This is a genomic window from Imperialibacter sp. (assembly GCF_048007035.1).
GTDB lineage: Bacteria > Bacteroidota > Bacteroidia > Cytophagales > Cyclobacteriaceae > Imperialibacter.
This window is the reverse complement of record NZ_CP180355.1, coordinates 6,419,091-6,476,761: the sequence shown is the minus strand read 5'-3', so window position 1 is coordinate 6,476,761 and position 57,671 is coordinate 6,419,091. Positions and strand designations below refer to the sequence as shown.

At 45.8% G+C, this 57,671-nt stretch carries 54 protein-coding genes (2 of these 54 cut by a window edge); 29 read left to right on the top strand and 25 right to left on the bottom strand.

The genetic code is table 11. The annotated features are described in order from the left end of the window. From ACMVP2_RS27455 to ACMVP2_RS27445, 3 genes are all read left to right on the top strand, one after another. Nucleotides 1–53, top strand: partial view of a DNA-3-methyladenine glycosylase gene (locus tag ACMVP2_RS27455; protein ID WP_416865983.1) — the end only. The gene continues 550 nt to the left of window position 1, outside the view; only the last 53 of its 603 coding nucleotides appear in the window; its start codon lies beyond the left edge, outside the window; the stop codon is at nt 51–53. A 3-nt stretch (nt 54–56) separates the two neighbouring features. Next, the gene (locus ACMVP2_RS27450) at nt 57–983 is read left to right on the top strand and encodes a 2-hydroxyacid dehydrogenase (protein WP_416865982.1); all 927 of its coding nucleotides are present in this window, start codon (nt 57–59) and stop codon (nt 981–983) included. A 133-nt stretch (nt 984–1,116) separates the two neighbouring features. Continuing rightward, a complete protein-coding gene (locus tag ACMVP2_RS27445) occupies nt 1,117–2,742 on the top strand; it encodes an OmpA family protein (RefSeq protein WP_416865981.1) in 1,626 nt (541 codons plus the stop codon). Here the strand turns inward: ACMVP2_RS27445 and ACMVP2_RS27440 are convergent. From ACMVP2_RS27440 to ACMVP2_RS27430, 3 genes are all read right to left on the bottom strand, one after another. Next, nucleotides 2,739–3,581, bottom strand: coding sequence for an SDR family NAD(P)-dependent oxidoreductase (locus tag ACMVP2_RS27440; protein ID WP_339792477.1), 843 nt, complete (start codon nt 3,579–3,581; stop codon nt 2,739–2,741). The genes ACMVP2_RS27445 and ACMVP2_RS27440 overlap by 4 nt on opposite strands. Before the next feature lie 118 nt (nt 3,582–3,699). Next, nucleotides 3,700–5,385 carry an N-acyl-D-amino-acid deacylase family protein gene (locus tag ACMVP2_RS27435; RefSeq protein WP_416865980.1) on the bottom strand — a complete coding sequence of 562 codons (1,686 nt, stop codon included), beginning with the start codon at nt 5,383–5,385 and terminating at the stop codon, nt 3,700–3,702. A 61-nt stretch (nt 5,386–5,446) separates the two neighbouring features. Next, nucleotides 5,447–6,274, bottom strand: coding sequence for a VOC family protein (locus tag ACMVP2_RS27430; RefSeq protein WP_416865979.1), 828 nt, complete (start codon nt 6,272–6,274; stop codon nt 5,447–5,449). Between the two features lie 177 nt (nt 6,275–6,451). Here ACMVP2_RS27430 and ACMVP2_RS27425 point away from each other — a divergent pair, with 177 nt between their 5' ends. From ACMVP2_RS27425 to ACMVP2_RS27405, 5 genes are all read left to right on the top strand, one after another. Further along, nucleotides 6,452–7,033, top strand: a complete 582-nt coding sequence (locus ACMVP2_RS27425) for a hypothetical protein (RefSeq protein WP_339792481.1) — start codon at nt 6,452–6,454, stop codon at nt 7,031–7,033. Nucleotides 7,034–7,280: 247 nt separating this feature from the next. After that, nucleotides 7,281–8,417, top strand: coding sequence for a transporter (locus ACMVP2_RS27420; RefSeq protein WP_416865978.1), 1,137 nt, complete (start codon nt 7,281–7,283; stop codon nt 8,415–8,417). Between the two features lie 194 nt (nt 8,418–8,611). Further along, nucleotides 8,612–9,538: a transporter gene (locus ACMVP2_RS27415; RefSeq protein WP_416865977.1), complete on the top strand. Its 927-nt coding sequence runs from the start codon at nt 8,612–8,614 to the stop codon at nt 9,536–9,538. A 17-nt stretch (nt 9,539–9,555) separates the two neighbouring features. Continuing rightward, a complete protein-coding gene (locus tag ACMVP2_RS27410; RefSeq protein ID WP_416865976.1) occupies nt 9,556–11,097 on the top strand; it encodes a phosphatase PAP2 family protein in 1,542 nt (513 codons plus the stop codon). A 189-nt stretch (nt 11,098–11,286) separates the two neighbouring features. Then, entirely contained in the window at nt 11,287–13,482 is a 2,196-nt protein-coding gene (locus ACMVP2_RS27405) for a TonB-dependent receptor family protein (RefSeq protein ID WP_416865975.1), read from the top strand. Nucleotides 13,483–13,565: 83 nt separating this feature from the next. Here ACMVP2_RS27405 and ACMVP2_RS27400 read toward each other — a convergent pair whose 3' ends face one another. Both ACMVP2_RS27400 and ggt read right to left on the bottom strand, forming a co-directional pair. Beyond that, nucleotides 13,566–14,693 carry a P1 family peptidase gene (locus ACMVP2_RS27400; RefSeq protein ID WP_339792509.1) on the bottom strand — a complete coding sequence of 376 codons (1,128 nt, stop codon included), beginning with the start codon at nt 14,691–14,693 and terminating at the stop codon, nt 13,566–13,568. Nucleotides 14,694–14,720: 27 nt separating this feature from the next. Next, complete coding sequence (gene ggt / locus ACMVP2_RS27395) at nt 14,721–16,427, bottom strand: gamma-glutamyltransferase (RefSeq protein ID WP_339792488.1); 1,707 nt, start codon at nt 16,425–16,427, stop codon at nt 14,721–14,723. A gap of 237 nt (nt 16,428–16,664) precedes the next feature. Here ggt and ACMVP2_RS27390 point away from each other — a divergent pair, with 237 nt between their 5' ends. Continuing rightward, nucleotides 16,665–16,928, top strand: a complete 264-nt coding sequence (locus ACMVP2_RS27390) for a hypothetical protein (RefSeq protein ID WP_339792489.1) — start codon at nt 16,665–16,667, stop codon at nt 16,926–16,928. Between the two features lie 204 nt (nt 16,929–17,132). Here ACMVP2_RS27390 and can read toward each other — a convergent pair whose 3' ends face one another. The 3 genes from can to ACMVP2_RS27375 form a co-directional block, all read right to left on the bottom strand. After that, the gene (gene can, locus ACMVP2_RS27385) at nt 17,133–17,774 is read right to left on the bottom strand and encodes a carbonate dehydratase (RefSeq protein WP_339792491.1); all 642 of its coding nucleotides are present in this window, start codon (nt 17,772–17,774) and stop codon (nt 17,133–17,135) included. A 5-nt stretch (nt 17,775–17,779) separates the two neighbouring features. Then, nucleotides 17,780–19,351: a SulP family inorganic anion transporter gene (locus ACMVP2_RS27380; protein ID WP_339792493.1), complete on the bottom strand. Its 1,572-nt coding sequence runs from the start codon at nt 19,349–19,351 to the stop codon at nt 17,780–17,782. A 91-nt stretch (nt 19,352–19,442) separates the two neighbouring features. Next, the gene (locus tag ACMVP2_RS27375; RefSeq protein ID WP_339792495.1) at nt 19,443–19,958 is read right to left on the bottom strand and encodes a DUF2062 domain-containing protein; all 516 of its coding nucleotides are present in this window, start codon (nt 19,956–19,958) and stop codon (nt 19,443–19,445) included. A gap of 391 nt (nt 19,959–20,349) precedes the next feature. On the opposite strand from ACMVP2_RS27375, the gene ACMVP2_RS27370 reads away from it, so the two are divergent. From ACMVP2_RS27370 to ACMVP2_RS27325, 10 genes are all read left to right on the top strand, one after another. Further along, complete coding sequence (locus ACMVP2_RS27370) at nt 20,350–21,156, top strand: hypothetical protein (RefSeq protein ID WP_339792496.1); 807 nt, start codon at nt 20,350–20,352, stop codon at nt 21,154–21,156. A 58-nt stretch (nt 21,157–21,214) separates the two neighbouring features. Next, nucleotides 21,215–22,219 (top strand): oxygenase MpaB family protein, encoded by a 1,005-nt coding sequence (locus ACMVP2_RS27365; RefSeq protein ID WP_416865974.1) that lies wholly within the window; start codon nt 21,215–21,217, stop codon nt 22,217–22,219. Nucleotide 22,220: 1 nt separating this feature from the next. Beyond that, a complete protein-coding gene (locus tag ACMVP2_RS27360; protein ID WP_416865973.1) occupies nt 22,221–22,625 on the top strand; it encodes a DUF2721 domain-containing protein in 405 nt (134 codons plus the stop codon). 32 nt (nt 22,626–22,657) lie between these two features. After that, the gene (locus tag ACMVP2_RS27355) at nt 22,658–23,275 is read left to right on the top strand and encodes a hypothetical protein (protein ID WP_416865972.1); all 618 of its coding nucleotides are present in this window, start codon (nt 22,658–22,660) and stop codon (nt 23,273–23,275) included. Further along, nucleotides 23,275–24,387, top strand: a complete 1,113-nt coding sequence (locus ACMVP2_RS27350; RefSeq protein ID WP_416865971.1) for a serine hydrolase domain-containing protein — start codon at nt 23,275–23,277, stop codon at nt 24,385–24,387. The genes ACMVP2_RS27355 and ACMVP2_RS27350 overlap by 1 nt, the downstream gene beginning before the upstream one ends. Nucleotides 24,388–24,577: 190 nt before the next feature. Next, nucleotides 24,578–25,141: an RNA polymerase sigma-70 factor gene (locus ACMVP2_RS27345; protein WP_317492045.1), complete on the top strand. Its 564-nt coding sequence runs from the start codon at nt 24,578–24,580 to the stop codon at nt 25,139–25,141. 57 nt (nt 25,142–25,198) lie between these two features. Beyond that, nucleotides 25,199–26,137, top strand: coding sequence for a FecR family protein (locus tag ACMVP2_RS27340; protein WP_416865970.1), 939 nt, complete (start codon nt 25,199–25,201; stop codon nt 26,135–26,137). Between the two features lie 137 nt (nt 26,138–26,274). After that, on the top strand, nt 26,275–28,878 hold the full coding sequence (locus ACMVP2_RS27335; RefSeq protein WP_416865969.1) for a TonB-dependent receptor: 2,604 nt from the start codon (nt 26,275–26,277) through the stop codon (nt 28,876–28,878). A 3-nt stretch (nt 28,879–28,881) separates the two neighbouring features. Continuing rightward, nucleotides 28,882–29,739 carry a DUF4249 domain-containing protein gene (locus ACMVP2_RS27330; RefSeq protein ID WP_416865968.1) on the top strand — a complete coding sequence of 286 codons (858 nt, stop codon included), beginning with the start codon at nt 28,882–28,884 and terminating at the stop codon, nt 29,737–29,739. Nucleotides 29,740–29,950: 211 nt separating this feature from the next. Next, nucleotides 29,951–30,124: a hypothetical protein gene (locus tag ACMVP2_RS27325; protein WP_193217756.1), complete on the top strand. Its 174-nt coding sequence runs from the start codon at nt 29,951–29,953 to the stop codon at nt 30,122–30,124. A gap of 12 nt (nt 30,125–30,136) precedes the next feature. Here ACMVP2_RS27325 and ACMVP2_RS27320 read toward each other — a convergent pair whose 3' ends face one another. After that, entirely contained in the window at nt 30,137–31,417 is a 1,281-nt protein-coding gene (locus ACMVP2_RS27320) for an N-acetylmuramoyl-L-alanine amidase (RefSeq protein WP_416865967.1), read from the bottom strand. Nucleotides 31,418–31,536: 119 nt separating this feature from the next. Between ACMVP2_RS27320 and ACMVP2_RS27315 the strand changes: the two genes are divergently transcribed. From ACMVP2_RS27315 to ACMVP2_RS27305, 3 genes are all read left to right on the top strand, one after another. Next, entirely contained in the window at nt 31,537–32,217 is a 681-nt protein-coding gene (locus ACMVP2_RS27315) for a head GIN domain-containing protein (protein ID WP_416865966.1), read from the top strand. Nucleotides 32,218–32,424: 207 nt separating this feature from the next. Next, nucleotides 32,425–34,488, top strand: coding sequence for a carboxy terminal-processing peptidase (locus tag ACMVP2_RS27310; RefSeq protein WP_416865965.1), 2,064 nt, complete (start codon nt 32,425–32,427; stop codon nt 34,486–34,488). A 21-nt stretch (nt 34,489–34,509) separates the two neighbouring features. Next, the gene (locus ACMVP2_RS27305) at nt 34,510–35,514 is read left to right on the top strand and encodes an ABC transporter ATP-binding protein (RefSeq protein WP_416865964.1); all 1,005 of its coding nucleotides are present in this window, start codon (nt 34,510–34,512) and stop codon (nt 35,512–35,514) included. A gap of 3 nt (nt 35,515–35,517) precedes the next feature. Here the strand turns inward: ACMVP2_RS27305 and ACMVP2_RS27300 are convergent, their stop codons facing one another. Further along, a complete protein-coding gene (locus ACMVP2_RS27300; protein WP_416865963.1) occupies nt 35,518–36,333 on the bottom strand; it encodes a hypothetical protein in 816 nt (271 codons plus the stop codon). Between the two features lie 582 nt (nt 36,334–36,915). Between ACMVP2_RS27300 and ACMVP2_RS27295 the strand changes: the two genes are divergently transcribed. Next, nucleotides 36,916–37,515: a sigma-70 family RNA polymerase sigma factor gene (locus ACMVP2_RS27295; RefSeq protein ID WP_339789271.1), complete on the top strand. Its 600-nt coding sequence runs from the start codon at nt 36,916–36,918 to the stop codon at nt 37,513–37,515. Nucleotides 37,516–37,654: 139 nt separating this feature from the next. Next, nucleotides 37,655–38,428, top strand: a complete 774-nt coding sequence (locus ACMVP2_RS27290; RefSeq protein ID WP_317492035.1) for an acyl-CoA desaturase — start codon at nt 37,655–37,657, stop codon at nt 38,426–38,428. A gap of 89 nt (nt 38,429–38,517) precedes the next feature. Here the strand turns inward: ACMVP2_RS27290 and ACMVP2_RS27285 are convergent, their stop codons facing one another. Next, the gene (locus ACMVP2_RS27285) at nt 38,518–39,825 is read right to left on the bottom strand and encodes a DEAD/DEAH box helicase (protein ID WP_339789274.1); all 1,308 of its coding nucleotides are present in this window, start codon (nt 39,823–39,825) and stop codon (nt 38,518–38,520) included. Between the two features lie 213 nt (nt 39,826–40,038). Here ACMVP2_RS27285 and ACMVP2_RS27280 point away from each other — a divergent pair, with 213 nt between their 5' ends. Continuing rightward, complete coding sequence (locus ACMVP2_RS27280) at nt 40,039–40,515, top strand: DUF6495 family protein (protein WP_339789277.1); 477 nt, start codon at nt 40,039–40,041, stop codon at nt 40,513–40,515. On the opposite strand, the gene ACMVP2_RS27275 is transcribed toward ACMVP2_RS27280, so the two are convergent. Both ACMVP2_RS27275 and ACMVP2_RS27270 read right to left on the bottom strand, forming a co-directional pair. Further along, nucleotides 40,506–42,122: an ABC-F family ATP-binding cassette domain-containing protein gene (locus ACMVP2_RS27275; protein ID WP_317492032.1), complete on the bottom strand. Its 1,617-nt coding sequence runs from the start codon at nt 42,120–42,122 to the stop codon at nt 40,506–40,508. The genes ACMVP2_RS27280 and ACMVP2_RS27275 overlap by 10 nt on opposite strands. A gap of 82 nt (nt 42,123–42,204) precedes the next feature. After that, nucleotides 42,205–42,774 carry a DUF4136 domain-containing protein gene (locus tag ACMVP2_RS27270; RefSeq protein WP_339789280.1) on the bottom strand — a complete coding sequence of 190 codons (570 nt, stop codon included), beginning with the start codon at nt 42,772–42,774 and terminating at the stop codon, nt 42,205–42,207. A gap of 170 nt (nt 42,775–42,944) precedes the next feature. Between ACMVP2_RS27270 and ACMVP2_RS27265 the strand changes: the two genes are divergently transcribed. After that, complete coding sequence (locus ACMVP2_RS27265; RefSeq protein WP_317492030.1) at nt 42,945–43,307, top strand: glutaredoxin family protein; 363 nt, start codon at nt 42,945–42,947, stop codon at nt 43,305–43,307. Between the two features lie 12 nt (nt 43,308–43,319). On the opposite strand, the gene ACMVP2_RS27260 is transcribed toward ACMVP2_RS27265, so the two are convergent. The 4 genes from ACMVP2_RS27260 to ACMVP2_RS27245 form a co-directional block, all read right to left on the bottom strand. Continuing rightward, complete coding sequence (locus ACMVP2_RS27260; protein WP_416865962.1) at nt 43,320–43,865, bottom strand: hypothetical protein; 546 nt, start codon at nt 43,863–43,865, stop codon at nt 43,320–43,322. 170 nt (nt 43,866–44,035) lie between these two features. Further along, nucleotides 44,036–44,572 carry a hypothetical protein gene (locus ACMVP2_RS27255; RefSeq protein WP_339789288.1) on the bottom strand — a complete coding sequence of 179 codons (537 nt, stop codon included), beginning with the start codon at nt 44,570–44,572 and terminating at the stop codon, nt 44,036–44,038. Between the two features lie 160 nt (nt 44,573–44,732). Further along, entirely contained in the window at nt 44,733–45,284 is a 552-nt protein-coding gene (locus ACMVP2_RS27250) for a hypothetical protein (RefSeq protein WP_339789291.1), read from the bottom strand. 130 nt (nt 45,285–45,414) lie between these two features. Further along, entirely contained in the window at nt 45,415–45,648 is a 234-nt protein-coding gene (locus tag ACMVP2_RS27245; RefSeq protein WP_416865961.1) for a DUF3820 family protein, read from the bottom strand. A gap of 28 nt (nt 45,649–45,676) precedes the next feature. Here ACMVP2_RS27245 and ACMVP2_RS27240 point away from each other — a divergent pair, with 28 nt between their 5' ends. After that, nucleotides 45,677–46,360 carry an MCP four helix bundle domain-containing protein gene (locus ACMVP2_RS27240; protein ID WP_416865960.1) on the top strand — a complete coding sequence of 228 codons (684 nt, stop codon included), beginning with the start codon at nt 45,677–45,679 and terminating at the stop codon, nt 46,358–46,360. A gap of 12 nt (nt 46,361–46,372) precedes the next feature. Here ACMVP2_RS27240 and ACMVP2_RS27235 read toward each other — a convergent pair whose 3' ends face one another. Both ACMVP2_RS27235 and ACMVP2_RS27230 read right to left on the bottom strand, forming a co-directional pair. Next, nucleotides 46,373–48,976: a M1 family metallopeptidase gene (locus tag ACMVP2_RS27235; RefSeq protein ID WP_416865959.1), complete on the bottom strand. Its 2,604-nt coding sequence runs from the start codon at nt 48,974–48,976 to the stop codon at nt 46,373–46,375. A 114-nt stretch (nt 48,977–49,090) separates the two neighbouring features. Continuing rightward, nucleotides 49,091–50,452, bottom strand: coding sequence for a PhoPQ-activated pathogenicity-related family protein (locus ACMVP2_RS27230; RefSeq protein WP_416865958.1), 1,362 nt, complete (start codon nt 50,450–50,452; stop codon nt 49,091–49,093). A gap of 182 nt (nt 50,453–50,634) precedes the next feature. Here ACMVP2_RS27230 and ACMVP2_RS27225 point away from each other — a divergent pair, with 182 nt between their 5' ends. Continuing rightward, the gene (locus ACMVP2_RS27225; RefSeq protein WP_416865957.1) at nt 50,635–52,011 is read left to right on the top strand and encodes a metallophosphoesterase; all 1,377 of its coding nucleotides are present in this window, start codon (nt 50,635–50,637) and stop codon (nt 52,009–52,011) included. Between the two features lie 31 nt (nt 52,012–52,042). After that, entirely contained in the window at nt 52,043–54,199 is a 2,157-nt protein-coding gene (locus tag ACMVP2_RS27220; protein ID WP_416865956.1) for a hypothetical protein, read from the top strand. 67 nt (nt 54,200–54,266) lie between these two features. Here ACMVP2_RS27220 and ACMVP2_RS27215 read toward each other — a convergent pair whose 3' ends face one another. The 6 genes from ACMVP2_RS27215 to ACMVP2_RS27190 form a co-directional block, all read right to left on the bottom strand. After that, on the bottom strand, nt 54,267–54,728 hold the full coding sequence (locus tag ACMVP2_RS27215) for a hemerythrin domain-containing protein (RefSeq protein WP_317492020.1): 462 nt from the start codon (nt 54,726–54,728) through the stop codon (nt 54,267–54,269). Between the two features lie 117 nt (nt 54,729–54,845). Then, the gene (gene ric, locus ACMVP2_RS27210; RefSeq protein WP_416865955.1) at nt 54,846–55,568 is read right to left on the bottom strand and encodes an iron-sulfur cluster repair di-iron protein; all 723 of its coding nucleotides are present in this window, start codon (nt 55,566–55,568) and stop codon (nt 54,846–54,848) included. Between the two features lie 18 nt (nt 55,569–55,586). Next, on the bottom strand, nt 55,587–55,976 hold the full coding sequence (locus tag ACMVP2_RS27205) for a group III truncated hemoglobin (protein WP_416865954.1): 390 nt from the start codon (nt 55,974–55,976) through the stop codon (nt 55,587–55,589). Continuing rightward, complete coding sequence (locus ACMVP2_RS27200) at nt 55,976–56,398, bottom strand: cytochrome C (RefSeq protein ID WP_339811399.1); 423 nt, start codon at nt 56,396–56,398, stop codon at nt 55,976–55,978. The genes ACMVP2_RS27205 and ACMVP2_RS27200 overlap by 1 nt, the downstream gene beginning before the upstream one ends. Before the next feature lie 12 nt (nt 56,399–56,410). Then, nucleotides 56,411–56,677, bottom strand: coding sequence for a hypothetical protein (locus tag ACMVP2_RS27195; protein ID WP_339811396.1), 267 nt, complete (start codon nt 56,675–56,677; stop codon nt 56,411–56,413). Nucleotides 56,678–56,680: 3 nt separating this feature from the next. Beyond that, on the bottom strand, nt 56,681–57,671 hold the 3' portion of the coding sequence (locus ACMVP2_RS27190; protein WP_339811393.1) for a cbb3-type cytochrome c oxidase subunit II. 17 nt of this gene lie beyond the right edge of the window; the window shows 991 of its 1,008 coding nt (coding positions 18–1,008); the start codon falls outside the window, past its right edge; its stop codon occupies nt 56,681–56,683.

The window sequence follows — 57,671 nt, the reverse complement described above, 5'->3', positions numbered from 1 at the left end:
TGAAACCGTGGCGGTTTTATATAAAGGATAACCCATTTGTAAGCAGGAAATAGGCTATGTCGATAGTAATTATTGCACCAAACAAGGATTTAAGTCGGTGGATTACAGCATTCAACAAGGCAGACGAAAGCCTTGATGTTCGCATTTGGCCGGAGACTGGTGATCAATCAGAAATAACCTGTGCAGTAGTGTGGGGCCATCCTGCCGGGTCACTGACAGCTTTTCCTAACCTCAAACTTATTTGCTCCATGGGGGCAGGGGTTGACCATGTGCTCAAAGACCCGGAGCTGCCTGACGGCGTGCCCATAGTTCGCATCGTTGATGAGGGTCTCAGCTTCTCGATGAGCAACTACGTCGTTTCGGCTGTGATGTATCATCATCGGCGGTTTGACAAATACCTCGCCGATAAAAAAGCACACATTTGGGATCAGCCGTCGCCGCCCGAAGTCGATTGCCGGATAGGTATCATGGGTTTCGGTGTGCTCGGTCAGGAGGCTGGCAGGAAGCTGAAAGCCCTTGGCTTCGAAGTATTTGGGTATTCGAATAGCCGTAAAAGTGTGGATGGAATAAAGTGTTTTGCCGGAGAAGATGGGCTAAGCACTTTTCTCAAACAAATAAACGTCCTGGTGTGCTTGCTGCCGGCTACTCCTGAAACCAAAGGGATCTTAAACAGGAGGTTGTTTGCCGACATGAACAGAGGTACCTACCTGATCAATGCCGCCAGAGGGCATCACCAGGTCGCAAACGATATCATAGAAGCTATCGACAACGGAATGTTGTCGGGTGCCTTTCTGGACGTATTTGAAAACGAACCTCTCCCAAAGGACCATCCGGTTTGGGAGCATCCTAAAGTGTTTATCACTCCGCATATAGCCAGCATCACCAACCCTGATGCTGCAGCTTACCAGATTGTGGCTAATTATAAAGCCATGTTGGCAGGGCAGCCATTGAAGAATAAAATTGATAGAGATCGAGGATACTAGTTTTGATGCCAGGGACTAAAACGTGCTTCAAAGGTGTCTCCACCCGACCGCTCACCCAATTTTCGCCATACCGATTGCCTTATCCGGGCATGATTGTTCGTTATTCTATTAACTTTGCCGAAAATCCTGTTTAATGAAGTATTTAGCGCTTTTAATGGCTCCCGCCTTTCTGTTTTGTTCCGTGTTACTGAACGCTCAAAACCTGACCATTTATGATGGTCAGGAGACTGTGGGAAGTAGTATCAACTCTCCTTCCTTTGAAGAAAATCCAGTGCTGCATCCTTCCGGCACTATGATGTTCTTTACCAGGGTGCAGCATGCTGCCAATGTGGGAGGCAAGGGAGACAAGGGTGATATCTGGATGAGTGAGCAGTCGGCCTCTGGAGAATGGCTCCCAGCCCAAAATTTAGGTACACCATTGAACAGCGACGGACTCAATGCTATCATTGGTTTTGCCGATGGTGGCAACCTGATGTATATTTCCACTGACTACAAAGACAAGGACGGGATACTCAGGAAGGCTGTGGCTACCAGTCGTAGAAATGGCAGCAGTTGGACGGCGCCAGAAAGGTTGAACGTTAAATACTTCAGCAACAAGAGCACTCATCAAAGTGGTTGGGTAACAGCAGACGGAACAGTGTTGCTGCTTTCGATAGAAGCGCCTGGAGGTTATGGCACGGAAGACCTTTATGTTTGCTTCAGAGAATCAGATGGCAGCTACTCTTCGCCCAGAAATCTTGGCTTTATGATCAATACGGCGTTTCAGGAAAATACACCGTTCCTGGCCGAAGACTATAAAACACTGATTTTTGCTTCCAATGGGATTACGGGGCTGGGAGGAAGAGACCTGTTCTATTCAGAAAGGCTTGACGACTCCTGGCGAAACTGGTCGGAGCCGGTCAGCCTTGGCAATAAAGTCAATACTGTCGGCACCGAGCTGTCGTTTTCGTTTCAGTCTGGTGCCGATTTCGCTTACCTCACCAGCACGCAGAACTCCGAGGGTTATAGCGATATCAAACGAGTAAAAATCAAGTCGGACATTGTAGCTCAAAGGCTGGACACTATTCCGCAAACGCCACTTATTGGGGCCGTTGTTAAACCGTCCATCGACCCGGAAGTAGTACCGACAGTAGAAGCCCCAACAGTAGCCAGCACTCAGGTTACGGGAATTGTGAGGGATGCGAAAACACTTGGGGCGCTGGCTGCAAACATATCAGTGTCCGGCCAAACGTCGGATTACAACACCAATTACCAGTCGGCTAGCGACGGAACCTTTAGTTTTGCTCTGGAGAATGGCCATTCTTACGCCCTCACGGTTTCCGCTAAGGGGTATCTGGAGGAGCAGCTGGTAGTTGAGACATTTGATGGAGAGGAAATCAACGAGACAGTATTATTGCAGCCACTGTCTGTGGGCAACACGGTAACACTCTCACATGTGCTTTTTGAGCAAAGCACAGCCAATATGATCAAGGGCTCAGAAGCAGACCTTGAAAGGGTAAGGAAAATGATGGAAGACAACCCGGAAGTAGAAATACTCATTTCAGGTCACACTGACAACCAGGGGCCTATCAAACCCAATATTGAATTGTCGGAAAGCAGAGTGCAGACCGTGATTGATTACCTGGTCAGCAAAGGAATCGACAAGAGCCGGTTGACTGGCAAAGGCTTTGGGCCAACCAAACCTATCGCTTCAAATGCGTCGGAGGAGACTCGAAAGCTCAACAGAAGAGTTGAGTTCACTGTCGTGAAGGGTAACTAGTTTTCCAGGGCTTCCTTTATCATTTGTTCACTTAGTGCCCAAAGATCCTCGGCATTTTTGTCGCTTGTGGCCTGGGTGGAAGGAGTGGTTAAGCGCCTCGATTTAAAATAACCACCGCTGTTTTTTTCAATTCCTTCTTTCGTGGCCAAATAAACCGACGTGGAAGCTCCCTTGGCAGGCGTGATCATAAAGAGCTGCGCAAATTTGATAACGCCACTCACAAAACCTTTCATGTTATGACCGAAATTGGTTTTTACAACGCCTGGATGAACGGAGAAGGCTGTAAGCCCACGGTCGCTGTATCGTTCATGAAGTGATTTGGTGAACAACAGATTGCATAGCTTGGCGTCACCATATCCTTTGAAGCCAGATGTCAGGCCTTTGTTCTTCTTTATTTGTTCGATATTCAGGTATCCGATTTTGTGTGCTTCCGAGCTCACATTGATGACTCTTGCTTTGGAAGCCAGCAGTTCATTTAGTAAAAGGTTTGTCAGGTAGAAATGCCCAAGATGATTGATGGTGAAGTTCATTTCAATGCCATCTTTACTTCGGTCGTCTGTGTCAATAACCCCACCAGCGTTGTTGATAAGGGCATCAATCCTACGGGAAATCTCTTTGATTTTGCCAGCAGCTTCCTGAATCGAACGGAGATCGGCCAAATCAGCTACAATATGATGCACATTCTCGTGGCCGGCGGCAGCTTTGATAAGGCTGTCGGCTTTTCTGGCTTTATCTTTATTCCGGGCAAGGTGAATAACCCTGTATCCCTTTTGAGCCAATTGTTTGGCAGTCTCAAAGCCAATTCCGGCAGTGGCACCCGTAATAACTACAGTTTTCATGGTCAGGTTAGTATAGTTTCATTAAGATAGGAGAATAACTGTAGCAAGTAAAATTGCCGGTTGATTATATCTTCTTCCTGCCGATTACTTCACAACCTAATATCATTGACACCCCTGATCAGTCTTTGTATCCAACCCATCCCGGGCCTCTTACTGCTCTTCCGGGAAAGCTTCCTGTATGCTCACTGTTACTAAGTACCTGCACGCCATTTACCCAAACGTCGGTCACGCCTGTGGAAAGCTGATGAGGGTTTTCAAATGTAGCGTGATCCTGAATCGTCGCCGGGTCAAAGATTACCACATCGGCATAATAGCCAGGCACAAGCCGACCCCTCTTTCTTATACCCATGTTTTCTGCTGGCATCGAAGATAGCTTTCTGATTGCCTCTTCCAGAGAAATCACTTTCTCGTCTCTCACATACTTGCCCAGCAGCCGGGCAAAATTGCCATAAGTGCGTGGGTGGGTGCTCGACTCCAATACTTTGCCCTCTGGCATCACCGAGCCAGCGTCAGAGCAGAAACTCATGTAGGGCAGTTGTATCTGGCGCTTGACGTTTTCTTCCGACATCATGAAGTAGGCCGTACCCACCCGGGTCTCATCGGCTATCACCAAATCAATAGCGGTTTCCTCAGCAGACTTACCATGAATTGCAGCGGCTTCCGCCAGGGTTTTTCCGGTGTAGATTGGTTTCAGCGAATCGTTCTTGAAGCCAAGCAGCACAACCCGTTCTGGCGAACCGGCAGATAGCAGCAGGTTTTCCCATTCATTGGTGGCCGTTCGCATTTCCTCAATCACCTTCTTTCTTATCTCTGGATCTTTGAGCCTTTCTCTCCATTTTTCCGGTCCACCTTCCTGTACCCAGGGAGGCATAGCAGCATCCAGACCTGTAGCGCCAGCAGTGTAGGTATACATGTCGGTGGTGAGTTTAATTCCCTCTGCTCTCGCTCCTTCGATCATAGTAAGCAACGTGTCGATTTTCCACCAGTTGTCAGTGCCCGCCGCCTTGAGGTGGTAGATTTCGGCAGGCAGACCAGCTTCCCTGGCGATCCTGATCGTTTCGTCAACCGCTTCCAATAGCTGATTGCCTTCGCTTCGCATGTGGGTGATGTACCGGCCACCATAGGGAGCAGCCACCTTGCACAGTTCTACTAATTCCTCCGTGCTGGCGTAAAAGGCAGGAGCATAAATCAGAGATGAACCGATACCCAAAGCGCCTTCTTCCATCCCCTGTTTGACCAGCAACCGCATGCTGTCCAGTTCTTCTTCAGTTGGCGGGCGATTATCATAGTCAACAGTGTGAATACGTAGGGTAGTAGCGCCGATGAAAGAAGCTACGTTGGGTGTGACACCTTTGTTTTCCAGGTACTCCAGGTACTCTCCGAGAGTAGTCCATTCTGGGGTGACCTCAGTTTCTTCTTCCGCATTCTTGACCCAGTCGGCCTTCATATTGTCGCTCAGTGGGCCCATAGATACACCCTCACCAAATACTTCAAGGGTAACTCCCTGCCTGATATCGCTCATTGACCTTGGGTCGGTGATGATGGTTTCAGTTGCCCAGCTTAGCATGTTGATGAAGCCAGGGCTCACTGCCTTGCCTTTGGCATCAATTTCCGTTGCTCCAGACTTTTCCTTCAGATCGCCTATGGCCGCAATCGTATCGGCTTTAATACCCAGGTCGGCACTAATAGGAGCGCTGCCCGACCCATCGTAGATAAGTCCGTTGCGGATAATTACGTCGTAATCAGGCGAAGAACATGAAATGATTGCCCCGAGTAGGGGTAGGAGGTAAGTTAATCTCTTCATTTAAGGTTGGTTTGTCTTAGTCAGCCAACCCTTCAAGGTTTACTAAAAAAAGGCTGCTGCACTAAAGCATTACTAATCCATGTAAGTTAGAAAAATCGAAATCTACTTGCGAACCACTTGTACCAAATTCCCACTCGATCCCGAACACCCCCAGGCCTTTGCTTCTCAATTTTCTGATGAGCGCATCATTCTCCGATGATTTTTTTAAAATCAGTATAGTTGAACCAATAATATATCTGGCCTCTTTGTCTTCTTCAGCCGCATTTTGCTGGGGTTCCTGGCCTAGTAAGGTAGTCAGGTTACGCATCATTTCCTTAAAATCAAGCGCCAGGAGAGTAATTGATTTGATGCCGACAATGCCGTTTTTATGCGTTGTGGTTTCCTCGGAAGGAGCTGAGGGAGTGGAATAGGGCCCCCGAATAAATGGAAGCTCGGTGAGGAGAGTCGATGCCATTTGCCAGGTGATCTTTGTTCCATCTGGCTTCTTTCTGGCTGCTGCCATTGGCTTAGTGACGAAAAGTCCGCCATCATTTATCCTAATCAAATCTGCTTTTATATCAGCTGACAAAAGGCAGAAATCGGTCACTCCTTCAGGCAGCGAAAGAGCCCGATCGTAAAACCTGTGAAAAAGTCCCCATTTCTTCGAGTACTTGAGAGACCTGAAAGCCTGGGATTTAGAATAAAGCTTCAAAAGAAATGGTTTGATACCTTTTCTGATCGTCAGCAGCTCCAGAAAGCTTCCGTCTTTAAACATCACTAATGCATTTTCAGAGAACCCGCCCCTATGTACGCCTCCTTTTGTTACTACAAAGCCGCTCGCAGTGAATGTTTGCGTGGCTTTTTCTAAGTCATCGACTTTAATCACAAGGTGATCGAATGGTAAGCTCATAGATGTAGGAAAGTTTTGAGTTTTCGAGAAAAAACTATGCACGTATTCCATAGAGTCTGAACTAACAGGCTTATGGCGTAATGCTTAAAGTACTTATGAACTTACGGTTGGTTGCAGATATCCATGCGAAATATAGTAAATTATTCCTTTAGGGTGGGTTTGGGATAATTCAGCTAAATGAATACATTTCGGAAAAGTATACCTACTTCATTGCGTCGGATCACCGCCATATCGCTTCTTTTTCTGTTCCTTTTGAACATCATCGGTTTTTACGGTGTGTTCATGGGTTTGAAATATAACTTTGAACAACAAGTAGTTAGCGACCTGGATTCAGACAATTTCAATGAAGAAGAGTTAGTTGAGTTCAAGGTAGCGGTGTCTCTTGCCTACATGCCTGACCAGGCCAACTATGAAAGAGTTGATGGGCTTATCGAGGTAGAAGGAAAGTTCTATCGATTGGTCAAACAAAAATATGCAGCGGATACACTGTACATCGTTTGCCTTCCTGACCACAATCAACAAAAGCTACATGAAGCCATTGAGGACTATGTGAGTACCTTCACAGCGCCGGATGCTTCCACGGCTAAACAGGTTGATTTTTCAAAGTCGCTTTCTAAAGATTACATGATTTCGAATGTGACAATGGAAAGGGCTTCCTACGGTAGTTTTTATTCCGTAGAGAATGCCGACTACGTTGTCTCCAATTACATTTTTTACCTTTCGATCCAAAGCCCTCCACCCAGAGGTATTTTAGTTTAAGACAGAATCAGACCGATTCTGGGTAGTCATCTCGTTATTTCTTCATCGCCGACACATCAGTCTTTTGCTGCGAAACTTTAGCTGGTTTCCTACAAACGAGGTTGTTTATAGTTGTTTGGAGCTTCAGTAAGTCGCTGGCAGGTTTTCTGGCAAAGCTTTGTGCTGTCGAAGACGGTGAGAAATGATAAGTAGGGCTTTTCAGAATTGGTCTACCCAATACTTTTTCTTTTACTAAAATCATCTCAGAATGAAATCTACATTTACTATATATATAGTTTTGATATGCCTGTTGGCGGCTGCTAACGAGGCTTTTTCACAAGGTTGTATTGCCGTTAGGTCAGGGGCCGGTGTCAACGTTGGAGGCGGTGCTGTGCTTGGCAAAGGACAGTGGAACGCAGCAACCAATTTCAGGTATTTCCATTCGTACAAACATTTTCGTGGAAAGCATGAAGAAACTGAGCGAGTTGAAAACGGCACTGAGGTAATAAACGATTCTTATTTCTTCGACTTTCTGATAGCCTACGGCATTTCAGACCGGCTTTCAGTTAATTTTGTTCTTCCTTTCGTTAATCACGCCAGGTCGTCGATGTACGAGCATGGAGGCAACCCACCCAATGGCCTCGGCGACAGGCATTGGACCCATTCAAGCGGGCTGGCAGACATAAGATTTGGTGCGAGCTACTGGCTGCTCGACCCCGCCACGCATGCAGGATCCAATATTTCCCTTGGCTTGGGCATGAAGCTTCCTTCTGGGAATTACCGGGCAAAGGGCAAATTCTACAACCAGGGGCCTAACCGCGACCAGGTGATCAACTCTGGCCTCGATCAGTCGATCCAACCAGGCGATGGTGGTGTTGGCATTACATTTGAATCACAGGCTTACCACAACATTTCAGAGAAGCTGGTGGTGAGCGCATTGTTGTACTACATGGTGAATCCCAGAGAGAAATATTCGACTACCAATTTCCGGGGATCTGCTTCAGAATTATCTGTGTCCGATCAGTACGCAGCCCGTCTGGGTGCATTGTACGTCACTCCTGTGCAGGGGCTTGGCTTGTATGGCGGAGCAAGGTTGGAGGGTGTGCCATCAAGCGACCTCATCGGAGGGGATGAGGGATTCAGGAGACCAGGCTATATAATGTCGCTTGAGCCAGGTGTCAACTACGGTGTTGGCAACATGGCTTTTAGTCTAACGGTGCCAGTAGCGGTAGATAGGGCAAGAGTGCAAAATTTTTCTGATAAGCAACGAACCAAAGAAACAGGGGAGTTGGTCAACGGCGATGCCGCATTTGCTGACTATCTGATCAACTTCGGTTTCACTTATCGTTTTGGAATGGCCCGGCATACTCTTGATGTAAACGACTTTACCGGATCTCAAAACTAGTTTTTTCAAGCCACTTACCTTAAAGAAATACCCGCCCTATGGCGTTAAGCATGACCAGTAGATACGCTGATGTGAAGACTTACTTTACTGGTGGCAGGTAAATTTTGCGACTTTACCGGCGAGTTGTCGATCAACTTATAAAAGGACAAGTGTGCCTGAAATTTCATTACCCTTAAATTCTAATCTAGCAGTTAATGAAAAGCAATAAATATATACTTTTTGGTATCTCTGCCTTTGTTATCGGCCTGACGCAGGTGGCAGCACAAACGCCTACAGATGCCTTCATGATGAAACAACGAGAGTCATGTGTAGCGTTGATTTACGATATGAGCTCTTTTGACCACTATTGGGAAGGCGACCTCTTGAGGGTGAATCAAACGATCGAGACAGTAACGAGAAACACGGTTTTGCCTATGATCGCCATTGGTTTGCATGACAAAGTGAACCTCATTGTAGCGACTCCCTATGTAAAAACGAAATCCAGTGAGCCAAACGGCGGCAAGTTTGCCGGTGCCAAAGGGTTTCAGGATATCGGAATTTCCCTGAAGGGAGAATTGATGAACAAACAATTGGGGCCAGGGAAGCTGGCACTGCTGACTACGGTTAGTTTCTCCACCCCGATGAGTAACTATCTGTCAGACTACATGCCGTATTCCCTAGGGTTTGGAGCGCCTGAGTTTGGTGCAAGGGGTATTGTGCATTATCAGCTCGACAAAGGTATTTATGCCAGGGTAACAGGGGCGCATTTATGGAGAGGGCAAACGGAAGCTGAAAGAGATTATTACTACAACAATGGCAGTTACTACACTGCTTTGATGGACGTGCCCGACGCATGGAATTATCAGGCTGTTGTGGGGAGCTGGCTGTGGAATTACACCCTTAAAGTGGAGTGCAACTACCAGGGATTAATGTCAACCTCCGGTGATGACATCAGAAAATACAATGCTGCACAACCAACAAATAAGGTGGAGTTCGGTCAGGTTGGTTTGATCGCTCAATACTATCCAAAAGCTGCGAAGGGGCTGGGTGCCCTGGTATACTACAGTCAAAGAGTAAGCGGCAAAAACACAGCCAAGTCAAATAATTTAGGTGTTGGGTTAACCTACCAATTCAAAATCTAAACTTTAAAACGACATCAATGAATAAGAACATAACAATAATTTTTGTCAGCATTTGTCTTGTGCTAGCGATTACTTCGTGCGACGATGAACTGCCAACCATGGCAAGTTTTGCTGACTACACTTACTCCAGCCTCGACCAGGAGGCCGGCTCGTGGACACCCATTTTACTAACCTCAGCAGATCAGGTCGCTATTGACGCACCGTTCGATATTACATCAGATGCGTATATCGCCGAGCTCACTGACCTGAAGTCGGCTTCCGCTAACCTGACGGATGATCAACGTAAAAAAGTGAAGTACTGGACCAACAACCCGTTGATTCGCTGGAATGAGATTGCCCTCGAACTGGTGGCAAAGTACAACCTTATTCCGGGGCCAAATGAAGATGATACTTACACCTTACCTAATCCGGCTAGCCCAGAGGGGCCTCCGGCTTTCCCATTTGCACACCCGCCCTACGCCTGCAGGGCCTTTGCCTACCTGAGTGTGGCGCAGTTTGATGGGCTAATTTCAGCATGGCATTATAAGTATATGTTTAATAGGCCGGCTCCGTATAATGTTGACGATGCTATTGCACCCGCCTATGAAAAGAGCAGTCTTCCTTCGTATCCATCCGACGGTGCCGTGATAGCCGCTAGCTCCAGGGAAGTATTGTCCGTTATGTTTCCTTTGGAAAAGGAATACCTGGCAGCCAAAGCTGAAGAACATCTACAGAGCTTGATGTGGGCAGGTATCAATGTGCGAAGTGATATTGAAGCTGGTGAGTTTATTGGCCAGGAAGTGGCTAAAGTGGCGCTTGCAAGGGCAGCCGGTGATGGTATGAAAAAGGCCCAGGCCCCCAAAGCAGTGTCTGATTCTATTAAAGCGGCGGCTTTTGCCAGGTTTGGCTGGCAATGGGATAACCTTGAATTACCCACCAGACCTGTTGGCCTTACACCATTGTTCGGCAAGGTGAGAATGTGGAATGTGCCAACTGTAGAAGAAGTGAGGCCAATTGCTCCTCCGGCTCCAGGATCAGCAGAGTTTGAGGAAAATGTGAAGGAGCTCAATCACTATGCGGACAACATGACCGACGAGTGGCGGGCGATTGCCAATTTCTGGCAGGATGGCTTGGGTACCTATACTCCACCAGGCCATTGGAACCGTTTTGCCAAAGACTTTATCATCAAGTACAAGCAAAACCCGATTCGCTCCGCCAGAACTTTTGCCTATATGAACATGGCCATCATGGACGCCGGCATCAGTTGCTGGGATACTAAGTATTACTACCATTACCCAAGACCAATTCAAACTATTCCCGGCTTTAAGACCATTGCGGGAACACCAAATTTTCCTAGTTATACCTCAGGGCACAGTGTGTTTTCGGCAGCAGGCGCAGCCGTGCTGGGTTATATATTTCCTCAGGAAGCCGAGCTCTGTAACTCCTGGGCTGAAGAAGCGGCCATTTCAAGGGTGTACGGTGGCATTCATTACAGGTTTGATGCGGTAGTTGGCACCAATCAGGGCAGAAAAGTGGCGCAGTATAGCATTGAGAGAGCTAAAAATGACGGAGCTAATTGACTTACCGAATTTAATTAAGTAAAGATGGGTGCTGGATACGGCAAACAGGAGGTTTCCCCGCTGTCTGTTATTAAAGCAGATGGCGGACTTTTTTGTAACCCTTGATAGTATTTCGCAACCATCGTTTTCACATCTTTTAAACCAGGGGTTGTGACTGCGAGTAGTTGCATCGCTGAAATTCAATTTTACATGAAAAACATTAAACTTCGGTTTCTATTCGCTTTGGGCTGCATTTGGAGTTCAGTAGAAGCGCAGGAAATAGACGAACCAGACAGTATTTCAACAAAAATTCTCGATGCCGTAACCGTTAAGGGCTTTCACGATAAGAAGCAAGCGTTACCTGACATACTTGGCGCTAACATATTTGCTGGTAAAAAGACGGAAACAGTGGATTTGGATAACGGTGGAGCCAATCTCGTTCAAAATGTTGGCAGAATGGTCTTCGCAAAAATGCCTGGCGTCAATCTTTGGGATATGGATGGTGCCGGCACCCAAATGAATATAGGCACGAGAGGAACAGATGCCCATCGTTCCATCGAAATGAATATGCGGCAGAATGGATACAACACCAACTCAGATATATTTGGCTATCCTGAAAACCACTATCAAGTGCCTATGCAAGGGGTAAAGCAGGTACAACTTGTGCGTGGCTCAGCGGCCCTTCAGTTCGGCAGTCAGTACGGTGGGATGATGAACTATGTGATGAAAGAAGGTGACTCCACCAAAGTGTTTTCGCTGGAAAGTGAGCAGACACTCGGTTCTAATAGCCTTTTTAATTCATACAATGCGGTAGGGGGTACAAAAGGGAAAGTAAGTTACTACGCCTATTACGACAATCGACATGGCGACGGCTGGCGCCCTAATTCTGCTTTTAACTACGATGCCTGGTATGCCAATGTCAAGTACAGGTTTTCCAATAAGGGTAGCGTAGCTTTGCAATTTTCCAGAATGGACTACCGTCAGCAGATTGCTGGTGGACTAACGGACGCACAATACAAGGACAATGCCAGGCAATCCGACAGGTCAAGAAATTATTTTAGTCCTATCATTAACGTTCCGGCTGTCACTTTCAACTACAAGCTTTCTCCCTCTACATCACTTGAATTAACTGCCAGCGGTGTTTGGGGTGAACGAAGCAGCATACAGTTTATCAACCCTGCAACAGTTAAGGACACCTTCAACACCGACATAGGTTCTTTCAATCCACGTCAGATCGACAGGGACTTTTATGGTAGTGTTACCACCGAGGCAAGGCTTCTACACGAATACAGCCTCGGGCAAGTGAAGAGTGTGCTTTCAGCAGGGGTGAGGTATTTCAATGGGACGACCAGGAGGAGACAGAAGGGAACAGGAACAACAGGAAGTGATTTCGATTTCACTCTCGTTGCACCCTATGGCACCGATTTAACATTCTCAACCATCAATTATGCTGCTTTTGCAGAAAATGTCTACTACCTGAATAAAAAGCTCTCTGTAACGCCTGGGTTCAGGTACGAAGTGATCAAGTCAGATTTAACAGGAGTCATTAACAATGCCACTTTTCCCGTGTGCTATACCGGCAAGCGTAACTTTCCTCTTTTCGGTACCGGTTTGCAATATCAGTTAACCAATGAGACCCAGCTTTACGGAAACGTCTCCCAGGCGTACCGACCGTACCTATACGCCTACATTACACCAGCCGATCAACTGGGTATAGTTGACCCCAATTTGAAAGACAGTCGTGGGTATGATATTGACGTCGGCTACAGGGGAAGCATAGGCAACCTGTTGAATTTTGACATCAATGGGTACTACCTTTTTTATGGAGACAGAATTGGTAAAGTAACAATGCAGAGGAGTGGCAATACTTCCTACCTTTTCACCACCAACGTCGGTAATTCTGAGATCAAAGGCCTGGAAATGTACCTTAATTTTTCGTTGCTGGGAGGTATGAAAAACAATACGAATACTGACTTGCGGCTATTTAACTCGCTGGCCTACACCAATGCCAGATACCTGGATGTGACTATAGCTAGCGGCAATCAGGAAGTCTCCCTCAACGGTAACCATGTCGAAAACGTCCCCGACTGGCTAGAACGAGCTGGACTTGAATTCACACACAAGAGCTTTTCTTCCACTATTCAGGTTAGCTACGTAAGCGAGCAATTCAACGATGCCAACAATACAGAATTTTCCGAGTCGGGCATTGTGGGAGTAATACCCTCTTATACAGTCATCGACTGGGCCTTTAACCTGGGCTTTCTTGATAAGTATCATTTCTCTGGAGGTGTGAATAATGTAGCTGACGCCAGGTATTTCAGCAGGAGAATTCAGATGTATCCCGGCCCAGGCATCTTACCAGCCAATAGCAGAACTTTCTATCTGACATTGGGATGTAAATTTTGAGAAGGAATAACCAGCTATGTTAATTGTCGCAGGAATTTTTGGTTGAAGTTTTCTGGCGGCAGGCATGATCCGGCCGCCGAAAGCTATTTTTTGAGCTTACCTGCTTTCCTCAAAATCCTCAATACTTCCTCTTTTGGAAGTTCTTTCATCGTTCGTCCTTCGAAGCCGGTCATAGTAGTCGCTGCCCACAGTGAATTGATAATGGCTTCTTCTGTCGCTTCAATAACAGCCATAAACAACGGTGTCATGCTATCATTGGCCAGCACATTTTGTTGTAGTATAGGGCTGGGCGGGTCATAAGGCACCCTCAGCGATTCGGCAGTGGAAAAGGCTATCACATAATCACCGCTTCCATTAGAAGCGATGCCTCCCGTTCTTCCCAGCCCCAAAATAGCTCTTTTGGCAAGTCTCTCCAGATTTCTGGCGTCCAATGGTGCATCGGTGGCAACCACTATCATGCACGAACCGTCCACCGAGCCAAGGATTTGCATCCGGTAGGGGTATTGTTCCAGTATTTCATCGATGGCTTCACCATCAATCGTAAGATTGCCACCAAAGTTGGTTTGAACAAGCACGCCCACAGTGTAGCCTCCAAGTGTTTCGGGGAGTTTCCGGCTGGACGTGCCAATGCCACCTTTGTACCCAAAGCAAACTGTACCAGTGCCAGCGCCCACGTTGCCTTCTTCAACTTTTCCGGATGTCGCTGCGTCAATGGCTGCTACGAAATGCTCCGGCTGGAGCGGAAAACTACGAATATCATTCAGGTAGCTGTCGTTGGTTTCTCCGACAACAGGGTTGACCGAACGTACATTTTCGTTGCCGGGCAGTTCCAGCGTGTATTTTACCAGCGCCCTGGAAGCATCTGCCACAGCAAGTGTATTGGTGAGTAGGATGGGCGTTTCAATATTACCAAGCTCTTTCACCTGGGTGTACCCGGCAAGTTTGCCAAAGGCGTTGCCCAGGTAAATGGCTGCAGGCACTTTCGATTGGAAGATATTCCCGTCATAGGGGAGGATAGAAGTGACGCCAGTCCTTACGTCATCTCCCTGAATGAGTGTGAAGTGCCCAACTTTTACGCCTTTTACGTCAGTAATAGCATTGTGTTCTCCTTTCGGCAACACACCAATTTTCACGCCAAGCTCCGCTGGTCTTTGCCTGGCGTTGGCCGACATAGCAGCCATGTAAAAGAATAAAAGCAATAGCCCACGCATCATTCCTTTTAAAACATGTTGAATCACTTAGTAGCCAACGGCCGTATCATCACCTCTTGGATCTGCACCGCCCTCCAGCATGCCGTCAGGCAACACGAGAATGGCGTCAACCCTGCCAATGTTTCCAGCATCTCTGAAGTGATGGCCCATGCTGTCCAGTTGAGAGGTAACCTCAGCTGTAAGTGCGTCGGTTTCGGTTAGGATCAAGTCAGGTAGCCATTGGTGGTGAAACCGCCGGGCAGTTACTGCTTCCTGCATGCCCATGCCGTGGTCAATCACATTGAGGATTGTTTGAAATACGGAAGTAATAATGGTCGACCCGCCTGGCGTACCTACCACCATCATTAATTGTCCGTCTTTTTCCACAATAGAAGGAGTCATTGAACTCAACATTCTTTTACCAGGCTCAATGGCATTGGCCTCACCACCCACCAAACCATAGGCGTTGGCGTAGCCGGGCTTCACGCTAAAGTCGTCCATTTCATTATTGAGCAAAAAGCCAGCGCCTGCAACAAACACTTTGCTCCCGAAGCCTCCATTAAGTGTGGTAGTTACGGACACTGCGTTGCCTTCAGCATCCACCACAGAAAAGTGCGTGGTCTGATCCGATTCCAGCAGCGCCACGGGATTTCCCTCGGTCACCTCAGATGACAGAGAAGCCTTTTCAGGATTGAAAGATGACATTCTTTGTTTGTTGTAAGCAGAATCGACCAGTCCGGCCATGGGCACATCGAAGTAGTCGGGATCTCCCAGGTACTTGGCCCGGTCAGCGTACACACGTCTCTCGGCCTCAGTGATCAAATGTACTGTTTTGGTTGTGTTCCAGCCCCATTCACTGATAGGGTAGGGCTCCACGGATTGTAGCAACTGCAACAATGCGATGCCGCCGCTGGAAGGAGGAGCCATAGAAATAATCTTGTGGCCTCTATAGGAGCCAGTTACCGGGGTTCTCCAAACAGCTTCATAGTTTTTCAGGTCTTCCAGCGTAATAATGCCCTTTCCACGTTGCATTTCGGCCACGATGAGATCGGCGGTTTCGCCTTCGTAGAACCCTGCTTCTTTTTTATCACGAATGAGAGAAAGTGTTTTGGCGAGATCTTTCAAAAATATAGTGTCGCCTGCCATCCACTCGCCGTCCTTTAAAACAAAGTCGGGACTAACGGTATTGTACTTGATGAAATTGTCTTTTCCCCGATTCAGTCCCCCTGCTTCTTTTTCGGTAAGCGCAAATCCGTTGGCAGCCAGATCAATAGAAGGCTGTAGCAACTCTTCCCAGCCAAGGCTGCCATATTTTTCGTGGGCCTTCACCATTCCATCCACCGAACCAGGCACGCCAGATGCCAAATGTCCCAGCCAACTCAGGTTTTCGATAACTTCGCCGTTCTCATCAAGGTACATATTTCTCGATGCAGCCGCTGGCGCTTCTTCTCTGTAGTCCAAGCCATCAACCGAACCGTCGTTTTGGCGGATCACCATAAAACCACCGCCGCCGATATTCCCTGCTCCCGGATAAACAACAGCCAGCGCAAACTGTACTGCAATGGCAGCATCCACAGCATTGCCACCTTTTTTGAGTATGTCAGCCCCTACTTGTGATGCCAATGGGTGTGCTGAAACGACCATCCCATTTTTTGCTGTCAAGCCACGGTCAAAGACCCGTTGAGGCTCATTCGTTTTCGGAGAGCAGCCATACAATAGAATAGCAATGAGGATCAGGTTGGTAAGTCTTTTCATATAGTCAACGGTTTTGTGTTCCAAAGTAAAAAAAGAAATGCAGAATCAAATGCTGATTATGGAGAAGGGTAACTTCTGAAATAAAATGTCATTCATGTAAGGTTTTTCCGTTTTGTTAATCTTTCCAATCAGGCGGTTGATCGAAAATATAGCCCTGGTCGTAGTAATAACGACAAGTAGCCTTTCAATAGCCATGGTTTATGCGTACCTTCGAAGAGTAATAAATGTAAAAACGAAGTGAAAAAAGTCTTTTTAGTTGTTTCTTTCTTAATGTTGGCCGGGTTTGTAAACGCAACACCTTCTCCTGAGAAGAGCGCAAAAAAAGCCTATTACACATCACCAATAAGAGAATTTAGAGGAGCTACCTTTTATCAGTGGAAGAATAACGACACTGTGAAAGTGATTAAGACCTCAACCTCTGAGGATAGTGGAAAGAAAGCCGTTGCAAAGACCGAAACAAACACCCCCGGTAAGCCTGTCGCCAGCAACCGCACCAATTAATGGCCGCTAGGTCGATTTCATTTTAACCTTCTTTACCCTGCTTTTGTGCTTGTCCTTTTTAGGATTGTAATAGCGGTGATGCACTTTCGGCTTCACAGTTTTTATATTGTAGGAATGGCTGGAACATCCCTGAAAGGAGGTAGCTAGTAGAAAAAAAGCCAGCATCCACATGCTGGCCCTCAGAAGAGATACCTTTCTGTACACTTATTTCACGTCGTCAAAGTCAAACATGTAGATGGGATCAAGCTGAGTATTTGGATCCATCCTAAATACTTCGTTTAAAATGCCATCTTTCAATCCATATACCCAACCATGGAGCATCGGACGCTGCTCCTTTTTCCAGGCCTGCTGCACTATCGATGTTTTGGCCAAATTATGGACTTGCTCAATCACATTAAGCTCCACCAGTCGGTCTGCTTTCTTATTTTCGTTGGGTAGCTGATCTATTTCCTCTTTGTGAATTCTGTATACTTCTTTTATGTTTCTCAACCATTTATTGATTAAGCCAAAGCTTTTGTTGGTCATAGCTGCTTTTACACCCCCACAACCGTAGTGGCCGGTCACAATAATGTGATCGACTTTGAGGTGCTCAACGGCATACTGTAAAACACTCAACATGTTAAGGTCGGTGTGCACCACCATATTGGCAATGTTTCTGTGAACAAACATCTCACCTGGCTCAGTGTTGGTGATTTCGTTGGCCGGCACCCGGGAATCGGCGCAACCAATCCACAAAAACTCCGGTGATTGTATTTCAGAAAGATGGTTAAAATAATTGGGGTCGGACTGAACACGTTCACGTGCCCACGCTTTATTTTCAAGTAACAGTTTTTCGTAAGGCTTCATGTGTACTATTTCTTAAACAAGTGATTGTAGCTCGTGGAAGACTTCTTCAGTTCAACCGTTATGTTTCTATTTTCTGATGTTTCAACGAAATCCTCGATAACTTCAGATATGTCGTTGTCGATAAAAATTGATTTGGTGCCATCAATTATCACGTAGGCTCCCTTGGGAATATTTTGTAATGTGGTTCTCAGGGCCGACTTATTAAGAAAAGTAACATCTTTGTTCAATTTCACCAGATAGTTAGCGTGATCTTCAGTGACAATAATTGCTTCATGGAAATTGCTCTTTATCACAAAGAACAAGCCGATGGCCATGCCAATAGAGATGCCAATAAGTAAATCTGACAACAGAATTGCTGCGATTGTAATCACAAATGGCAGGAACTGCCCCATTCCCTTTTGAAACATCGATCTGAACAATGATGGCTTGGCAAGTTTGAAGCCAATCATTATCAGTATAGCTGCAAGGGCAGCCAGCGGTATCAGGTTAAGGATATGTGGAATAACAACCACGCTGAGAAGCAGCAAAGCACCATGGATAATTGCCGACATTTTTGTGTGCGCCCCAGAATCTATGTTGGCGGAACTTCTCACAATAACGGCCGTTAGTGGCAGGCCTCCAATTAGTCCAGAGACCATATTACCAATGCCCTGCGCCTTCAACTCTCGGTTTTGAGGGGAGACCCGCTTGTAAGGATCCAATTTGTCGGTAGCTTCCAAACTCAATAGAGTCTCCAAACTTGCAATAATGGCAAGGGTAATGGCCACGACATAGATTTCCGGGTTGCCTAGCTGGCCAAAATCCGGGAACGTGAGCTCGTTGGCAAACTCACTCAGATTACCAATAATAGGCAACGAAACCAGATGGCTCTGACCGAGAGCCATGTCAGGGAAGAATTTGATGAAGAGCTGATTAACGCCTATTCCCAGGAGTACCACTACCAACGGTGCCGGAACGATAGAGAAGAATGCCTTTTTCTTGATACCAGGCCTGTCCCAGAGAAGAATAATAGCCAGCGAAATAAGACAGATAGCAATCGCACCCATGCTCAAATTTTGGAGGGCAGTGAAAATCTCGGTAAAGGTGTTTTGCCCGTCAGGTTGAAAAAATTCTATATCGCCCTCAGGATCCGAATCGTAGCCGAAAGCATGAGGTATTTGCTTCAGTATCAATATAAGCCCGATGGCAGCAAGCATTCCTTTGATTACTGCAGAAGGGAAGAAATTACCAATAACACCGGCTTTCAGAAAGCCCAGCAAGAGCTGGATAGCGCCTGCAATGACGACTGCAAGCAGAAACGACTCGAAGGAACCTAAATCATCTATAGCGTTGAGAACGATGATTGTTAGACCAGCAGCCGGGCCACTAACAGCGAGTTGAGATCCACTAAAGGAGGCTACCACTAAGCCTCCAACAATTCCGGCAATAACGCCTGAAAAGAGCGGTGCTCCAGATGCGAGCGCAATACCTAAACACAGCGGCAAAGCAACAAGAAAAACTACCAGGCCGGCAGGGCCATCGTATTTGAAGTGCCCGAAGATGTTAGGGCTTGAGTTTAAAGAATTCTTATCGGACATTGTTTACAGTTTGTGATTTTAATGATGCAAAGATGCAACAGGAAATACTTAAATATAGAAAATTTGTTGCAATCATTTGATAAGGGGTTGATTAGCCTTTTGAGTTGCGACCGTTGTCGCCAATTGAGCTGACCTTACTTTGCCTGCTTGTCAACACTCGCTTTGAAACCAAATAGATGATGAATGATGCCAGCGGGGCCAATAGCAGCCATCCCAGAAGCATATTGACCGCAATGAAAAGCAAGTCTCCGGAAATTTCTGCCAGACTATTGAGTGAAAAAGAAAACTCCCCAATTTTGTCGATGGATGAACCATTGATGGTAAACCCGGTAAAAGGCGCTCCTATATAGAAGTAAGGAAGCAGAAGGGCCAACTGTATAGGATAAACGATGTAATTAACTGCCTGGATAATAGCCATGTTCAACTTAAAGAACAGTGAACTGGCGGTGCAAAGAACCGTAGAAGTGCCTACTAGTGGAAAGACGCCCCAGAGAAAACCGAGACTGATTGACAGGGAGGCTTTCGAAGGCTCCATCCCTCCGGTTACAAAAGTATTTATCAGTGACTTTAGCCTGTAACGGAGATTTGTTTTTGTTTGATTTTGCATTAAATCTTACATGAGGCTGAATCGGAAAAAGATAGAAGAATTCTCCTCGTGGGTACGTAGCATCTTTGCTGAAAATATCAAAAAAGTGAATAACGCTCACACTTAAAGTAATACTTTAAATCAAATGTGAGACGAGCAAATCTAGGGATATTGGATGAATGCAAGTTTAATAAATGGTGAATATTTCATGTTAATTTGTTGACTGCGGGCTTTATTACATGTCGTAGATCATATTTTTTTGCCAAACTTTGCTTCTGTGCTATTTTTTTGATAATATTTCAAATCAGTAGCTAACTGGCCTGGTTAGTGGAATATTCGAAAAGTAATATTTTGATTTAATGACATTATAGGTTTTAGGAATCAGTGTAGAATTGTGTAACCAACCAACAAAATGAATGAAAACCTCGAGCTAAGGAAAAGTGCCATTGACAACCCAAAAGATTGGAGAGTATATAAGATAAGTGGTGTAGACAGGACAATAGTAGCCAGAAAAGGAGGGCCTTCTGCCAACGACATCAAAAGTAAAGAGTCATATCAGGAACTGAGGAACAATCAAAAGGAATTCGGTGTGGCCAGCATGATGGCAAGAACCATGCGCATGACTATGACTGGCGATTTGGGTGATATATGCGAAACCTATTCGTCGGGAAAACTGACTGCTAAATTCAGAGGCTTGGTGAAAGGTGTTGATGGCCCAACTGGTCGGCGCCCTTTAACTCCGAGTAAATATGGCAAGCAGGTAGAAGGCTTTGAATTCAACCCTGAATTTCCATTTGGCACTACTTTCTATCCGAAATACTTTGTCCACCCTGGGCAGGGGCGGGGACATGTCATTCTGCACTTTCCAGGTTTTGTTCCTCAGAGCAATATCGCCTTCCCTGCAGAAGCCACTCATTTCAAATTGACAGCAAAGTTGGTTTCTATTTCAGACTTTTATTTTGATGAAGAAGAAGCTTCTTACAGGCCATGCAATCCTGATCACCATGGCTTAACCGATTCATTTGAAAGCAACATGTTTCCCGATTTAAAAATAGCTATCCAGCCGATTACCGCCCAGCTCTCCATAGTTCCTCCAAAAGGACTGCCCGAAAAAGTGGGTGTATTTCTCCTAATGGGTGTGAAATTTTATAAATACGAGAATGCAAAATATACGTTCGTGAAGAATGGATCTTCATGTAAAGTGTTGAAATCTTTTTGATCTTTAGTTAACTAATAGGAAGCATGCAGGGTTATACCATCAACTGCATGCTTTTTTTATGGATTTAGAAAAATTTAGGCTCATTGGCGACCCTCCCGCCGACGCTGTTGTTGAAGTCATTCAACGAGATATGCCTGAGCTCTGGGCGTCGGACAAATGGAAGAACTTCTCTCGTAATAACCAGAAGCCCGACGATACCTGGCCAAAAGAGCTGATAAGGTTCATTAATCAAAATGAGGTATTGCCCGAAGATAGCCTGCCTAAGCGCTTGAAGCGCACTCAGGAATTTTTCTCCAAACATCAACCTTTGATTCTGCTCTGCCTTGGGCTTTATTCACTCCCGTACTGCTATGCCGCCGCCAACGGTGCTAAAGTTTTGTATCATTCCAAACGGCTTAGAGAAGCCCCCGGCAAGCGGCTCACCGAGACAGCCTCGTTTGTGCTTGATGTGTCTGAGCCTGGAGCGTTTGATGCCAATGGAAAGGGCCTTAGAAGTATTCTCAAAGTGAGGCTCATGCACGCGCTCACCAGGTCTTACATAAAGAATCAACCCTTTTGGCAGAACGATTGGGGGCTTCCCATCAACCAGGAGGACATGGCGGGAACAAACCTGGCGTTCTCGCTGATAGTACTGCGTGGCCTGCGAAAGTTGGGGGTTGACGTAAAGGGGGCAGAAAGTAAGGATTTTTTACAATACTGGAATCTGATAGGGTACCTGCTGGGGATTGAAAAAGAGCTCTTAAAGGGTAACGTAAAGGAGGCGTTGTTGCTTGAAAAGCAAATAGCAAAAAGGCACTTTACCAGATCTGTTGAGGGGATAGAGTTAGCTGCAGCACTTAGAAAGCACATAGAAACTGAAATGCGGAATAGTGCTATTCATTTGCCTGTTTCGGCTCTTATGGAGTATTTACTTGGGAGTGAGATCAGCGAAATGCTCAATATTGAAACTACTCCATTCGACAAGGTTGTTGCAAAATCTTTTGTTAGCTTAAGCAAAATTCAGCTACTGATCGGAAGAGATTTTCAATGGCAAAGACAAAAAATTGATAGCGTAAATTTGTGACATGCAATTAGAATTAAGCACACCGGCACTGTTGTTTCCAGCCATCACATTGTTGATTCTGGCTTATACCAATCGGTTTTTAGCAATTGCCAGCCTGATCAGAGGGCTTCACAAAAGACAAGCTGATTCCCATGGAGAAAACAATGTGCCCATCCGGGAACAAATTAAGAACTTACGGTTGCGGCTTTTGCTCATTAGGAATATGCAGGCGTTCGGCATTTTAAGCTTCCTTGGTTGTGTGCTTTCCATTCTATTCTTATACCTTGATAATAGCCAATTGGGAAACTACCTGTTTGTCGCAAGTCTCGTATTACTTTTGGTTTCCCTTGGGCTTTCGTTCTACGAGACACAGATTTCCACAAAGGCATTGAGCATTGAATTGAGTACCTTAGAGAAAGATGAGTAAGGGGGTAATAGAGTCACCATGTTTTTTAAACTATGAAAATCGGTTTTTTTGTTTTGATAATGTTGGCAGTGACTGGGCAGGCACTATCTCAGGCTGTTGATTCGCTTGCCGTTGATTCTGTCAAACTGCGAACGAAACAAATCAATAAACCGGCAAGAAAATATGGTGTTTGGGTTGCTGGCTATGTTGAACCCGCCTACCTCCGGAAGGCAAACGGTGTGAATCTTGGAGGTGGTTTAAGCTTTTTATTCCGCAGCCACTACCATGTTGGCGCTTACGGGTCTGTTTATATGGGAGATTACAATCAAAGACTGATTTTCCCTAACGAATTCAGTATGAAATACAGCCAAGCAGGCTTGTGGGCAGGATACAAAACAACATTGGAAAAGCCCTTTCAGTTTACATTTGATGCAAGAGTGGGGCAGGGGAAGGTGTTTTGGGAACGGCGGGACAATTTCTATAACATGTTCGAAGACTATGCGCTATTTGTGCAGCCATCCGCTGGCTGCGATTATAAATTCCTGCCTTTTGCCATCTTGCACGGCGAGGTAGGCTATCGATTGGTCAAAGGATTGGATATCCCCGAAATATCCGATGATGACTTCTCAGGACTCACATTGAATGTCATGATTAAAATAGGGCTATTTTGATGCGTCGAATCCACCTTCTTATTGTCGCCTTCTTCATGCTCCTTCCTCAGAGCTGCAAATGGAATGATGACGTACGGCCCGATGACTCACCATGGGGTTACGAAGATCCAAGGGTGTCGGGTTTCGATGAGCCTTTGCTTTTGGCATTAGACAGCCTTTTTGATGCGGGTCGCCTTGGCGGCATTGGCAGTATGCTTGTTTTGAAAGACAACAAGGTGGTTTTTGAAGACTACTATGGTTTCTACACAAGAGACTCGCTTCAGGGCATAGGAAGTATGGGTAACATCATTGTTTCTCTGCTGGTAGGTATTGCTATTGACGGCGGTTTCATTAAAAGTGTTGAGGACTCGGTTTACAAGTATTTGCCCGAACGCCAGGCGTATTTCGAAGCTGACCAACTAAAAAAGAGAATCAGATTCAAGGATATTCTCACCATGAAATCGGGACTTTCGTGGAACGAAACGCTGTCAGGAGTCAACTCCTCGTCCAATGATGTGAATGTGATAAAAACGGCTCCAAGTGCTGTGGAGTTTCTGCTTAAGAAGCCAATGGAGAGCATTCCAGGCCAAAGGTTTTCTCAGAATTCGGCGGGAAGCCTCATAATACTCGAGGCGCTCGAATCTGCTACTGGTTTGTCCGTCGACGAGATGGTGAGTGAGTGGCTCTTTAAACCTCTGCAAATCAATGACTGGACGGTGAGAAAAGATGACGTTGGGTTGAGTGACCTTTCGCTGGGACTTGCTATAAAGCCGCTTGATTTGTTGAAGATTGGAGATCTTATGCTCAACAATGGAAGCTGGCTCGGTAACCGAATTGTGAGTGCTAGCTGGGTCGAGTTGTCGACAAATACTCAGCATCGAATTTCCAGCTTTTCGGATATAGGGTATTTATGGTGGAGGTTTTCAGATGATAGCTCATGGTCAGTCTATTTTCCCGAGAATAAAACCTTCTATGCACTCAGCGATGAAGATCACTACATGTTTGTAATGCCTGAATACGACATGGTTTTTTTGCTCACCACCAAGGGACGAACATCCGCCAGCACCAACTTAGGCTACTACGTGCTCTCCAATTATTTACTTGCCACACTCCAACCAGACGAGGGTAGTTAGGGTCTTTCTATTTCAAATTGTTAAAAACAAATGAAGGCCCAATATTTTCTGATAGCCTTCGTTGAACTTATAAACATTAGGTTTGGTTGGTTGTTAAGGAAATGCCTCGTTTTACGGGGCTTTCCTTTTTTAGTATTCTCCGCCAATCGCTAATTTCGGCTGTATTTGTAGAGTTTTATAGATTTTAAAATTGAGCCAACTGCTTCCTGATAACTTATCTTCATTAGAAGTACTCTTCAAACAGCATTACACGGAATTGTGCCGTTATGCGCTGAAACTGACCCGCAATAACGAAGTGGCAGAGGAAGTGGTTCAGGAGGTTTTTGTGAACTTCTGGGAGAGGCGGGAAGAAATTAATATCAGCTATTCTGTTAAAGCCTATCTCGTAGCATCTGTTCGGAACAGGTCAATCAACTACCTCAAGCTTCAACTACCCAAAGAGTTGAAAAAGGAGGATGTGGATAATTTGAGCGAAAAGGCCGACTTGTCAGACCCGACCCAAATTGAGTACAATGAGCTATATTCAATTGTCCAGAAGGCGATTGATTTATTGCCGGAGCGATGCAAAGTTATTTTTGTACTCAGCAGAGAAGAAGGGCTTACCTATCAGGAGATTGCTGAAAAGCTGGAACTGTCAGTAAAGACAGTAGAGAATCAAATGAGCATAGCGCTCAAAAAGCTCAGAGTAAGTCTGAAGCCGTATGTTGATAAGCTGGGAATAATTTTGCTGGCCTTAATCGAAAACTTTTTGTAGATAGCTTGGGGGTTGAGATTAAAATCCTTGACATCTAATAGAATACACCTGATTATAATGCAACGAGACTTAGTCGAATATTTTAACGGTAAGGCAAAAGCCACTTCTAACACTGAGGAGGGCGTCGATGCTAATCATTCAGTTGAGCTTCAAGAGGCAATTAAGGTATGGGAGCATGCGTCCCTTGACACGTCTGCGTATTGCCCAGATGTCGAGTGTGCCTGGAGTAAAGTGAAGAGTAGACTTACTGAGGAAAAGAAGGTGGTTGCTTTAAGGTACTTCTACTGGGCTGCGGCGAGCCTTGCTTTTATCATTGGAAGCTATTTTGTGTTTCAATCCACTTTGACTAGTAAGGTTTTTTCCGAAACCGCTATAGTTAATGCCGATGAGAAGGTAAAGGAGATTACGCTGCCTGATGGCTCCCTAGTTTGGCTCAATGCCAATGGCCAGGTATCTTATTCTGAGGATGAACCAAGGAAAATAGAATTGAAAGGAGAAGCCTATTTTAAGGTAGCTCACGATGCTGAGCACCCTTTTGTTGTGGAGTCGAACGGTTTGACTGCAAAAGTGTTGGGTACGGAGTTTAATATGAAAAACACGAAAGAAGGTGTCAGGCTTGCAGTGATCGATGGAACTGTTGAGGCCTCTGCTCTTGAAAAGATTCTTACCCTCCAGAAAAATCAACAAGTGGACGTTGTAGTGAAGGATAATGTCATTAGAAGATCTGACATAACCGATATGAATTTCCTTTCCTGGAAAACAGGCATGATGACTTTTTCTAATCGGCCACTGGATAAAGTACTGAAACAAGTACAAGATCACTACCAGGCTAAAATCACACTGGGCAATGAAGCATTGACGGAGTGCAAGGTAAGTGTAACCCTTGATAACCTCAGCCTTCAGGAAAGTCTGAACGTGATAGCCACGCTACTGAATGGATCAGTGGAGCAAAAAGGTGATTCATATGTAATTCTTGCAGAGCCCTGCGAGAATTAGAACCGGGAACTTCCAACCTCTTTTTTTATTTATTACTCCTATAGTTACCTTTTATAGACGAAACATGTCTTTATTTAGAGGTCGCTTTCGGGAGTATGCCAACGTTTTTACGAGTCTGTTTTATTTTTAACCTTTGCTTGCTGTCGGCAAGCTCAGCATTAGTCGCTCAGAGTCACTCTGACGTGGTTGTGCGGGTGCCTGATGGCCAAACGAGCCTTTCTGTCGGGCAAGCTTTGCGCCTGATAGCTGATCAAACCTCCTATAAGCCCTCCTATGTTGACCAGTTGATTCCTTTCGACAAGAAGATCAAAGTCAATGGCAATACTATTTTGCTGGATGATTTGCTCGATAAGATAGTGTATTCTGAAAATCTGAAGTATCAGTTTGAAGGCAACCTAATCTTGCTGATAGCCGTCAAAAAAAACACACCACTGAAGAATGACAACGTCACTATGAATGGTCAGGTGAGTGAGGCCAGCACTGGCGAGGCCCTGATTGGTGCCACAATCTGGATTGATTCTCTTAAAACCGGATCGTCTACCAACGCCTATGGCTTTTTCTCCCTCTCATTGCCTAAGGGAATGTATGATGTTCGTGTCTCATTTGTGGGTTATGAGCCAATCGAGACCAGGTTGGCTTTGGCGGAGTCGATAGAACAAAACTTTTCACTTAAGTCAGCAAAGGCCAATTTGCCCGAATTGGTAGTTTCTCCGAAAGATTTTGACATTTTGCTGACCACTAAAAACACTGGCTATCACAAGATAAGCCGGAACATCTTCGGAAAGATTCCCTATTTTCTCAGCGAAGTGGATGTGCTACAGGGAGCCTTGTTGCTTCCCGGCATCAGGAACGTGGGCGAGGATGCTACAGGAATTAATGTCAGAGGTGGCTCGGCTGACAATAACCTGATCCTGCTGGATGAGGCCGTCATTTTCAATACATCTCATTTTTTTGGACTAGTGGGCGTTTTCAACCCTGAGGCTATCAACGACATAGAAATATATAAAGGTGATATACCGGCGTCCTACGGCGGCAGAACGTCTTCAGTGGTGAGTGTGCGGCAGAGGGAGGGCAACAAGGAACGATTTGCCTTTTCTGGAGGGGTTGGGCTTTTGTCAGGCAGGCTGGTGGCGGAAGGGCCCCTTGTAAAAGGGAAAAGCTCATTCCTGACATCGGTGAGGTCGTCATTGTTTAATATCAATTATGAGCTGGGCGACAACAATGTAAGGAGGAGTACGCTGAACTTTGCTGATTTCAATATGAAACTCAACTACGATTTGAACTCAAAAAATAAGGTGTATCTATCGGGCTATGTTGGGAAAGACCGGAACAAGATTGGAGAAACATTTCAGCGAACCTGGGGCAATAGTGCGCTGATTGCCCGATGGAACCACATTTTTGGAAACCGTCTGTTCAGCAATCATACATTCACGCTGAGTGAGTACAGCTATAAAACGGAAGATCCTTCCGAAATTTCCAATTTCATAGGAACGTCTTACATCTTCAACTACGCCTTTAAGTCCGATTTCAATTTTTATTCAAACCCCGATAATACCTACAATTTTGGCTACTCATCGATTATTCACAGGCTCAATCCCGGAGACAGAATACCCCTTACGGAAGACGCCTCGGTGGTGGAAATAAAACTGAGCTCGGAGCACGCCGTGGAGCCTGCCCTGTATGGTAGTTGGGAGAAGAAGTGGAGCAGGCGGATTGAAGCGGTGGCAGGAGCAAGGTGGTCTCGTTTCTATTACCTGGGGCCGGCAAATGAGTATATTTACGTAAACGGATTACCAAAAAGCAGGACATCGATTGTCGACACCCTGCAGTATAAATTCGGTCAAATTATCGATTTTTATGAAGGGTTGGAGCCCAGGCTTGTTGCGAGCTATAAATTAAGCGAAGCCTCAATACTTAAAGCCAGCTATAACAAAAACTATCAATACATCCACAGAATTACTAATAGCATTTCACCCGCACCTACTGACATATGGAAACTCAGCGACAGGTATATTAAACCAGAGGTGTCGAATCAATGGACATTGGGCTATTACAGAGATGTGTTTAATGGGAACCTGGAAGTCTCGCTGGAAGCATATTTCAAGTCGCTGTCAAATACAATAGCGTTTAAGAATGGTGCCGACTTACTATTAAATGAAACTATTGAAACAGAGGTGCTTACCGGAGTGGGAAGGGCCTATGGTACTGAGCTACTGGTGCGGAAACCCGAGGGAGTGCTTCGTGGCTGGGTAAGTTATACCCTGTCGAGAGCAGAGACGCAGATAAAGGGAGCAACGGTGGAAGAAACACTCAATGATGGTGATTTTTTCCCCAGCGACTATGATAGGACCCATGATGTTTCAGTGGTCAGTATTTATGACGAAGGCAGGCAGTGGAGCTTCTCTGCTACGTTCAATTTCAGCACAGGGCGCCCCGTAACCCTGCCAGACGCAAAATATGTTTATGATGGCGTGATAGTGCCCAATTTCTCAAAACGTAATCAAGGCAGGCTTTCCGACTACCACAGGTTGGATGTGTCGACAACTTACGTGAGCAGGAAAAGTCTCGACAGGAAGTTTAAAAGTAGCTGGACGTTTTCCATCTACAATGTATATGCCAGGAGGAACGCCTATTCTTACCTTTTCAGACAAAGCGCTCTGGACCCCAGCCAAACGGAAACCATCAGGTATTCTGTGCTGGGCACAATCATTCCCTCAGTTTCATATAATTTTAAATTCTGACGGATGAGAAAATCAGCCCTGCTATTTGTTGTTTTAACCTCTTTTCTGCTTCAGGCTTGCGAGGATCCCATCTCAATCGACCTGCCATCCGGTAGCACTTATCTGGTGGTTGAGGGGTGGATTACTGATCAGCCTGGCCCTTACCGTGTCAGGCTTTCGCAGACGCTGCCATTTGATTCTCCTGAAACAAACCCAAAAATATCTGATGCAAAGGTATACATCACCTCTAAGGGAGTTAACTACTTTTTGACCGAAAACTCAGAAATTCCTGGTGAGTATTTAACGGATTCGGCGGAGTTTGTCGGCACTCCGGGTGTCAATTACAAATTGGTGATTGAATGGGAGGACAAGATCATTATTTCAACCGAAAACTCTTTTAAAGCAGCTCCACCGATCGACACACTTACTTACTCTTTCGTGCCAAATATTTTTGTACCCGAAACTTTGTCATTTACCTCAGGCTATTTGGTGACGGGCTTCGTGTCGGATCCGGCCACTGAGAATGACTACTACAGATGGAAAGTGTCAGAGAATGGAATATCTTATGACAGAGCTGAAGACTTGATTTTGATCACCGATCGTTTTTTTAACGGAAAGAAATTCGGTTTTGAGCTGTCAAGCCTGTTGTTTCAGGTAGACGACACCATAACTGTGAGTCAATATACAATTGACGCCGCCGCCTTTGAATACCTGAAAAACCTTAATACACAGGCTATTGGCCTCGGGAAGTCGACCAGCACACCACCCTCGCTGGTTAGGGGAAACTTGAAATATCTGAACGATGATGGGGGAGTAATACTTGGCTATTTCGGCATGAGTAGCGTGTCCAGTGCGCAGGTCATCATCAAAAAAAATCAATAAAGTCATTCTTTTTTTAAAACAGCATGGGGGTAAACCGTCTTTTTGTTGACAATAAGTAGAGGAAGGTTACTACACGCAGCACTGCTTTGCGCATGTAGGCTTCTTCGCCTGACTGGATCAGCCAGGAAAAAAAGTAACAAAAATGGGGGGTAGCAACGTTAAGAGCTAATGTTGCTTTCCTGAAAAGCAAAGACTTATAATTATTATTGCCATGCTATTAGATAACAAAATTTCGGAAGGACTTCTCAAATTGCTAAAAACAAAAGAAGTAAGACATTTTAATAAGGCAAAAGATGCTTTTCTGGACGAGGAGTCAAGAGAGCTGTACTTCAGGCAGTTTTACCTTGCTCAGGTTCTTGAGTTGGCTGAGGTGAAAGCTCATTGAGAGCGTAAGTACTTATCTTAGAATTATTTTTTTGTATTGAGGGAGTTCATTTTTTAGTTTGAACATCATCACGTAAACTCCGGGTTGAAGAAAAGAGGTCACTGCACGGTACCCATTAAGGCCCTCGTTGATTAGTCCAATGGACTGTTTTTGTCCACTCATTGTCACCAAATCAACAGCTTCAAGTTCCGTTTCCTCTGGCAGTTCAATGAGCACATCTCCTTCGCTTGGGTTTGGATAAAACGTAACGGTGCTTACTACCAGCGGATCACTACAAGCCTGCAAATTTGCAAAGACGTCCTGCCTTATGGTTTCAAGCCGTTCAAATACTTTGTCGCCGGGGCATTGTGTAGCACAGCCCTGCCTGTGTCCTGCAATGGTATTTAAATCGCCGTTTAATGGATGAGGCGAGCTTCCCAGCACGTCCAGCATGTCTTTGGAGGCTTTCCATGTGAGCAGTGCCTTCAGTGCAGAAATGGCCTCTTCCTTCGGCTCTGTGCTACTATAGTCGCCCATCATGCAAACACCCATGGTGGTAGAGTTTTTTCCGCAAAAATGGGCTCCAAGCACAAGGTCTTGCTCTCCATCTTCGGGATCCCTACCCTTAAAAATAGTGCCATCAGGGGCAATCAGGTAGTTGTAGCCGATGTCGGACCAGCCGTTTACCTGCGTGTGATAGATATAAATGTTTCGAACCACATTATAATAATCCGTAAGCGAATTGGAGGTGGCAGAATGATGGACAATGAGGTGTTCCGTCTCGGTATAACTCCTCGAATAAGAAGGGGCAGAAAGGCCCTTTCGCCATTCGCATTGATCGACGCTTTCGGGCTCTTCGCAGCTGCCTGGCATTGTGATCAACGGTTTGAGCTCACCGGCTGTGCGGGCAGAAGATGGTAACTCACCTGCATTAATGTAATAGACTGAAAATGACTCGCTCACGTTGGGTAGTAGCAATCTTGCACTTTGCCTGGGAAAGTCGAAGATGACAGGAAGACTCTGTAGCTCTCGGTCTAAGTCGGCGTGCTCATCAAGCTCAATGGGGTAAATGCTGCCGTCGGCGACCAGGGAAGAGTTTTCGAAAGTATCCGTGCCTGATATTTTGACCACCAACGAAGTGAAATATTTTTCGCCTGATGAAAGCTCATATCCCCCTTGATCGTTGGGGGTTAATGTCTGTACCGAAAGCTCGGGGCTTACTTCTAATATCCTACTGTTGTTTCCTGCAGGACTCTGGGCCGACAAACTTCCAGCCACCAGAAAAACAACGGACAACACACAAAATCTCATCATTAATTAGCCGGTATAACTTCTTTCCTCATCGAAACGAAAAGTTTTTCAAACAATTGCAACCCCTGTCCTAAATTTCGGTCTTTCACCAAAGCACTAATTAACGAAACTATACTGCACACATGAAACATCTTATAATACTACTTTTTGCCGGGCTCATTTCTTTTCAGGTAAATGCCCAGATGAAGGAAACCAGAAAGCTAAAGTCTTTCAACCAATTATCCGTTTCTCAATCTATTGAGGTCGAGTTGGTTAAGGGCAACGAAGAAAGGGCTGAAATCACTTCCGACGAGGTTGATCTTGAAGACATTTTGACTGAGGTGTCGGGCAGTAAGCTGAAGATACATCTTGATGGGTGGAACAGAAACTGGAGGGGCAGTATAAAAATCAGGCTGACCTATCGGGAACTTGAAGGGGTGTCAGTAGCCTCGTCAGCCAGAGTCACTGCCGAAGAAACTATTAATGCAACTTCTTTTTATGCCGATGCCAGTAGCTCAGGCAGAATGTCGTTGGCGGTAAATTGCAGTGACCTTGAGGTGGATGTGTCGAGCAGTGGCCGGGTGACACTTCGTGGCAGGGCCACTTCTCAAGAAATAGATGGGAGTAGCTCTGGCTACTACGATGGCTTTGAATTGGAAAGTGAAAAGGTGAGGGCCGACGTCAGCAGCAGCGGGAAGGTGAATGTGTCGGTAACCAGGGAGCTAATGGCAGATGTTAGCAGCAGCGGCAGAGTTACTTACAAGGGAACGCCTGACCGGCTGATTGCCGACCAAAATAGCAGTGGCAAAGTGGTTAGGTATTAGCCACCACAAACAAATAATGATATTTAAAGCAGGGAAACCTGCTTTTTTTGTTTTTAAATAATACTTTTCAGAAATTCTTTGGGCTATATATGCCGGATTGAAAAAGTAAGCAGCCAAAACTGTTTCCCGATCATGGAAATATTTCTTTTCTAAAGATCATTCTGGCCTAATTTTCGTTGGATACATTATTATTGACAAAACAAAATTATGAATAAAGCATCATTCCTATGGATCGCCCTTTTGTTTATGCTATTGGGCACAGGTATTCAAGCTTCAGCCTCAAGAGCCGAAGTTATTGCTGACACAACAAAGCTGATTGTACCAAATGCAGAACACGGCAAAGAGGCACTCCTCATTACTCGCCTGCTTCTCCAGAATCATTACAGAAAAACACCGCTGAATGACTCTCTCTCTAATGTGATATTCAACAACTATATCACCAATCTGGACAACAACAGGATGTACTTCGTCGCATCCGATATTGAATATTTCAAGCGCTACAAAGATTATTTCGATAATTATCTGCTTACCGGAAATATCGATGTGCCATTTCAAATGTTTAGGTTGTATCAGGAAAGAGCCCTGGATCGAATCAGCAAGGTGAATAAGATATTGGAGACCGAGCCTGATTTCACCTCAGATGAGATGTTTACACCAGATCGGGAAAAAGAGCCTTGGGCTAAGTCGTTTGACGAGTTGGACGAATTGTGGAGAAAGACCATCAAATACCAGGCGCTGGGATTGAAGCTTGAAGGCAAGGAGTGGAAAGACATCAAGACCACCCTGGCAAGCCGTTATGGACGCTATCACAAAATGATTGAACAGTATAACAGCGAAGATGCTTTTCAGATGTTCATGAATTCATTTACCGAGGCTTTTGACCCACATACTAACTATTTCTCGCCCATCACATCGGAGAACTTTCAGATTGATATGGCACAATCCCTTGAGGGCATTGGTGCAAGGCTGACCCAGCAAATGGACAATACACAAGTGTATGAGGTGATTCCTGGCGGGCCGGCTTATAAGAGCAAACAGATTTATAAAGACGATAAAATTGTAGCGGTGGCTCAGGGAGACAAAGAAGACTTTGTTGATGTAATCGGCTGGCGCCTGGATGATGTCGTTCAGCTGATCAGAGGACCGAAGGGAACAGTTGTTCGTTTGAAAATTGTTCCTCACGATGCACCTGATGGCTCTTTGCCCGTTGAGCTACGTCTTGTAAGGGACAAGGTGAAGCTGGAGGAAGAAACAGCCTCTAAAAAGATTGTGCCTTATACTGAAGGCGGGACGACCTATAAGCTTGGTGTGATTACTCTGCCGTCTTTTTACTTTGACTGGGAGGGAGCTCAAAAAGGGGAGAAGGACTATAAGAGTGCTACCAGGGATGTGAAAAGACTCCTCGCTGAGTTGGAGGCTGATGGTGTAGACGGCGTGATGATGGACCTGAGGTTCAACGGAGGTGGTTCCCTTCAGGAAGCCATCAACTTGTCTGGTCTATTCATTTCTAAGGGGCCCGTAGTGCAGGTAAAAAATGCAGATGGATCAATTGACGTGGGAACTGATAAAGATAGTGAGATAGCCTATAATGGGCCATTGGCAGTTTTGGTCAATAGATTTAGTGCATCGGCTAGCGAAATTTTCGCCGGCGCCATTCAGGACTACAAAAGAGGCATCATCATTGGCGAAAATTCTTTTGGCAAAGGCACAGTGCAGCAGCTTGTCGATCTTGACCAGTTTTTGCCACAGGAAACTGCCAAACTCGGGCAGGTAAAGCTTACGTTGTCCAAATATTATAGAGTCAACGGGAGCAGCACGCAGCACCTGGGCGTGAAGCCTGATATCGAGTTCCCATCTGCCTATGATGCGGACAGCTTTGGTGAAAGCTCGCAGCCAAGCGCTTTGCCATGGGACCAAATCAGAAGCTCAAGTTTTACGCCAGTAAATAAAATCGACAGCAAGCTAATAGAGCAACTTACTCGCATTTATTCGCTTGACTTGCAGAACAATGCGGAGTTCAAAGAGCTACAGTACGACATAGAAGAAGCAAAGAAAGCACGCTCGAAAAATGAAATTTCGTTGAACTACAACATAAGAAAGGCTGAAATCGATAACGTGAGAGCAGCCAGGGAGTCCATCAGAGACCTTAGTACTCAGATAAACGACTCAGAGGTGAAAGAAGCTGGCACAGATAGAAAAGAACCGAAAGACGTCTATCTCGACGAAAGCCTTAAATTATTGGCCAACTTGATTAAAATTCGATTGGGTTAAAAAAATGAAATACCTTTGGGCATGCCCGAAGGTTTGGAAGTTAATACATGCAGTGTAAAGTACCCCGGGGTTGAAACAAGAGCGCTTTCGAAGCTTAGTTTCAAGCTGCCCCGGGGTTCTTTTTTGGTCATTTCTGGCGCCAGCGGGTCCGGCAAAACGACATTGTTGCGATCGATAGCTGGCCTGGTGGATTTAAGCGATGGAAAAATCACCTGGGGGGGTAGTCTTATCCAGGGCCCCGTCGACCGGTTAGTTCCTGGCTATAACCATATAAAGCTTATTACCCAGGAATTGGAGCTACAGGAGAAGATGACGGTGAGGGAAAACCTAAGGCATGCTCTGAGGGCCTTCAGCGATCCGTACAAATCGGAAAGAGTAGAAGAACTTATTAAAATCTGCCGACTAAAAGACCTGGAAGAGCGGAGGCCGGATCAGCTGTCGGGCGGGCAGAGGCAAAGAGTGGTGTGGGCTGTTAACCTGTCCGATGAACCAGAGCTGCTGCTACTGGATGAGCCGTTCAGCCACCTTGATGTGATGCTTAAGAGCGAGATGACGACTGTTTTGAAGCAGATTCACCGGGAACTCCGCATCACCGTTATTATGGTCACACACGACCCGGCAGAAGCACTTTCCCTGGCGGACAAGATACTTCTTTTAAGGCTGGGCAAAATGGACATGTTGGCGACCCCAAAGACAATGTACAACCAGCCAGCCACGGCCTATGGAGCTGCTTTTTTCGGAGAGGCAAACATCTTTACCAGAAAAAACCTGGAATCAATAGGAGTGAAATCCTGTGAAGCAAACGGCAAGTGGATGGTTCGGCCGGAAGATGTGGCGTTAGAGGCGGAAGGAAGAGGGGTGGAAGCTACGGTAACCGACGTACAATTCCGGGGCTTTTATTACATGATTCATTTGAGAACATCGCAGCATTTAGAGATAAAGGCCATTCTCAACAGAGCTTTGAAAACAGGTTCCAAATGGCTCGTGAAATGGCCTGTCTCCAAGCTTCATCATTTGAAAAAATAACTATTAATTGCCTTTATCGATCTCGGCTGTTTCAGGCTTTTGAAATAAGGCAGCATCCGGAGCTCCTTCCTGAAAGGACACATCTGTTATTAAAGTAGCGCCTCGTTTGTCTCCAAGAGAATCGTTTTCCCATTTGTAGGAGGTCCATTTTTTAGGAACCTTTAAGCCATTAACCGTTTGCCATTCATCGTAAACCATGGCGTTGAATTTGCCGGCATTAACAGCATCAAAATACGTAACAGAGTAGTTGATCATGCTAAGCAAATGATCTGACTTTCTGAACCATAGGATATATTGATCGTCAGGCGACTCACCCACATTATCGCTAAAAGAAATGCTGATCCTGCTATAAGCCACTCCATCAAATGTGATATCTTGTAAAGCGGTGTAATTCACCCCTGGGTCGGCGACCACAAAAGGAAGGGAAAAGAAATAGAATACAAGATTATGGTAAAAAGTGGCTGACGAACCTGGGTAGGCTGCCAGGTTTGGGCTAACCCAAACGTCCTGCCCATCAAAACCCATTGTGAAGGTGCTGTCTGTAGTGATGAGTACTTTTCTGCTATTCAGGTCTATCAAATGGTCTTCTGGAATATTTTTGGAGGCCACTGTATAAGTCAACGTGCCATATTTCACCCACTCTTCAAGGCCACCATGGGCCTTAAGGCCTTCCTGAAGCGCAGGAGGCATTTGCTGAATGCGAGCAGTGATTGATTCGTCGCTCGAAGACGGCCTCTTTTTTGTCTCACAGGATGCAACGAGAAGTGATACCCAAATACCGAGGGCCAGTGTAGTTGTTTTATTGATGGCTATGTACATGAAGCAAAGCTAGGATGAAACCTTGATTGAGAAAGTAAACCAGAAGACAATTGTGGATATCATGTTGATATAATCGTGAACAACAGGGACTCAGGTGTTGATAATCCCGTGTATAAGTTGTTGAAAAGTGCGTACTTACGCAGTTGCGTTTGCAAATTTTTATATGGAAATTCAATACATCAAGTGAAAGATAGTTTGCTGAGCCAGCAGGGCTCAGGGAAGAAAAAGGAAAGTCGAATGATCGGCGTACTTTGAATCTTGTCGAGCGTAGTGCCACCCAGGTGACGTTGCGATTGAGGCGAATGAACAATAGCTTGACGTTTTTCACTGGTTAAGGCTGGTGAAAAATGAAACGGGCAGCGGATGACTAATCCCTGCCCGTTTTGCTTTTTTTGGGCCTGATCGGCTGCCCACTTGCCATTCGCTCGCCATCATTTTCCCCAGCGCACATTAATCCAACCTTGTCAAATACCGTACGAAATTGCACTTTATTGCTCTTTCGATTGTTCAGAAGGTAAATAATCGAAAACAAATAGTGCTAACTAAGGGTATTGACTTTACCTTTGCATATAATTTAAGAAATTGAATCAGGCTCAAACGATAACGCTTTACCAACCTCTACTTCACAGGCTCGCCATGAAGATGGTAGGCTCATGGCAAGATGCTGAGGATATTGTGCAGGACACCTTTTTGAAGTGGTTGACACTCGATCAGGAGAAGATAAAAAACACAAAGGCCTATTTGATTAAGTCGGTGACCAATAGCTGCATCAATCATCTCAATTCGATCAAACGAAAGAAGAACGAATATCTTGATGCCATTAACCCAATGGAGTTTGTTGAGAAGCTGGAAATTTCTCATATCGACATAGAGCACGAAATTTCCACTGCATTGGCAATGTTGCATAAAAAGTTGGAGCCTGTGGAGAGAGCAGTGTACCTGCTGAGGGAGGTGTTCAATATTGAGTACGACGAACTTCAGCAGATTGTCAATAAAAAGAAAGAGAACTGTCGCCAGTTGTTTTCCAGAGCTAAGGAGAAACTGGCAATAGATACCAGCAAGATAAATTTCGATATGGTAAGCTCAGCCCAGCTTATCGAAAGTTTCAAGAAAGCCTGCTCATTTGGGGAGCCCAAAGAGCTCATTGAGGATTTGAGACTTGAGATCAGCCAAAAGGCTTAGTTGGCCAGGTAAATGGCTATGTTGCCACTACGAAAAAAAATATTTTATTAATTCTGTCACAAATTAAATTTGACTTTGTCTTAAGGGAATAGATCACAAACAGGTCAAATCTAAACCGTAAAAAAATACTACTAACAAGATGGAAGTTATCATACCCTTTTTTATTGCCCAGTGGTACTTGTCATTGTTCTTTCAAACGTTCTTTCTACATCGGTATGCAGCGCACGGTGCGTTTACGATGAGTAAGTTCACAGAGAAAGTATTCTTTGTACTTACCTGGATATTTCAGGGGTCAAATTACTTGAGCCCTTACGGCTATGGTGTGATGCACAGGATGCACCACGCTTTTGCCGACACAGAAAATGATCCTCACTCTCCAAAGTATGATGAGACCATTTTCAAGATGATGTGGAAAACAAAAACCATTTACTCAGATATTGCCAGTGGAAGAGTAGTGCCGGAGAAGAGATTCACTGAAGGCGTTGCAAAATGGGATGCCTTTGATAAATTCGCTCGTTCATGGTATTCAAGAGTGTTTTGGGGTGCGTTATATGTAGGAGTGTACTATTTGTATGCTGATGCATGGTGGTTGTGGTTGTTTCTGCCATTGCAGTTTATTTTGTCGCCTATTCATGGAGCGATTATCAACTGGTTTGCTCACAAATATGGATACAGAAATTTTGAGGTTGGCGACACTTCCAGGAACTTCTTGCCCGTAGACTTTCTGATGATGGGCGAAAGCTATCACAATAACCACCACAAATACGGGAATCGTGCAAATTTTGGTGGCATTCGCTGGCATGAAATAGATCCAACTTACTATATTATCAAGCTGCTTGATAAAATGGGTGTAATAGAGATCAAACCTCACAAGGCGGTATCACTTGCTGACGCCAAAAAGGCAGCTGCTTAAGTCATATTCATTATATCTGCAAAAGAAAGGCCCGCTGCGAAGCGGGCCTTTCTGTTTTTATTCACAGTGTTTTCTGTTTCGTACTTTTTCTAAAGTACCGAGACCCTGACCTTTACCTTCTTTATTTTTTCTCCACTCACTTTGATGGCAGTTTTTACAGCTTTCTCTCTATTTACAGCGGCATAGGCAGCCTTGTCGGTTACATCTATTAAGCCGATGTCTCCCTTTTCCAAAAGACCTTTTTTGAAGAGCAGACCAACAATATCTACTTTATTGATTTTATCCTTTTTACCGGCCGAAAACTCAAGTGTTGACCAGGTGGGGGCTGGGGGAGTAAGCAGCGTTTCCGGCAGGTTTACCAGTTGAGGCTTTTTGGCCAGGTACTTTGGTGGCTTCTCCGATTGAAGCAGCAAAAGGTAAGAGCTGCCAGAAGCATTCATTCTGGCCGTTCTGCCATTCCGGTGGATGAAGGCTTCCTGCGTTTGAGGAAGCTGGTAGTGTATCACGTTTTCAATTTCGGCGATGTCAAGCCCTCTGGCCGCCAGGTCTGTAGCGAGCAATACGTTGACGCTGCCGTTGCGAAACTGAGCCAATACCTTTTCACGGGCGTCCTGCTCCAGCTTTCCATGATAGGTTCTGTGTTCCACACCTTTGACGGACAACAGCTCGCCGATCCTGTCAACGGCTTCTCTGTGGTTGCAAAATATCAAACTTTTCTTGCTACCCAGAAGACACAGGAGCTTGAAGAGGGCATCAAGCTTGTCGTTACCCTCGGCCACTACCATTTTTTGATCCAACTTGCTTTCCTTGTTTTCATACCTGGTGGTGAAGTCCAGCGTATAAGGCGCAGACATTTTAAGAAAAGAAGGGATTTTGACAGCCTGCGTGGCAGAAGTTAGAAACCTTGTTCTAAGGTTGGTGAGATGTTCAAGTATGCTTGACATTTCACCTCCAAAGCCCATTTCTAGCGACTTATCGAACTCATCCAGAATAAGGTGCTTAATACTCGTTGTTTCGAAAGCCTCTTTTGTGATCAAGTCGAGCAGCCGCCCTGGCGTGCCGATAGCGATAGCTGGGGGGTTGCTGAGGTTGTTCAACTCTGTTCTGAGTGAATGGCCTCCATAGAAACTATTGACACGGAAGCCGCTACCCATTCCCCTGGCTACTTGTTCGATTTGGATAGCAAGCTCCCTCGAAGGTGCGATGATTAGTGCTTGCATCCCCTGCTGATCCTTTACCAGGCGTGGGAGAAGGGAAAGTAGGAAAGCCAGGGTTTTGCCAGAGCCTGTGGGGGAAAGTAAGATGAGCTCTTTTTCTTTTCCAGCGGCCTTTATTGTAGCCTCTTGCATTTCGTTGAGCTTAGAAATGCCCAGATTGCTTAAGTATTGATCGATCATTTTGAGATTCTTGAGCACAAAGGTAGTTGATATAAAACTTAGTTGCGGATTTTCCTGTGCACATTGGCAAGCAAGCTGAAAACCCTGTCTCAATGTTAGCTGGGCCGGAGGGAGCTTAATTGTCATAGCGTTGCAGAGGAGAAATTGAACCAACTAATTTCTAGTGCTATTTTTGGCGCAATGAAAAGGTTTTGAGCCTTATCTTTGCCACCTATGGCAAAGTACCGTACCCTGACAAGGGAAGAACTGACAACACTTGAAAAGGAGTTTATTGACTATTTGATCGTCAATGGCATTACCGCAGACGACTGGGAGAAGTTGAAGAAGGAAACTCCCGCCAAGGCCGACAAAATAGTGGATTTGTTCAGCGACGTGGTTTTCGAAGACGTATTGAGGAAAACTGAGTTTTTGGAAATCAGAACAAGGAGTCATGTAATGACCTATCAATGTCTCCAGGAGAAAATTGTTCTTTGCGGGATGCATGGGGGGGAGGCGGCCGATTTTACCGATCCGGCTTTTTTGCAAAAGGCCCTGGACAGCCCTCCGTCGGATATTGAGCTATTCACCTCCGAAAAGCGTTACAACACTGTACGTGAAGAAGAGCTTTTTCTGATGCTGAGCAGCGGTCACCTCGTTTCCGATGGAAAGCTTTTCAAAACGCTTGCCCTGGTTATAGCCGATCAGGCATAGAGCTCTTCTCTCTGCGCTGTAATCTTTTCGTTCTCCACATACTCATCGTAAGTCATCAGTTTATCAAGGCAACCATTTGGCGTTAGTTCTATGATCCGATTGGCAATTGTTTGGGTAAATTGATGGTCATGAGAGGTGAAAAGCACCGTGCCAGGGAAATCTGCCAGGGCGTTGTTGAATGCTTGTATGGATTCCAAATCGAGGTGATTGGTGGGTTCGTCCAGGATCAGTACATTGCCCTGAGCCAGCATCATTTTGCTGATCATACAACGCACCTTTTCGCCACCCGAAAGCACACTTGCTTTTTTAAAGACTTCTTCGCCGGAGAAAAGCATCTTTCCGAGGAAGCCCCTGATGAACACTTCGTCTTTTTCTCCCTCTGAAAACTGGCGCAGCCAATCGATCAGGTTGTCACTTGTATTAAAGAACTTGTCGTTTTCATTAGGCAGGTAGGCCGTTGTAATGGTTTGGCCAAACTTGAACTCGCCTTTGGTAGGCTTCAGTTCTCCCATGAGCACTTTAAAGAATGCCGAAATGGCCATACTGTCCTTACTAAGCACCGCTATTTTATCTCCCTTGTTAACAAACAAATCCAGTCCGGAGAAGAAATTGACTCCGTCGGCGGAATAGCCAAGGTTTTTTACCTCCAGAATTTGATCGCCAGCTTGGCGGCTTTGGTTGAATATAATGGCTGGATATCGCCTGGTGGAGGGCTGAATGTCGTCAATATTGATTTTTTCGAGCAGCTTCCTCCGACTGGTGGCCTGCTTCGACTTGGAAGCATTGGCACTAAAACGGGCGATGAAATCCTGCAATTCTTTCTTTTTCTCTTCAGCCTTTTTGTTGGCAGACCCTCTTTGCTGAAGGGCTAGCTGGCTCGATTCGTACCAGAAGCTATAGTTACCAGTGTATAGCTTCACCTGGCTAAAGTCAATGTCAACCACATGAGTACACACGGTGTCCAAAAAGTGTCTGTCGTGAGAAACCACGATGACTGTGTTCTTGAATTCCAAGAGGAAGTCCTCCAGCCACGACACGGTGCGGATGTCGAGGTCGTTGGTAGGTTCGTCAAGAATAAGCACGTCGGGATTACCGAACAGGGCTTGGGCAAGCAACACCCTTACCTTCAGGTTGCCGGGCAATTCCTTCATCAGCTTGTAGTGGTCGGCTTCTACGATGCCAAGGCCACTGAGCATGGCAGCAGCGTCCGATTCTGCATTCCAGCCATCCATTTCTGCAAACTCTGCCTCCAGCTCGGAAGCTTTGATGCCATCTTCCTCTGAAAAATCAGGCTTTGCATAAATGGCATCTTTTTCCTTTATGATTGTCCATAGCTTTTTGTGCCCCATCATCACCGTTTCAATAACAGGCACCTCGTCAAACTCGAAGTGATTCTGATTCAAAACAGCCATTCTTTTGCCAGGCTCCATGCTTACATGCCCGGCATTTGCGGCCATTTCACCGGATAGAATTTTAAGGAATGTGGATTTACCGGCGCCATTGGCTCCGATCACACCATAACAGTTACCCTGAACGAACTTGATGTTGACCTCATCAAACAATACACGCTTTCCGAACTGGAGAGAGACGTTAGAAACAGAAATCATAAATGGATTTTTTGCAATTGAAGCCGCAAAGGTAGGGAAAGAATGGTATTTAACTAAACACTTGCACCATGATACTTTATTATCACCCTTTCTTCTTTTTTCCTTCGACCTCTACTTTTTTATTGCTACCGGCCAGGTAGGGGTAGTCGCTGAAGATTCGTTCGACAGCATCAGGTATAATGCTGTCTTTCTTTTTGGAATTGCGTGTGTAGCGAAGGTCGAGACTACCCTGCCACACGGTTTTGCCTGTGGTAGCGTCCTTCATCTCCACAATAACAATGCTTTCGGTGTAGTTGGTCTGCGACACATTGTAGTAGTTTCCATAGTACCACGGATTATAGTAGTAGGGGCTTCTATTTACATTTGTATCCCGTTGTCGGCTCGAAACGATATCGTAGCTTACCTCCAGGTCAGGAGAGTAGGTGAGGTCATAGCCTCTCTTTTTCATCTCGGAATTAATGGCGTTTTCGAAGCTGGCAATGAATTGCTTGCCTTCAGGTGTCAGGTCCTTGTTATCGGCCATTGGCCGCTTAAGAGTGTACTCCTCAAATTTTCCAAAGTTTGTTCTGGGGTTCTCGAAAGACACCACCTTTACCGAACAGCCGAAGTAAATGGCAGATAGTAAAAGAAACAGACTGATCTTTTGCATCATTTTGATTGTATCGTCAGCGTTAATATACAAGGCTTTTACCGGGCATTGCAAATGAATAATTAAATGATGACACATGTTGGCCAAAACGAGTTGCAACCCATTGTGTAAAGCTCTTCTTACTATGTACAAAACCAGTATGGATAAAGATAAAAAATCCGTAAGATTGGGCTATGAAAAATAACATTACAGCCATTTCCATCCTTTCGGTATTTGTCTTATTGCTTTCGTGCGGACCAGTTACGAAGGATACTTCTGAAAACAAGGCAGCTGAAAGTGCCAATCAAAAGCAAATGATTGTTTATGGAGTTAATACATGTGATCACTGTATTAATTTCAGAAAGAAGATGGATTCCCTCAACATAAAGTATACTTTTTATGATGTGGATGCCGATCAGGATAAGGCAGATGAGATGCTGAGAAAGCTTGAAGCTGCCAGATTCATGGGAAACATCTCATTGCCGGTAGTCGACATTGAAGGTAGGGTACTAGTCAGCCCGGAACTGCCACAGGTATTAGCGTTTGTGAAGCGTTAGCGGAAGGACTACTCAATCAATGTGCAAGTGGTGGATGTGATCATTAATATGGTCCATTAGTTTCGTAATATTTTTTACATACTTATCGAGAGTAGCCTCCAGCAAAATTACCTGACTGTCGTACGAGTTCATGCCGATGTCGTTTCTTAACTCATCTGAATTCCTTTCAAGAGACCGTTGATCGGAGCATTCCTCCGAGAGGGTTTTTGAAAAGTTGGAAGCTTTGTACTTGGTTTCAAATGCCTCAATTTGATGAATTACTTTCTTGATTTCATGGTTGTTGCTGAACCTGGCCTTTACAGTTAGTCTTTCATATAAAAGGCTGTCGTAATGGTGGATGCCATTGAGGGTCTCTGCTACATTCCTTCTAAAGGAGTGATCTGCGCAATACTTTTTAAGCCCGTCGTACGTCCTGAGATCGTAAGAGATCAAAGCCCATTGGTTGGTAAGGTCGTTGAATTTACTGACCAGAAGGGCACTTTCATTTTGGTCACCAGTGGCGTATGTATTTCCAGCCAAAAAGAGGCAGGAAACGGCAAGAGCAAGACGTCTGAGCATAGTATATGTTTAGTTGTGCAATGGCAATGCCTTTGTAAACAAACTAGTACAGAACATGTGGTAGTGTTGCAGGAATACAACAAATGTAGGGAACGGAATTGGTGCTCAAATATTGGTGAGCTGACAATTTTGGAAAATTACGTATTTCCCACATCGGATTCCTGGCCCACTTAATCTGCGTCGAGGTGATGGAAGTGGTCTTCTATGTTTTCCATGATTTTGTTGATCCGGTCAACGTGCTTTTTTAAGAAGACTTCTGTAACTACAATCTGGTTGTCAAAGGAGTGGGCTCCAAAATAGTTTTTTACTTTTTTGTACTCTCTTTCGAGCTGCCTTTGGTTGTGGCACTCACTGTACAACGTCTTCGACAGCGAGAGGGCATTTAGCTTGTGTTCCAAATGGCCGATTTGTCTCAACGTCTTTTTCAACTCTTTGCTTGGGTTCTCCTTCATCATCGAAGACACACGAATATAAAGGACACTATCGTAGGCGTGGATCTCTTTTAATACACTTTTCACTTCATCTTGAAAAGTGGGGTCGCCACAGTATTTTGACAATCCTCTGTAGGTTACAAGCTTATCTGAGACAAAATACCACTTGTGGGTTAGCTCTTTAAAGTCTTTGAAAATCCCGTTTTCACCGTCGTTTGCCTGCAACGGTAGCAGCGGAACTGCCGCAGTGATTAGTACAAGCAAATATTTTTTCATCTATATCTAGTTTTAAAACAGCCATGGATACACCAGGTGATTTAACTAGAACAGGCTTCGGTTGGAAGGATGCAGGAATACACAAATATATGACAGGCAGGGCGCCAGGTTAACCGAAGAAGGGGCGGATTTCAGAAATTACGTATTTGCCACATGGCGGCTATTCAAGATGCAAATGGTGGATATGCTCCTCAATGTGATCCATTAACCTGGTGATGTGCTGGACATACTTGTTAAGGTCTGCTTCCAGAACAAGCACTTGCCCATCGTAGGAGTTCATGCCAATGTCATTTCTGGTTTCTTTGTAGTCTTTCTCTATTTCTCTCCGCCCGACACATTCATCGTGAAGCTTCTTCAGAAAGCTGGGGCCTTTGTACTCAGTTTCAAACTCTTCTATTTGTTTGAGCGTCTTTTTGATCTCTGCACTCTTGTCGTACCGTGCTTTCTTTGCAAGCGTTTGGTAGAGCAGTGTATCATAATGGTGAATTTCTTCGAGCGTCTTGATTACATTGTCCTGATAGGACTTATCAGTACAATACTTGTCCAGGCCTTCGTATTGGCCCAGTTCTACGGCTAATAAATCCCACTTTAAAACCAATTCATCAAACTTCTTGACGATGCTCACACTGTCCGTAGATTGTGCCGACAGTCCGGTAATACAGGCAGATGCGAGAATTGATATCAGGGTTAATTGAACAATTCTTAATTTCATACACAAAAATAATTTACACACCTAACGCAATTATTAAGCCAATTGACATTGTAAATATAAGAAATCTTGGTTGTTTTTGTATTTACATAAGTGCAACGGCGCCGTTCGTGGGTTTAACGGCTTCAGTAACCTATGGGTTTCTGTGGATTTTTTTTAGTTGACTGAGCAGGTCGGTCAGCCCATTGAGCCGAATTTCATACATAGTAGAAAGCATCATACCAAGCCTCCCCTGCGGAAAGCCGGCACTCTTGAACCACTCAAGGTAGTTTTCGGGTAGGTCACATATTAAAACATTCTTGTATTTGCCGAACGGCATTTTTGTCTTAACTATGTCAGTCAGGATGCTGGGATCAGGTGAATTCACGTTAATGGGATTTTAAAAGAACTATGCGATGAGGTGGGCTTTCAAAATAGGCGATCAAATGCGAGTTTCTGTCATTTTAGCAATAATAGTTGCCTTGCTTGTGATAAGCAACCTCGTAATGCAAAGAGACATAGACAGCATGGACAGGTCATTCACCTCCATTTACAATGACAGGCTTATGCCAGCGACTGAGTTTTTTTATATCACGGAAACTCTTTATCAAAAGCGGTTGATCCTTGAAAAGAATGTGTTGGCCCCGAGTATTGAGAAAACGGATTTAACCGACAAGCTCGATACCTATGATAGCAGAATTGACTCGCTGCTGACTGAAATTGAAAAAACCTATTTTGTACTGGATGAGGCGAGTCTTTTAAGTGAGTTTAAGGAAAGAAGGGAGGCTTACGACCAACTCGAGAACAAGGTGATAAACCTGTCGTACGCAAATGATTCAAGGCTTGCACTGGCAATGCTGGAAAACGAAGGAGGGGATCGCTTCAATGCTATGCTAAGTGACCTGCACCAATTAACAGAAATTCAATCGAACAATGGCAGGGAGTTGCTCAATGATTCTCACCATATTAAAGCGAGTGTTCATATGCTCACATTTTTAGAGGTAGGCGTGGCTATTGTGCTCAGCTTGCTTGTTCACGTGATTCTATTGACAACAAGAACAGTGCAAAGAAAGAGTAATCAGCCCTTTCATCTTAATTAAGATCAATTAAGGTCAGAGATTTGATTGACTCTTCACCAGCCTGCTGGCCCTGTTCAGGTCGTCGGTTGTTTGCAATATCTTTCCTTTCAGTTTCAGAGGATAATTTGGGTGGGCCAAAAGAAAGCTGTCGACGATTGATGCTGCTTCTTCGCTTTGGTAGGCCCCGAAAGTAGCGCTTAGCCAGGCAGTCGGGAAAAATATATCGCCAGAAGCCTGTATGTCAGAAAGCAGCTCAAGGCTTTCTTTTAAGTAGCCAATAGAGACATGCTGCCTTTCCGGATGATGAAGGTAAGAAACAGCGGTGGTCACCCACGATTCCTTTTCCCTGTTTTCGGCTAGTTTCAAACTCTCAAAAAAAGTGTTGCGGGTTGCGGTGTCGCTTGATAGCGCAGGAAGAAGAAATTCCCAGCGTTTTTTTCGATCACCATTATTAATTCTTGCAAGCTGTTGCTGTTGAATTTCGTCAGATTTTGGGTGACTCAGCAGGCTTAGCGTGGCCGCCAGGCCAGTGTAGTCGTCCTCAGATAGTTTAACCTCCTTTGGTGGCGCTTGCGACTTCCAAATGCCATAAAGCTTTTCCATTCCTTTTTCTGAGGTGGCAATCTCCTGGAATGCCCCGAATAGCATCTTTTTGATGCTGGCCGAAGGGGCTTGTTCCATAGCTGCCCAAACATCGCTTTCCAATGATTGGCTGATCAGCTTCCTGTTTGATGGGGTAATAAACTGCCAATAGGTCGCACTTAGCTGACTGGTAAGTTGTCGAACAGAAAGCTCCTCTGTTTCCTGAGAGAGCAGAGCAATATTCAGTGCTAACAGCTCGGTGGGCGTAATGCCGTCGCCATTGAGCATGTTTTCATAATTGTTAATATAGGCTGATGCTCTCGCAACCGGATCGTTCCATGTGCCTATGTAAGGAAGCATGGCCGAGTCGATTGGGAACACACCGTACCCTTCGCCAGAGGTGTTGAAAACGATATAATTTGGCTTAGGCCTGCCTGTTGCCTGGCTGACGTCCGCAACCGCACGGTAGCTAAGCGCAGGCACCTGAATGAGGCTGTCCCCGTAGCTCAGGCCAACCTTGAAGTATTGCGACCAAACTTTATCACTGTAGGATGTGGTATTCGTTTTTTCTTCCTTTTGAGAGATGGTTAAGGCTGCTATCAAGCCTTCATTGGCCTTCAGATCATAACTAAAAACGGGCCTGAATGGCTCTTCTACCCACACTTTATTCCATGCCAGCAGGTCTTCATCGGTTAGTTGATCAAGTATATTGATCAGGTCAGTCCAGGTTGCATTTGAAAAGGCAAACTCAGACAGGTATTGCTGCAGACCTCGTTGGAATTCCTGTTTTCCCATCAGCATTTCTAGCTGTTTCATCACAATGGGGGCTTTATGATAGATGATGGCTCCGTACATGCTGCCAGCGTCCTTCAGGTTATCAAGCTGCTGGCGCACAGGGTTAGCACCAGGAGTACGGTCGACTGCATAGGCTGCGGGGTAGTGAGCCAGCAGAAATTTGAGGTCGGTGCCGGTATCTGGGAACGTTACCTCGGACACCTTGTCGGCCATGAAGTTGGCAAACACCTCTTTCATCCACACATCGTTGAACCAGTCCATGGTGACCAGGTCGCCAAACCACATGTGAGCTGTTTCGTGCGCAATGAGGTTGGCTCTGCCAATTTTGCGGCTCTGGGTAGCGGTTTTATCCAGGAAAAGAGACGAAGCACGGTACTGAATGGCTCCTACGTGCTCCATGCCTCCATACTGAAAGTCGGGAATGGCAACGAAGTCAAACTTTTTGAATGGGTAGGGGATGGCCGTATACTCTTCGAGAAAATCGAGGGCTTTGTCGTGCAGGTAAAATATTGTGTCAATGCTTTCGGAAATCTTTTCTTCGTCGGTTTCACGGTGAAAAAGGCTCATGGTACGGCCATTGATGGTTTGGGTGACTTTCTGAAATTTGCCTGCCGCAAAAGCAAACAAGTAGGTGCTAATGGTATCAGAAGGCATGAAGTTAAACGCTTTTCGCTCTCCGGAAATCACCGAATCGGCCAGGGGGCCGTTGGAAAGTGCCTGCCAGTCGCCAGGCATGGTGAGACTCAGTTGATACGAAGCCTTCAGGTTGGGTTGATCGAAACAGGGGAAGACCGTGCGGGCTCTGTCGGGCACTAATAGTGTATAAAGATATTCGTCGTTGCGATTAAGGGAGAGGTTGCCTGCAATGAAAGTGATTTTGATGCTATTGGAGCCGGGTTTCAATGCGCTTTTTGGAACGATGATATGTTCCTCCCGGTGGTCGACGGGAATGGCCGTGCCGTTAACAACGACCTCTAAAACATGATCCGAATCTTCTTTGAAGTCTATCTGGAGGTCAGCGTCGTTTTTACTTAAGTTGAAAGTGATCACCTCTGAGGCAGGGATGTCTTCTGATTTGTCGTCCGGGATGTCGAGTGATAGCTGGTAGCCAAGGGCGCTGATGGCCGTTTTCCGATGGTTGGCCAGTTCGAGCGATACGCCGGTTTCGATAAGTGGTGGTGTATCTGTGGTTTTGGTACATCCATACCAAAGTAGAGAGGAAAGGAACAGCACTGCTGAGGCGAGACTTCGCTTGGTCATGATTGAGTCTTTTTAGGCAAGTAATATTACTAAAAGCCTGCCGAGAGGGGAGAACCTTTGGTGTAAATACCAGGTTGCTCTTGCGAAGAGTATGAGTCCTGGATCCTGCAGGCGTCAGTCGACAAACACTTTTTGAGGGTTTGCAACAAACATCCGGGTGCTCTCGGTGAATTCATTTCCCGTTGTGTCTAAATACTTCAGGTCAACGTAAAATGCTTTGAAACCGGAAGCAGGGTAGGCTTCTTTCACTACTACTTCTTTTGCCTTTGATGCATTCAGGCTTTTCCCCACCCATACTTCATCCCTGAAGTCCCGGTCATTGGATGTTGCCAGCCAAAGCGTGGCATCGACCAGTTTTTTTGGTGAAGGAGTGACTGTCAGCACAATTTCTTTTCCCTTGATGTCGATGTCCCAATCGCACGCCGGATAAGCCTTCCCATGGGCAGTGAAGCTGAAAAATGCGTTTAATGCTTTAAAAGTCTGTGGGTGATCGTCAATGTCGTGGCCGGCATTGGGCACATAGTGGATGAAATTTTGCCCGGGAATGCTGTCGATATAGTGCTTGATAGCATCCACTGGCCAATAGGGGTCGTTGGTGCCAATGAAGATCATCTTGGGCTTGTTAAGCTTTGCCCGGTAGGAGTACGGATCAACCATCGCATTGATTTTTTGCCCTGACTCGGTAGCCGAAGCCTGTGGAATACCCAGGCTCACGTAGTCATTTATTTCGGGACTGTACTCATTCCACGCCTCCAGATGGTACTGCAGGCTTACCGGCATGTTGAGCACGTCAATCACCATAGGAGCGATGGCAATTACCCGGTCGTCGTTGGCTCCGGTGAGCCAGGTTGTCCAGCCACGTTTGGAAAGCCCCGATAGCACAAATTCGTTCACTGGTTGATGCAGTTGTTCGTTCGAAAACTCCTGTACCGCCTGCATTCCTTTTACCACACTCTTTACCATGGGAAACAACAGGGGCCAGGTATAATCACGTGTCTCCGTGAAGTTGTGAAGGGTGTAGGAGATAAGCACGTCCTCGGTCTTGTCGCCATACAGCGGCTGATTAGGCACCTGTCGGAGAAGAGACACGATGGCGCTATTGGTAGCCGCAATATGAGCCATGGCTTTGCTAAGCTCGTCCTGATTGCTTCTCAGGTTGGGCTGGCTGTCTTTGTTTGAGCCACCTGAGATGAACAGGAGGCTTTCGGTTTGGGTCATCTTTGCCGGAACAAATACTGTTAGCTGGTGCTTCCAGGTGTATTCTCTCCATTTTTGAGAGGTTAAAATGAGCTGATACCCCGTTACTCCTTCAGTTTCGAAGGTATCGGTCACCATCCATTCGTAAGTTTGGTCGCCGTTGTTCAAATAACTCTCCAGTGCATTGTCGGCAGTTAGGTTGCTTTGGGCAACGACCCTAGCGGATAAGCCAACAGCGAATAGCAGAAAAAGGATAAGGAATGGACGCTTCGGTGTCATTTTTTGATGGGGTGTTGGTTAAAACAATGTCAAAACTTAGCCATTTATTCTGGAATTTCTTGCGACAATTTCTACTGCTTCTCTTCCTGTTAACAAATCTTCATCTTCGCAGGAAGAAAAAATAATTACTTTAGGCCAGGTAAAAGGCAAAGAGATTATCTTCAACTAACAACAACATTGCAATGATCTTAAATAAATTGATTCGGTTCGGCTCACTCGGTATTATGACGCTAGTCGCTGTGTTTGGGCTTTTTAGCTGCCAGCAAAACAGCGCTGAAGACCACCACGGCCATGAGCATAGTCATCAACAAAGCCCAGCCGACAGCCTCCCGAATGCGAAGCTGCTTTTTCCAGGCAACGAACCTGACCGGGTCATTCTTAATCTGACCGAAGATCCTATTCATTCGGTAGCTGTTAATTGGCGCACCTCCCCCAAAATCACCCAAGGTACTGTGGAGGTGGCTGTTGCTTCCGATGGCCCTGAGTTCAAAGACAGTGTTAGAACCATCGCAGCCGCTACGGAACCTCTGACAGTCGCACGGGAAGAAGAACCTGAAATATCGGCCAATTACCATTCAGCAGTTATTAGTGAGTTGCTGCCGGGAGGGAAATATGTATACCGGGTGGGCTCCGAGCCCTACTGGTCAGAATGGTACCAGATCGAGATGCCGCAAGAAAATGGCCCGGTTTCTTTTATCTATTTCGGTGATGCCCAAAACGACGTGAAATCGATGTGGTCGAGGGTGATACGGGAGGCTTACCACACCCTGCCAGATGTCGACTTTATGTTGCACGCAGGCGACCTGATCAACCGGCACGATAGGGATGTGGAATGGGGAGAATGGTTTCATGCCGGCGGTTTTATTCATGCTATGGTGCCGGCGGTGATGACTCCAGGCAACCACGAGTACAAAGATGTGGTGCTTTCTCCGCAATGGCGCCCCCAGTTTAACCTACCAAAAAACGGCCCCGCTGGCTTGGAGGAAACCTGTTATGTAATTGATTTTCCGCAGATGAAGCTGGTGTCTCTCGATGCTGAACAGATCGACGAATCGGAACACTTCAGAGCCTTGCAGGCGCAATGGCTGGATTCTGTACTCACCAATAACCCAAAAAAGTGGACGGTGATCACCTTTCACTACCCGGTTTTTTCCACCAAACCCAATCGGGACAATCTGACGCTTAGAGAAATCTTCAAGCCGTTGTTCGACAAGCACCAGGTAGACCTCGTGCTACAGGGGCATGATCATGCTTACGGAAGAGGAATGGTCAGCAATGTGTCGACAGGGGCAGGCGTGAGGGAGGATCGTTCGGGTACGATGTACGTGGTGTCGGTGAGCGGCCCTAAGATGTATGACATTAGCGATGATGAATGGATGGAGCGCAAAGCCGCCAATACGCAGCTGTTTCAGGTGATAAAAGTGGGAGGAGATACAGCGTCTTACAATGCATTTACAGCGAAGGGGGAGTTGTATGATGCCTTTGATTTAGTGAAGAAAGCCGGTAAGCCAAATGTACTGATCAACAAGATTCCCAATACTCCGGAAAGGACTGAGTAACTAGCGCTAACACCCTGTTAATACTATTGTTATGAAGCATAGATGCTTTTTTTACTTGCTGGTGGCGACTTTCAGCACCTGGCCGGCAGCAGCACAAATGGCAGACGAGCCCTATGTCCAGTTGGTTGGGCATCATTATGAGGTGCCTGGTGGTTTTGGTGATGCCCGACTCAAAAAGGTAGTGGTCGACTACAACAGCATAGTGCATGTTCTCACCGATAAGGGGCTCTTTCGTGACTTCCCTGATTACCAGTTGGCGCCTGACCACACCTACCAGTCGCTGGCCGATAAGGTGCCGGTTGACATCACCACGCAAGAGAGCACTGGCATCCTTTTCTATCTGTACAAAGACAAGTTTCTCACCAATGGATACGCAGGTACGCTGGATACAAAGCTTGAGCCAGAGCTGTACAGCCGCATTAGCGTTAACAAAGACCTGAAGGTGTTGCTGATGGGTGAGAAGAAGGCAGCCCTTTTTGATGGAAATAAGAAAATAGCCGATTTGACAGTACCGAAAGAAGCAGTAATTGACCTCTATGTTGCCAAAGGACAATTCTTAGCACTCACAGCCAAAGCTATTTACAAACTCGAAGGAAAGGCCTGGAAGGTGATGCATGAAGGGCTTGACATGACATCGTTGGTGTTTAATGAAAGCGGAATCACTGTTGGAACAGGAAATGGCTATTACGCTATCGATCTTCAGGGCAAAAGGGTGACAGACACCGAATCAAGCCTGCCAGTGCCCGCCATAAGAAAGATGTTGCTGACCGGAAACAACGAGCTTTGGTTTTCAACTGCCGACGGAGCTTTTAGAAAAGAGACTGACAGGTATCGATATTTTGCCTCTAAACGATGGCTGGATGTTAACGAAGTGATCGACATGGCAGCGGATGCCAATGGCAATATCTATCTGCTCACACCCACGGGGCTCAATATGATTGAACAAATGCCCTTTACGCTCGCTGAAAAGACGGAATTCTTTCAGGACCGCATTCGCAAGTACCACATGCGGTACGGCTTTGTCTGTGCGCCACAGTTGCCTGTAGCTTACGATTTAACCTCTGAGGAAATCATTGACCACGACAACGATGGTCTGTGGACGTCCTTTTACCTGGGCAGTCAGGTGTTTCGTTATGCTGTTACTGGCGAAGAGGTGGCTAAACGATATGTTTGGGAATCGTTTGAGGCTTTCGAGCGGCTTTTGACTGTCAATCAGTTGAAGGGCTTCCCTTCCAGGACATTCGAGCGAGAGGGCTATAAAGTGAATGACCCCGACAGGTGGCGGAAGTCACCAGAGGAAGGCTGGGAGTGGAAGGGCACCACCAGCTCCGATGAATACATCGCCTATCTGTTTGTAGCGTCACTGATGGATCAGTTCATTGCGAAGGCACCGGAGGAAAAGAAAAGGGTAGCCGACTTCATTGATGCCATCATGACCCATATTCTTGATAATGACTACTACTTCGTGGACCTGGATGGCAAACCCACTACCTGGGGTCGTTGGAATCCTGAATATGTGAACATGTACCCGGCGGAGGTGTACGATAGAAAGCTAAACAGTATCCACCTGGTTGCGGGGCTGCAACTGGCCTTTTCACTCACCAAAAAGGAGAGCTACAAAACTGAGATGTTCAAAGTGATGAACGAGTTTGGCTATTTCAAAAACATGCTTCCCAGTATGTACGACATGAAAGAACACATTGTGATGTACGATGGACACACCATGGGCGACGGTTGGAACCATTCCGATGACGAAATGGCCTTTCTCACTTATTGGCCTCTTTATCACTATGCACTCAATGATACCCTGAAACAGCATTATGCAGACATTATCACCGACCACTGGAAGGTTGAATTGCCAGAAAGGAATGCACTTTGGAATCTGCTAACTTACGGAACAGCTGGTGATATCAATTTGGAAGATGTGCGCTGGCATTTGCAGGAGTTTGGCCTCGATCAGATGTCGTATGCAGTAAAGAATTCCCATCGAAAAGACCTGGAACTGCTCGAACCCAACTTTCGTGGCCAAACAACAAAGGTGCTGCTAACCCCCGGCGAGCGACGAACGCATCGGCACAATGCGAATCCTTTTGATTTGGATGGCGGGAGTGAAGGCAACTCTGTGTTGGCGGGCGACGAATATTTGTTGCCGTATTGGATGGCGAGGTACCTGGGCGTGCTGAAGTAACCTTCTGGATAATTCTGGGTAGAGCTGGGGCATGTTCTGTTTGCAAATAATGAGGTTTTTATCCTCTTTACTTCCAGAATTCATCATCCTTCAGGTCAACAAAACTATGTTCTTCATGAAGGGAGCTGATTAGTGCCAGTTGCTCCGACGATGCCTTTTGCTGGATTTCGTTGAAAAGAACCCTTTCTTCAAACCGGATATGTTTTTCCAGCTCTTCTTCAATCAAACTCAGGGATCTTTCAGCCTCGTCTTCATTGAACAACCTGGTAAGCCTTCGATGCTCCATTAATGCCTTTTTTACCAGCTCGTTTTCACTGCCAAGTATCGGAAAGATATAACTCTCTTCGGCAACGAAATGCGGTAGAATGTGATTTTCAAAGAACCAGTCTGCATATTTTTTAATTCGTTCAGGTGCTATGTCCTTAGCGAAGCCTTTTCTAATCTTCCAACACAACAGCAAGGTATGATGATGATCACGGCTCAGGGGCTGAAGCTGCTTTGCTCTTTTTATGGGCGTGCGCTCTTTCATGGATGACAGTTTTGAGTTATGGTGTTTTTCACCGTTTCGGGTGTAAGATAGTCAGCTCACGAACACATTTTCTCCTGATCGTGAGCTGTTTTTTATAGAATCAGTGCATTTGCCTGTTCAACTGAGCTGCTTCTCCAATGCTATGGATTTAGGAAACAATATATTGTTCTCCAGATGAATGTGAAGGTGTAAGTCTTCCTCAAACTCCTTTAACATGGCAAAGGTGACCCGGTAGGTGTTGCAGGCATTGTCCGGCAGTGAGTAGTGATTGCTCAACTCGCTGATTTGCTGGAAGCGATCTCCCTCAGTTTCATGCTCCTCCATCATCATCCTGACAGGACTTTGCACCGTATCAAATTGGGCAAAGGTTATCTTTTCGCCACTTTTTTTCACTCTTTCCATTTTGCGCACAAATGGAAACAGGATAAATTCTTCCTTTTTCATGTGCATAGCCAGTTCTCCTGCAGAGGCAGTGAACAGCCTGGTTATTTCAAATAGTTCTGGGTGACTTTTCCCATGCACCTGGCACAGCTTCTCAAGATATTGCTTGAGAATAGGCATTTTCTCCTCAACATAGTGGTGATGCTTTTGCTCTATATGATCGGCCAGTTTATCCAGTGGCCACGACTGGTAGTCGTAGGATGCGGTTTCGCCTTTGTTCAAGATGGCTTCAACCTCCGCTGTGAGCTTTGCCAGATCAATATTGGCTTTGGTGCAAGCTTCCTGAATGCTGCGGTTGCCTTTGCAGCAAAAGTCAATGCCATGGTTCCCGAATACCTCCGCTGTGCGGTAGTCTTCGGCCACTATTTCACCGATTGTTTTGTCTAAAAGATTATTCATGATAATTGAAGTTTAAATTCACACTAAGGGTTTTGTTCCACTGGTTTTGAAGTACTCGATTTTGTAAAGGAACATTTCAGCCATTTTCTCCGACCTCCATTTGGCTTCCAGGGCTCTTTCTCCTTCGAAATGCTCATCAAGGGTTTGATGGAATAACTCGATCCATCTCTCGAAATGGGCTTTGTTTACCGGTAAATGTGCGTGAGGTGCGAAGGGGCTGCCATAGTAGGTGTGCTCGTCCAAAAGGACGGTTTGCCAGAATTTGTACATCTTTTCCAGGTGCACAGGCCATCTGTCTTGTATCACGCCATTGAAGATGTCTTTGAGCAATTCATCCTCCCTTACTTTTGAGTAGAAGTCGTTGACCAGCAGTTTGATGTCATCTATGTTTTGAATGTCGTTGTTCATCAGAATGAAGATTTGTAAAGTTCAGGCCCCCAATACATGATAAAGTAGAAGAGGGCAAAGCCTACAAAAGAGATGACCAGTGCCCATATCCAGGCGGGAATGGCTTTTGGCGTTTCCGAGCCCCTGATGACAAATTCGTCCTTTGTCTCGCTACCATAGGCATTGATGGTGATCGGAATTTGCGCATCCACCACCTCGTTTTCCTTTAAACCAAGCACGGAAATCTCCGGGCCGTTGCGCACTTCAAAGGCAATCTTTTTCACACCTTCTACGCCTGATGACGACCTGGCAACGATCTTCAGCTGGTGTTTTCCATCGGGGATTTTGGTGGTGTCCAATACAAATTTCACCGGTGGGGCAAATTCTGCAAAGGGTCGGGGACCGTCGTCCATGAAAAGTTTTATCAATCTATTGTCCTTCATTTCTTTATTCGGTTAGTTCAGCACGATGTTTTTGATATGATCGGGTGCAGATTCCTTTGGCCAAATCAGGTACTTGAAACTGAGGAATAGCGTAACAGCCACGATGCTGACTGCCGTCCAGGTGATGATGTAGTCGATGGTGCCGGTGGGCCCTGCCCCATGAGTAACATTCTCCAAACCTGCAGGCTGGTTTTCTTTGCATAGTTCGCAAGCTTTAGCTGCTGACCAACCAAGTATATTGAATACAATTAACAGTGTAAAAAACTTCTTTCTTACCATATCTCAGTCATTTGCGGGTGTTACCATCTCTCTTATTTTCTTCACATCTTCTGCCGAAATTTTTGCGGCACTGTTTCCCCAGCTGTTTCGCTCATGGTTGGCAATGGCCGCTATTTGCTCGTTGGTAAGCTGGCTGGCAAAGGCTGGCATTTGACCGAACTCACTCCGGGCGTCGTACCCCTGCAGGATGATCTTGACCAGAAGCTCATAGTTGGCATCATTCACAATGCTGCTACCAGCCAAGGGAGGGAAGGCGCCCGCCAGCCCCTTGCCCGTGGCCTGATGGCAGGCTGCACAAGTTTGGGTGTACAGGCTGGCTCCGTCGGGCAGGTCAAGTGCCTGCTCCGCAGTCGCATTCGCAGGTGCCTTCTTTGCGGATGCGATAAAGGCCGGAGTAGTGCCACCAGGTAGTTCTGCTTGCTTCAGCGACTGTAGATAAGCGATCAATGCAAGGGCGTCTTCTGTGGCTACTATTTGCTGGCTGGCGTCGTTAAAAAACTCCTTACCAACGGGGACTGTCACATCATTATCCGAAACTTCCGAAGCATCCTTTGTTTCAAAAAGCCATGGATATGCAGGCATCACCGATTCGCTCACTACAGTTCTGGGGTTGTACAGGTGCAGCAAATGCCATTGCTCTGCAGGCTGTCGTTTACCGATATTAGTCAGGTCGGGGCCGGTGCGCTCACTGCCGAGCAGCGAGGGCGATTGTCTCCAGATGTCCATCCTCTGTTTGCTGAAGTAGTAGTCGGAGGGCATGGATGGCCGGTCACCCCACATCTTGTCCATTTCTATACTACGAACCTGCTGTGTGTGGCAGGCTACGCAGCCCTCCGATATGTATATGCTGAGTCCCTTCAGTTGCTGCTCCGTCAACAGCGGTTGGCTGGGAAGGGGTTCCACGTCCTGCATCTGGTAGGCAGGCAGCACCGCTATACCGAGGCTGAGGAGCAGAAAGCCAGCCAGTGCTGTGTTGATAAGTGTTCTATGGTCT

Bases quoted from the DNA above. Each gene is read 5' to 3' on its own strand.
- ACMVP2_RS27450 (WP_416865982.1), top strand. From the start codon at position 57: ATGTCGATAGTAATTATTGCACCAAACAAGGATTTAAGTCGGTGGATT.
- ACMVP2_RS27445 (WP_416865981.1), top strand. From the start codon at position 1,117: ATGAAGTATTTAGCGCTTTTAATGGCTCCCGCCTTTCTGTTTTGTTCC.
- ACMVP2_RS27440 (WP_339792477.1), bottom strand. From the start codon at position 3,581: ATGAAAACTGTAGTTATTACGGGTGCCACTGCCGGAATTGGCTTTGAG.
- ACMVP2_RS27435 (WP_416865980.1), bottom strand. From the start codon at position 5,385: ATGAAGAGATTAACTTACCTCCTACCCCTACTCGGGGCAATCATTTCA.
- ACMVP2_RS27430 (WP_416865979.1), bottom strand. From the start codon at position 6,274: ATGAGCTTACCATTCGATCACCTTGTGATTAAAGTCGATGACTTAGAA.
- ACMVP2_RS27425 (WP_339792481.1), top strand. From the start codon at position 6,452: ATGAATACATTTCGGAAAAGTATACCTACTTCATTGCGTCGGATCACC.
- ACMVP2_RS27420 (WP_416865978.1), top strand. From the start codon at position 7,281: ATGAAATCTACATTTACTATATATATAGTTTTGATATGCCTGTTGGCG.
- ACMVP2_RS27415 (WP_416865977.1), top strand. From the start codon at position 8,612: ATGAAAAGCAATAAATATATACTTTTTGGTATCTCTGCCTTTGTTATC.
- ACMVP2_RS27410 (WP_416865976.1), top strand. From the start codon at position 9,556: ATGAATAAGAACATAACAATAATTTTTGTCAGCATTTGTCTTGTGCTA.
- ACMVP2_RS27405 (WP_416865975.1), top strand. From the start codon at position 11,287: ATGAAAAACATTAAACTTCGGTTTCTATTCGCTTTGGGCTGCATTTGG.
- ACMVP2_RS27400 (WP_339792509.1), bottom strand. From the start codon at position 14,693: ATGCGTGGGCTATTGCTTTTATTCTTTTACATGGCTGCTATGTCGGCC.
- ggt (WP_339792488.1), bottom strand. From the start codon at position 16,427: ATGAAAAGACTTACCAACCTGATCCTCATTGCTATTCTATTGTATGGC.
- can (WP_339792491.1), bottom strand. From the start codon at position 17,774: ATGAAGCCTTACGAAAAACTGTTACTTGAAAATAAAGCGTGGGCACGT.
- ACMVP2_RS27380 (WP_339792493.1), bottom strand. From the start codon at position 19,351: ATGTCCGATAAGAATTCTTTAAACTCAAGCCCTAACATCTTCGGGCAC.
- ACMVP2_RS27375 (WP_339792495.1), bottom strand. From the start codon at position 19,958: ATGCAAAATCAAACAAAAACAAATCTCCGTTACAGGCTAAAGTCACTG.
- ACMVP2_RS27370 (WP_339792496.1), top strand. From the start codon at position 20,350: ATGAATGAAAACCTCGAGCTAAGGAAAAGTGCCATTGACAACCCAAAA.
- ACMVP2_RS27365 (WP_416865974.1), top strand. From the start codon at position 21,215: ATGGATTTAGAAAAATTTAGGCTCATTGGCGACCCTCCCGCCGACGCT.
- ACMVP2_RS27360 (WP_416865973.1), top strand. From the start codon at position 22,221: ATGCAATTAGAATTAAGCACACCGGCACTGTTGTTTCCAGCCATCACA.
- ACMVP2_RS27355 (WP_416865972.1), top strand. From the start codon at position 22,658: ATGAAAATCGGTTTTTTTGTTTTGATAATGTTGGCAGTGACTGGGCAG.
- ACMVP2_RS27350 (WP_416865971.1), top strand. From the start codon at position 23,275: ATGCGTCGAATCCACCTTCTTATTGTCGCCTTCTTCATGCTCCTTCCT.
- ACMVP2_RS27340 (WP_416865970.1), top strand. From the start codon at position 25,199: ATGCAACGAGACTTAGTCGAATATTTTAACGGTAAGGCAAAAGCCACT.
- ACMVP2_RS27330 (WP_416865968.1), top strand. From the start codon at position 28,882: ATGAGAAAATCAGCCCTGCTATTTGTTGTTTTAACCTCTTTTCTGCTT.
- ACMVP2_RS27325 (WP_193217756.1), top strand. From the start codon at position 29,951: ATGCTATTAGATAACAAAATTTCGGAAGGACTTCTCAAATTGCTAAAA.
- ACMVP2_RS27320 (WP_416865967.1), bottom strand. From the start codon at position 31,417: ATGATGAGATTTTGTGTGTTGTCCGTTGTTTTTCTGGTGGCTGGAAGT.
- ACMVP2_RS27315 (WP_416865966.1), top strand. From the start codon at position 31,537: ATGAAACATCTTATAATACTACTTTTTGCCGGGCTCATTTCTTTTCAG.
- ACMVP2_RS27310 (WP_416865965.1), top strand. From the start codon at position 32,425: ATGAATAAAGCATCATTCCTATGGATCGCCCTTTTGTTTATGCTATTG.
- ACMVP2_RS27305 (WP_416865964.1), top strand. From the start codon at position 34,510: ATGCCCGAAGGTTTGGAAGTTAATACATGCAGTGTAAAGTACCCCGGG.
- ACMVP2_RS27300 (WP_416865963.1), bottom strand. From the start codon at position 36,333: ATGTACATAGCCATCAATAAAACAACTACACTGGCCCTCGGTATTTGG.
- ACMVP2_RS27290 (WP_317492035.1), top strand. From the start codon at position 37,655: ATGGAAGTTATCATACCCTTTTTTATTGCCCAGTGGTACTTGTCATTG.
- ACMVP2_RS27285 (WP_339789274.1), bottom strand. From the start codon at position 39,825: ATGATCGATCAATACTTAAGCAATCTGGGCATTTCTAAGCTCAACGAA.
- ACMVP2_RS27280 (WP_339789277.1), top strand. From the start codon at position 40,039: ATGGCAAAGTACCGTACCCTGACAAGGGAAGAACTGACAACACTTGAA.
- ACMVP2_RS27275 (WP_317492032.1), bottom strand. From the start codon at position 42,122: ATGATTTCTGTTTCTAACGTCTCTCTCCAGTTCGGAAAGCGTGTATTG.
- ACMVP2_RS27270 (WP_339789280.1), bottom strand. From the start codon at position 42,774: ATGATGCAAAAGATCAGTCTGTTTCTTTTACTATCTGCCATTTACTTC.
- ACMVP2_RS27265 (WP_317492030.1), top strand. From the start codon at position 42,945: ATGAAAAATAACATTACAGCCATTTCCATCCTTTCGGTATTTGTCTTA.
- ACMVP2_RS27260 (WP_416865962.1), bottom strand. From the start codon at position 43,865: ATGCTCAGACGTCTTGCTCTTGCCGTTTCCTGCCTCTTTTTGGCTGGA.
- ACMVP2_RS27255 (WP_339789288.1), bottom strand. From the start codon at position 44,572: ATGAAAAAATATTTGCTTGTACTAATCACTGCGGCAGTTCCGCTGCTA.
- ACMVP2_RS27250 (WP_339789291.1), bottom strand. From the start codon at position 45,284: ATGAAATTAAGAATTGTTCAATTAACCCTGATATCAATTCTCGCATCT.
- ACMVP2_RS27240 (WP_416865960.1), top strand. From the start codon at position 45,677: ATGAGGTGGGCTTTCAAAATAGGCGATCAAATGCGAGTTTCTGTCATT.
- ACMVP2_RS27235 (WP_416865959.1), bottom strand. From the start codon at position 48,976: ATGACCAAGCGAAGTCTCGCCTCAGCAGTGCTGTTCCTTTCCTCTCTA.
- ACMVP2_RS27230 (WP_416865958.1), bottom strand. From the start codon at position 50,452: ATGACACCGAAGCGTCCATTCCTTATCCTTTTTCTGCTATTCGCTGTT.
- ACMVP2_RS27225 (WP_416865957.1), top strand. From the start codon at position 50,635: ATGATCTTAAATAAATTGATTCGGTTCGGCTCACTCGGTATTATGACG.
- ACMVP2_RS27220 (WP_416865956.1), top strand. From the start codon at position 52,043: ATGAAGCATAGATGCTTTTTTTACTTGCTGGTGGCGACTTTCAGCACC.
- ACMVP2_RS27215 (WP_317492020.1), bottom strand. From the start codon at position 54,728: ATGAAAGAGCGCACGCCCATAAAAAGAGCAAAGCAGCTTCAGCCCCTG.
- ric (WP_416865955.1), bottom strand. From the start codon at position 55,568: ATGAATAATCTTTTAGACAAAACAATCGGTGAAATAGTGGCCGAAGAC.
- ACMVP2_RS27205 (WP_416865954.1), bottom strand. From the start codon at position 55,976: ATGAACAACGACATTCAAAACATAGATGACATCAAACTGCTGGTCAAC.
- ACMVP2_RS27200 (WP_339811399.1), bottom strand. From the start codon at position 56,398: ATGAAGGACAATAGATTGATAAAACTTTTCATGGACGACGGTCCCCGA.
- ACMVP2_RS27195 (WP_339811396.1), bottom strand. From the start codon at position 56,677: ATGGTAAGAAAGAAGTTTTTTACACTGTTAATTGTATTCAATATACTT.